At 58.7% G+C, this 57671-nt stretch carries 47 protein-coding genes (2 of these 47 cut by a window edge); 22 read left to right on the plus strand and 25 right to left on the minus strand.

All coding sequences use genetic code 11. From position 1 onward, the window contains the following. The 3 genes from V3388_RS08215 to V3388_RS08225 form a co-directional block, all read left to right on the plus strand. Positions 1–427 carry the 3' portion of a hypothetical protein gene (locus V3388_RS08215; RefSeq protein WP_336367040.1) on the plus strand. 176 nt of this gene lie to the left of the window's left edge, so only the last 427 of its 603 coding nucleotides appear in the window; the start codon falls outside the window, past its left edge; its stop codon occupies positions 425–427. 383 nt (positions 428–810) lie between these two features. Continuing rightward, complete coding sequence (locus tag V3388_RS08220) at positions 811–1902, plus strand: OmpA family protein (RefSeq protein WP_336367041.1); 1092 nt, start codon at positions 811–813, stop codon at positions 1900–1902. 14 nt (positions 1903–1916) lie between these two features. Next, positions 1917–4133, plus strand: coding sequence for an Ig-like domain-containing protein (locus V3388_RS08225; protein WP_336367042.1), 2217 nt, complete (start codon positions 1917–1919; stop codon positions 4131–4133). A gap of 66 nt (positions 4134–4199) precedes the next feature. Here the strand turns inward: V3388_RS08225 and V3388_RS08230 are convergent, their stop codons facing one another. From V3388_RS08230 to cysQ, 3 genes are all read right to left on the minus strand, one after another. Then, positions 4200–6119: a GGDEF domain-containing protein gene (locus tag V3388_RS08230; protein WP_336367043.1), complete on the minus strand. Its 1920-nt coding sequence runs from the start codon at positions 6117–6119 to the stop codon at positions 4200–4202. Between the two features lie 42 nt (positions 6120–6161). Next, positions 6162–6728 carry a hypothetical protein gene (locus V3388_RS08235; RefSeq protein ID WP_336367044.1) on the minus strand — a complete coding sequence of 189 codons (567 nt, stop codon included), beginning with the start codon at positions 6726–6728 and terminating at the stop codon, positions 6162–6164. Between the two features lie 190 nt (positions 6729–6918). Beyond that, positions 6919–7677, minus strand: coding sequence for a 3'(2'),5'-bisphosphate nucleotidase CysQ (cysQ, locus tag V3388_RS08240; protein WP_336367045.1), 759 nt, complete (start codon positions 7675–7677; stop codon positions 6919–6921). 204 nt (positions 7678–7881) lie between these two features. On the opposite strand from cysQ, the gene V3388_RS08245 reads away from it, so the two are divergent. Both V3388_RS08245 and V3388_RS08250 read left to right on the plus strand, forming a co-directional pair. Beyond that, the gene (locus V3388_RS08245) at positions 7882–8331 is read left to right on the plus strand and encodes a pilin (protein ID WP_336367046.1); all 450 of its coding nucleotides are present in this window, start codon (positions 7882–7884) and stop codon (positions 8329–8331) included. Between the two features lie 95 nt (positions 8332–8426). Then, entirely contained in the window at positions 8427–9806 is a 1380-nt protein-coding gene (locus V3388_RS08250; RefSeq protein ID WP_336367047.1) for an MBL fold metallo-hydrolase, read from the plus strand. A gap of 65 nt (positions 9807–9871) precedes the next feature. Here the strand turns inward: V3388_RS08250 and V3388_RS08255 are convergent, their stop codons facing one another. Next, positions 9872–10135 carry a hypothetical protein gene (locus tag V3388_RS08255; RefSeq protein WP_336367048.1) on the minus strand — a complete coding sequence of 88 codons (264 nt, stop codon included), beginning with the start codon at positions 10133–10135 and terminating at the stop codon, positions 9872–9874. A 238-nt stretch (positions 10136–10373) separates the two neighbouring features. On the opposite strand from V3388_RS08255, the gene V3388_RS08260 reads away from it, so the two are divergent. Further along, on the plus strand, positions 10374–11279 hold the full coding sequence (locus V3388_RS08260) for a DUF4123 domain-containing protein (RefSeq protein ID WP_336367049.1): 906 nt from the start codon (positions 10374–10376) through the stop codon (positions 11277–11279). Further along, entirely contained in the window at positions 11257–13569 is a 2313-nt protein-coding gene (locus V3388_RS08265; RefSeq protein WP_336367050.1) for a hypothetical protein, read from the plus strand. The genes V3388_RS08260 and V3388_RS08265 overlap by 23 nt, the downstream gene beginning before the upstream one ends. Here the strand turns inward: V3388_RS08265 and V3388_RS08270 are convergent. The 4 genes from V3388_RS08270 to V3388_RS08285 form a co-directional block, all read right to left on the minus strand. Then, on the minus strand, positions 13566–14489 hold the full coding sequence (locus tag V3388_RS08270; RefSeq protein ID WP_336367051.1) for a formylglycine-generating enzyme family protein: 924 nt from the start codon (positions 14487–14489) through the stop codon (positions 13566–13568). The genes V3388_RS08265 and V3388_RS08270 overlap by 4 nt on opposite strands. Before the next feature lie 844 nt (positions 14490–15333). Next, a complete protein-coding gene (locus V3388_RS08275) occupies positions 15334–16254 on the minus strand; it encodes a formylglycine-generating enzyme family protein (RefSeq protein ID WP_336367052.1) in 921 nt (306 codons plus the stop codon). A 442-nt stretch (positions 16255–16696) separates the two neighbouring features. Next, entirely contained in the window at positions 16697–17620 is a 924-nt protein-coding gene (locus V3388_RS08280; protein ID WP_336367053.1) for a formylglycine-generating enzyme family protein, read from the minus strand. Positions 17621–17800: 180 nt separating this feature from the next. Continuing rightward, positions 17801–18724 (minus strand): formylglycine-generating enzyme family protein, encoded by a 924-nt coding sequence (locus tag V3388_RS08285; protein WP_336367054.1) that lies wholly within the window; start codon positions 18722–18724, stop codon positions 17801–17803. A gap of 413 nt (positions 18725–19137) precedes the next feature. Between V3388_RS08285 and V3388_RS08290 the strand changes: the two genes are divergently transcribed. Beyond that, complete coding sequence (locus V3388_RS08290; RefSeq protein ID WP_336367055.1) at positions 19138–19998, plus strand: choice-of-anchor L domain-containing protein; 861 nt, start codon at positions 19138–19140, stop codon at positions 19996–19998. 184 nt (positions 19999–20182) lie between these two features. Continuing rightward, positions 20183–21562, plus strand: coding sequence for an ATP-dependent RNA helicase DbpA (gene dbpA / locus V3388_RS08295; RefSeq protein ID WP_336367056.1), 1380 nt, complete (start codon positions 20183–20185; stop codon positions 21560–21562). Between the two features lie 27 nt (positions 21563–21589). Here the strand turns inward: dbpA and V3388_RS08300 are convergent, their stop codons facing one another. From V3388_RS08300 to V3388_RS08335, 9 genes are all read right to left on the minus strand, one after another. Then, the gene (locus V3388_RS08300; protein ID WP_336367057.1) at positions 21590–22891 is read right to left on the minus strand and encodes a flippase; all 1302 of its coding nucleotides are present in this window, start codon (positions 22889–22891) and stop codon (positions 21590–21592) included. Positions 22892–22934: 43 nt separating this feature from the next. Beyond that, complete coding sequence (locus V3388_RS08305; protein ID WP_336367058.1) at positions 22935–23597, minus strand: sulfotransferase family 2 domain-containing protein; 663 nt, start codon at positions 23595–23597, stop codon at positions 22935–22937. Positions 23598–23624: 27 nt separating this feature from the next. Then, complete coding sequence (locus V3388_RS08310) at positions 23625–25016, minus strand: undecaprenyl-phosphate glucose phosphotransferase (RefSeq protein WP_336367059.1); 1392 nt, start codon at positions 25014–25016, stop codon at positions 23625–23627. After that, entirely contained in the window at positions 25003–25701 is a 699-nt protein-coding gene (locus V3388_RS16395; protein ID WP_442915621.1) for an HAD family hydrolase, read from the minus strand. The genes V3388_RS08310 and V3388_RS16395 overlap by 14 nt, the downstream gene beginning before the upstream one ends. Beyond that, on the minus strand, positions 25694–25924 hold the full coding sequence (locus tag V3388_RS08315; protein WP_336367060.1) for a phosphoribosyltransferase family protein: 231 nt from the start codon (positions 25922–25924) through the stop codon (positions 25694–25696). Before V3388_RS08315 ends, V3388_RS16395 begins: the two co-directional genes overlap by 8 nt. A 370-nt stretch (positions 25925–26294) precedes the next feature. Next, positions 26295–27092 carry a glycosyltransferase family 2 protein gene (locus V3388_RS08320; protein WP_336367061.1) on the minus strand — a complete coding sequence of 266 codons (798 nt, stop codon included), beginning with the start codon at positions 27090–27092 and terminating at the stop codon, positions 26295–26297. Next, a complete protein-coding gene (locus V3388_RS08325) occupies positions 27085–27906 on the minus strand; it encodes a sulfotransferase domain-containing protein (protein WP_336367062.1) in 822 nt (273 codons plus the stop codon). Before V3388_RS08325 ends, V3388_RS08320 begins: the two co-directional genes overlap by 8 nt. Before the next feature lie 7 nt (positions 27907–27913). After that, positions 27914–29710: a Wzy polymerase domain-containing protein gene (locus V3388_RS08330; protein WP_336367063.1), complete on the minus strand. Its 1797-nt coding sequence runs from the start codon at positions 29708–29710 to the stop codon at positions 27914–27916. Positions 29711–29785: 75 nt separating this feature from the next. Then, positions 29786–30229, minus strand: a complete 444-nt coding sequence (locus V3388_RS08335; protein WP_336367064.1) for a pilin — start codon at positions 30227–30229, stop codon at positions 29786–29788. Positions 30230–30684: 455 nt separating this feature from the next. Here V3388_RS08335 and pilB point away from each other — a divergent pair, with 455 nt between their 5' ends. The 12 genes from pilB (at position 30685) to V3388_RS08395 (ending at position 44807) form a co-directional block, all read left to right on the plus strand. Further along, complete coding sequence (gene pilB, locus V3388_RS08340; protein ID WP_336367065.1) at positions 30685–32400, plus strand: type IV-A pilus assembly ATPase PilB; 1716 nt, start codon at positions 30685–30687, stop codon at positions 32398–32400. A 2-nt stretch (positions 32401–32402) separates the two neighbouring features. Continuing rightward, complete coding sequence (locus tag V3388_RS08345) at positions 32403–33623, plus strand: type II secretion system F family protein (RefSeq protein ID WP_336367066.1); 1221 nt, start codon at positions 32403–32405, stop codon at positions 33621–33623. Positions 33624–33727: 104 nt separating this feature from the next. Then, a complete protein-coding gene (locus tag V3388_RS08350; RefSeq protein ID WP_336367067.1) occupies positions 33728–34603 on the plus strand; it encodes a prepilin peptidase in 876 nt (291 codons plus the stop codon). Positions 34604–34698: 95 nt separating this feature from the next. Next, positions 34699–35307: a dephospho-CoA kinase gene (gene coaE / locus V3388_RS08355; RefSeq protein WP_336367068.1), complete on the plus strand. Its 609-nt coding sequence runs from the start codon at positions 34699–34701 to the stop codon at positions 35305–35307. 109 nt (positions 35308–35416) lie between these two features. Next, a complete protein-coding gene (locus V3388_RS08360) occupies positions 35417–36451 on the plus strand; it encodes a hypothetical protein (RefSeq protein WP_336367069.1) in 1035 nt (344 codons plus the stop codon). A 46-nt stretch (positions 36452–36497) separates the two neighbouring features. Beyond that, complete coding sequence (tsaA, locus tag V3388_RS08365; RefSeq protein WP_336367070.1) at positions 36498–37274, plus strand: tRNA (N6-threonylcarbamoyladenosine(37)-N6)-methyltransferase TrmO; 777 nt, start codon at positions 36498–36500, stop codon at positions 37272–37274. A 21-nt stretch (positions 37275–37295) separates the two neighbouring features. Next, positions 37296–39650 (plus strand): response regulator, encoded by a 2355-nt coding sequence (locus V3388_RS08370; RefSeq protein ID WP_336367071.1) that lies wholly within the window; start codon positions 37296–37298, stop codon positions 39648–39650. A 57-nt stretch (positions 39651–39707) separates the two neighbouring features. Next, the gene (yacG, locus tag V3388_RS08375) at positions 39708–39905 is read left to right on the plus strand and encodes a DNA gyrase inhibitor YacG (RefSeq protein ID WP_336367072.1); all 198 of its coding nucleotides are present in this window, start codon (positions 39708–39710) and stop codon (positions 39903–39905) included. Beyond that, positions 39902–40465, plus strand: a complete 564-nt coding sequence (locus tag V3388_RS08380; protein WP_336367073.1) for a YfaZ family outer membrane protein — start codon at positions 39902–39904, stop codon at positions 40463–40465. Before yacG ends, V3388_RS08380 begins: the two co-directional genes overlap by 4 nt. 167 nt (positions 40466–40632) lie before the next feature. After that, entirely contained in the window at positions 40633–42789 is a 2157-nt protein-coding gene (locus V3388_RS08385) for a hypothetical protein (protein ID WP_336367074.1), read from the plus strand. A 114-nt stretch (positions 42790–42903) separates the two neighbouring features. Next, a complete protein-coding gene (locus V3388_RS08390) occupies positions 42904–43836 on the plus strand; it encodes a glucosaminidase domain-containing protein (protein WP_336367075.1) in 933 nt (310 codons plus the stop codon). A gap of 77 nt (positions 43837–43913) precedes the next feature. Beyond that, complete coding sequence (locus V3388_RS08395; protein WP_336367076.1) at positions 43914–44807, plus strand: acyltransferase; 894 nt, start codon at positions 43914–43916, stop codon at positions 44805–44807. A 60-nt stretch (positions 44808–44867) separates the two neighbouring features. Here V3388_RS08395 and V3388_RS08400 read toward each other — a convergent pair whose 3' ends face one another. The 5 genes from V3388_RS08400 to zapE form a co-directional block, all read right to left on the minus strand. After that, a complete protein-coding gene (locus V3388_RS08400) occupies positions 44868–47561 on the minus strand; it encodes a LuxR C-terminal-related transcriptional regulator (protein ID WP_336367077.1) in 2694 nt (897 codons plus the stop codon). 158 nt (positions 47562–47719) lie between these two features. Continuing rightward, positions 47720–49081 (minus strand): DUF1329 domain-containing protein, encoded by a 1362-nt coding sequence (locus tag V3388_RS08405; protein ID WP_336367078.1) that lies wholly within the window; start codon positions 49079–49081, stop codon positions 47720–47722. A 33-nt stretch (positions 49082–49114) separates the two neighbouring features. Beyond that, the gene (locus V3388_RS08410; protein ID WP_336367079.1) at positions 49115–50947 is read right to left on the minus strand and encodes a DUF1302 domain-containing protein; all 1833 of its coding nucleotides are present in this window, start codon (positions 50945–50947) and stop codon (positions 49115–49117) included. 197 nt (positions 50948–51144) lie between these two features. Beyond that, positions 51145–52329: a thiolase family protein gene (locus V3388_RS08415; RefSeq protein WP_336367080.1), complete on the minus strand. Its 1185-nt coding sequence runs from the start codon at positions 52327–52329 to the stop codon at positions 51145–51147. Between the two features lie 69 nt (positions 52330–52398). After that, on the minus strand, positions 52399–53529 hold the full coding sequence (gene zapE, locus V3388_RS08420) for a cell division protein ZapE (protein WP_336367081.1): 1131 nt from the start codon (positions 53527–53529) through the stop codon (positions 52399–52401). Between the two features lie 196 nt (positions 53530–53725). Between zapE and V3388_RS08425 the strand changes: the two genes are divergently transcribed. Further along, positions 53726–54175, plus strand: a complete 450-nt coding sequence (locus tag V3388_RS08425) for a YhcB family protein (protein WP_336367082.1) — start codon at positions 53726–53728, stop codon at positions 54173–54175. A 1-nt stretch (position 54176) separates the two neighbouring features. Here V3388_RS08425 and V3388_RS08430 read toward each other — a convergent pair whose 3' ends face one another. From V3388_RS08430 to V3388_RS08440, 3 genes are all read right to left on the minus strand, one after another. Further along, complete coding sequence (locus tag V3388_RS08430; protein WP_336367083.1) at positions 54177–55262, minus strand: fatty acid desaturase family protein; 1086 nt, start codon at positions 55260–55262, stop codon at positions 54177–54179. A gap of 150 nt (positions 55263–55412) precedes the next feature. Beyond that, a complete protein-coding gene (locus V3388_RS08435; protein WP_336367084.1) occupies positions 55413–56003 on the minus strand; it encodes a DUF4123 domain-containing protein in 591 nt (196 codons plus the stop codon). Beyond that, positions 56000–57671, minus strand: partial view of a type VI secretion system Vgr family protein gene (locus V3388_RS08440; protein WP_336367085.1) — the 3' portion only. Its footprint extends 458 nt past the window's final position; only the last 1672 of its 2130 coding nucleotides appear in the window; its start codon lies off the right edge, out of view; it ends in the stop codon at positions 56000–56002. The genes V3388_RS08435 and V3388_RS08440 overlap by 4 nt, the downstream gene beginning before the upstream one ends.

The raw sequence follows: 57671 nt of genomic DNA on the forward strand, positions 1-57671 counted from the left end.
GGAGAGCGCGGCCTCTGGACGGGGCGTCTGCTTCGCCGACATCAAGGTGGACATCGACCACTGGGACAGCAACAAACAAAAGCTGGACACCTTTGACCATTGCCGGTTCCTGAACCTTCCCCTGCGCGCCAATCGGGATGTCCTCGACGACATCAACCACCACTGGAACCAGTGGCTGGACGCCGAGGGCGCGCCGAACGAAGACTTCCCCCGTAAACCCTCCGAGCGCATGGACCTGCTGGACCGGCTGATGGCCTTGCCGCCTTATCGGGAACTCAACGCCGTGGCCTACGACGTTGCCACCCGCTTCGGCATTGCCAAGTTTGTCACCGTGTTCCGGTTTGAGGCCATCCTCCAGGACCAGATCAGCGTGATTCCGCCCCAGACCCAGCTGGTAATCCCGCCGCCAGGGCACGGGGTCAACTGAGGTTTACCGGAGCAAGGGGTCAGATGAGTTTCATCTGACCCCGATCCAGACTCCAAGCCCGTCAGACCTGGGGTCAGATGAGTTTCATCTGACCCCGGATCCAAACTCCAAGCCCCTCAGACCTGGGGTCAGATGAGTTTCATCTGACCCCGAATCCAAACTCCAAGCCCCTCAGTCCTGGGGTCAGATGAACCTCATCTGACCCCGACCTAGACCCCTGTCCCCTGCCCTGGGGTCAGATGAAGCTCATCTGACCCCGCCCCAACCACTCGTTTGTAGCGTGTCCAGACAACAAATGTAAAAGTTTGTAAACACACTTTTGTTTATCGCATAATACAATCTATGCTAATCGAAGGAATCAGCCAACAAGGAGCTTGACCGTTATGCGTAAACACCAACTGGCCATCGTCTGCGCCGCCGTTCTTATGCCTGCCGCGGCGTTCGCGGCGGAAAACTTTCCGCTTAGCTACACCAGCGTCGGTCTGGAAGGTAGCTACGTAGACTCCGGTAACTCCAAGGACAAATCCGTGGTCCGGGACAATCTGGACAACTACCCCGAGGGTGGCCTGAACGTCACCCATCAGTTCAACCCCAATTTCAGCGTGCTCGGGCAGATCAGCTACGCGCAGCCGGAAACCCGCAACACCAACCTGGATACCAGCCTGCTGCGTTACTCCCTGGGCGGCCGGGTGCACCCAACCAAGTTCCGGGTTCTGGACTGGCGCCCTTTTGGTGGGCTCGGCTACAGCTACACAGACATCAATGTCGATAACGGCCCCAGCAAAACCGAGGACGCCATCTATCTGGAAGGCGGCTTCCAGCGGATGCTGGCGCCGAGATTGCTGGCGGAGGCCGGCGTTCGCGCCCGCACCGAGCTGGAGGACGGCTACGTGGACGCCCAGCCGTTCATTGGCCTGCAGTACGTGTTCGGCCGGACCTACCCGGCCGCGCCTCAACCGGTCCGTATGGCACCGGAGCCGATGAAAGTGCAAGCACCGCCCCCCAAAGACACCGACGGTGACGGCGTGATTGACGCCATGGACAAGTGCCCGGGCACGCCACAGGGCGCCCTGGTGGATTCCGACGGCTGCCCGAAGAAGCTGACCCGGGAAATTCGCCAGACCCTGTACGTGGAATTCGAGCTGGACCGCACCGAAGTGCGTGATCAGTTCATTCCGGAGATTGGCGAACTGGCCAAGGTGCTCAAGCAGTACCCGGATTCCACCATCCTGCTGGAAGGCCACACCGACAGCACCGGCGCCTCCAGCTACAACCAGCGGTTGTCCAAGTCCCGCGCGGACGCGGTCATGAAGGTGCTGATCAACGAATTCAGCATTGATCGCAACCGCATCACCACCACCGGCATGGGCGAATCCCAACCCATCGCCAGCAACAGCACGGCGGAAGGCCGCGCCCAGAACCGTCGGGTCGAGGCGATCGTCTCCGGCGAATACTCCGAAATCCTGAAGAAATAGCAGAGGAAGCTACCATGACGACGTTGAATCATTACTTGATCGCACTGGGTGTTGTCTCGGCCGTGGCACTGTCTGGCTGTGGCGGAGGCGGTGGTCCCGGCGACCCGCGGCTGGATATTCCGAGTTCTGGCGGCGGCGGTGCCGTGCAGGGCGACCAGCAGGAATTTTGTCAGACTGACGCGTTTCAGTTTGCGGTCACCGAGTTCGTGCCCAAGGACGGCGCCAGCAACGTGGCTGTAAATAGCAGCGTACGGATTACGTTCAATAACGACGTGGACGCCAGCAGCGTTGGCAACAACGTGCGGCTGCTGATCAACGGTGCCAACGAGATTGCACTGGAAAGCGGAAGCCCGAGCGTGGTGGGCAAATCCATTGTGCTGAACCCGATGGGGGATCTGAACGCCAACGCCAACTACACGATTCAGGCGCTTTCCGGCCTGAGGGCGAAGTGCTCCGGCTCCACGGCGAAGACCCTGGGCTCGACCCAATCAGCCTCGTTCACCACCGGTGACGCCCGTGACACCACCGGCCCGGAAGTAACGGCCGCCAGCCCGCAGAATGGCGAAACCCTGGCCGCCACAGATAGCAACATTCTGGTGGAGTTCAATGAGGCCATTGATCCGGGCTCGGTAACCGCGTCCAACTTTGTGGTCACCGAACTGGACATCAACGGTAACCCGGTGGGCACGGTCTCCGGCGCCATCAATCCGGTGGGTAACTCCATCGAATTTGATCCGAGCGCCAACCTGAATGGCCAGACCTACTACACCGTGACCGTCGGCACCACCGTAACCGATCTTGCGGGCAATCCGTTGGAGCCGAGTGAATACACGTTCACGTTCCGGACCGGCGGCCTGGTACTGGCGCTGAACGATGGCGTTGTCAGCCAGATTCCCGCCCTGGGCGACGGGCTCAATACCGTGGGCGGCACCTTGCTGGAACCCCTCGGATTCGGCGACAGCAGCGACGGCCTGAGCTCACTGGATAATGCGCTTCTGCTTCAAGTGCCGCTGACCGACGCCGTGGCGTCTGCCGCACCCAGCGCGTCCAGCTTCGGGGGTTTCAACACCACCACCGTGAATGGCACGACGTTCCCGGAGTTCAACTCAGCCGCCGTGGCTGTGTGTGATCCGGCCAGCGTGACCGACTTCGCCCCGGGCGTGGACTGCACCCTGGCGCTCGATCTTGGCCTGGATCGCAGCCAGCTTGAAGGCCTTGCGGACGCGTTCACCGGTGGTGATATCACCCAGGTTCCGGCGCTGCTGCAGACCCTGACGACCGCGATTGCCAACCAGGACCCGTCCTCCCTGCCCCCGGAACTGTCCAGCCTGCTGGACTTCAATAACGGCTTTGACGTGAACCTGCGCCTTGTGGACGACAACGGCCTGCCGGTTCCCGATCCGGTCAAGAGTGGCCTGACCACCGTTCTGGATGCGCTGGCGCAGATCCCCATGCTGGGCACCCTGTTCAGCCAGAATGACGCCCAGTCCCTGGTGGATGTGGGCCTGCTCGACGGCGAGCTGCTGAAAGTGGATCTCGGTGCCTTTGCCTCAGTCGGCGTGCTCTCCGGAACCCAGACTCTGGTCGGTGAAGACGGTGTTCTGAATCTGGGCGGCATGCTGTTCGACACGCTGGCCGACATGATTCCCTTCGACCCGAGCAGTGCCTCACCGGACGATTTGCCGCTGATTGGCGATCTGCTGACCCTGCTGGACATGAGCAACCTGCCGGACAGCGGCGCGGGCCTCTCCGACGCCTTCAACCAGGCGCTGGCGCAGTTCTTCTCCCTGGGGGATGGTTTCGGCGGATTTGACCCGGCCACCTTGCCGGTGCTGGGCGATGTGATTGCCATGCTCGACCCAAGCCAGCTCACCAGCGGTGATCTGCCGGTGATTGGCCAGGTTCTGGAAGAGGTGACCTCGCGGCTGGATCCGTCGCAGCTCAGTGGTCAGGACGTGCCGCTGATCGGTGACGTGCTGGCCGCCCTGAACCCGGACAACCTGAACGACGCCAACATTCCGGTGATCGGCGATCTGGTGGATCAACTGATGGCGGCGGCAAACGGCGCCTCCTCCGGCGACGTGCCCCTGGTCAGCGATCTGCAGGCACTGATTGACGGCGCCGCCAGCGGTGACAACCCGCTGAACGGCCTGCTGGACCCAACCCAGCTCCAGGACGTACCGCTGCTGGGTGATCTGTTTGCCGGACTGGGCGGCCTGCTCGGCGGCTGACTCCACCAGGAAGGCATTGGCCCCGGCTTCGGCCGGGGCTTTTTTATGGGCTCACCTTCAATGACTTTAACCGGCCCGACGCACCTGATTCCGCCCGCCGCTCTTGGCCCCGTACAGCGCTTCATCGGCACGCTTGACCAGGGTCTCGGTGGTGTCGTTTTCGCGAAATCCGGCAATACCCACACTCACGGTAACCGGCACCGGAAGCCCATACTGCCCTTCTTCCACCGCTCGGCGCACGTTCTCGGCCACCTTCTCAGCGTTATCCGCCGGCGTTTCGGTCAGGATGACCAGGAACTCTTCACCGCCCCAGCGGCCGAACACATCCACGTTCCGAAGAGCACGGGTGACACGCCGGGCAATTTCTTTCAGCACCCGGTCACCCGCGTCGTGGCCATGGGTATCGTTGATGGATTTAAAATGGTCGATGTCAAACATCACCACGGACAAGGCATTGCGATATCGGCGGGAGCGATCAATCTCCGATTGCAGGACCTGCTCTGTGTGTCCCCGGTTGCAGAGGCCGGTAAGCAGGTCCACATTGGCCCGCCGCTCCAGCTCGGCGAGCAACCCCGTTCGATCAATATGGCTGGTGTAGAGCGGCGCCACCAGGGACAGCAATTGGCCCTGGGCGTCGGACACCTCCGGGGAGTTGCCGAACAACAGGGCCCCGTCAAAGCGGCTGCCACTGAACAGCGGGAAAATCACCAGGCTGGCGGTGGTCTCATCCAGTGACAATCCCAGCGCGCGCACCAGATGCCGGCCGGCGGCATCGTCCAATGATGGCAGTGCAATCAATCTGGGCAAGCCACCGACCCCTTCGATCATATCGAGGTGATCGCGGCTGTCGATGAACGGCAGCAACTGCGCCTTCAGCCACGGGAGATCGTGGTCAAGGGGCACGGCAGCCGTGAACAGGGACCCAAGGCGCACCAACGGCCCGTCAGAAGACTGAAAAACCAGCCCGACGGCGCCGACGGACAGCGCGTCGCTGCCTTGCAAGACACCAAGGCTTTCCACCAGCGCCTCCTGCTCGGCACCGGCGGAAGAGGAAATCAGAAGCTCGCTGATCCGGGAGACCAGGCGGTCGGTGCGAGACCGGTGCACGACGACTTCCATGGCCCTGTGCCGCTCAAGCAGCACCGATGCCACGAACAGAAAGTTGGCCACCCGATCGGCGGCGGGCACCAGGCCGTCACCCTCTTTCGGTAGCACCCAGTCAAACGTTCCGAGCACCTCACCGCTGCTCGCACGGATCGGGTAGGACTGCCACTCGGCCACCTCCGCCGGCAGCACAAACAGGCTCTCGGCCGAGGTGCTGGCACCGGCCCGGCTCGCCCGGATGTCCTGGGCAAGGAGCGCGGCATTGGCGCTCGGGATTTGCCCGAACACCAGCGCCGCGTTATCCAACAGCCGCTGCACCCCTCGAACCATGCCCGTTTGCCAGAGCAGTCGGAGATGACGGGTCTGCTCGTCCAGCAGGGTGACGGCGAACCCGGCCTCGCTAATCGCCTCGCCAGCCACCAGCAAAGCGGCGGCCTTCTCCAGACCTTTGACAACGTTGGGTTCGTTCAGGACAGAGCGAACGACCTTGTGTTCCCGGTCGTTCCTGCGACGATTCGGCTCGCCACTGTCGTCGGTCGACTGGGGAAATATCAAATCAAACTCCCCGGCGGCAACGACGATGTCCCATCGACTCCGCTCAGGCGTTCGCTCCGGGTCGGGTGTCGCCTGGGACGCGCGGATGACTACACCGCTGGTGCGGTCCAGCAAATAGGCAGGCTGGGGGAGGTCACGAACCAGGTCCATCAGGGTGTTGCGGCTCTGGTTCAGGCGTTCGGTCAGCCGGCGATTCTTCTCCGCCAGCTCGGCGGCGGTGGCTTTCATGCGGCGGGCCTCGGCCCGGGCTTTGACGGCGATGACGGTGGCGGCCAAACCCAGTGCCAACACCGCCAGGAGGGCAATCCAGAACAGTCCGTTGATCATGAATCCTCGCGTTACTGCGGCCTTACGACCATCCCTCGGGCCTCAGACGGGCCGTGACATCTGATATTCGATTTGACGGTCGAGCGCCTTCTCAACCCGGGCTTCAATGGCCCGGAGCAGATCTACCGCGTTTCTCTCAACCGCGACCCTGGCCAACACGGCCATCGTGGACGCGTTGTCCGGCTGGGACAGAGACCGAGGGAGCGGCGGAAGATCCGACTGAGAGGACGACACACCTTTCAGGTAATCAATGAATTCAAGTACGGCGCGATAATCAAATCCGATGAGCGCGTCGTCTTCCTGAAGCGCACACAGGTAACGGATGACGCGTTCCTGGCGTCCGTAGGCGGCCCAGGACACCGCGTGTCGATTGTTCAGCAGGGACTGACGCAGGGCTGAGAAGGCGGGGGGCAAGCCGCGTATGAAAAGCTCAATGCGGTCCAGGTCGCCGGCGTAACAGGCCTGACGAAACGCTTTTTCAACGTTGAACGTGAACCGCTCGTTCAGGGAAGCGTCCACTGGCGGCACCAGATGGCTGAGCCGCTCGCGAAGCTCGTCGATGGGGCACTGGGACAATTCCGTGTCGGATGGCAAGGGCAACGCTGCCATAACTGCTTCCTTAAAACCGCAATGGAGGACCACCGACAACACCGAACGCGGCCGGTCTAGGTGGGGACGCTACGTTGATTTTGAGACTAGCGTAATTCGATAAAACCGTCGACTGTCTTGCCGAGCCGTCGCGGACGGCGCGCGGAACGGGAGTTCTGGGGTCAGATGAGCTTCATCTGACCCCTTCCCTTCACCCACCAGCCGCCACAAAGAACGGATTCAATACATCCTCTTTTCCATAACGCAGTGGCTCACCCTCCAGCGTGCGGATGCTTCCCCCCGCCGCCAGCAGCACGGCATGCGCCGCGCCGGTATCCCACTCCGACGTTGGCCCCAGGCGCGGGTAGATATCCGCCCTGCCCTCGGCGATGCGGCAAAACTTCAAGGAGCTGCCAGCCTGCACCAGCTCGTGTTCGCCCAGTTGCTCGATGAAGGCTCGGGTATCGCTGTTCAGGTGGTTCTTACTCGCCACGACCCGCTGGACATGGCCCGGCGTTGCCACTTGGATGGCGTGGCTGACGCCGTTTCTTTCCCGTTTGTGGGCGCCTTCGCCACGCGCGCCCCAAAACGCTTCTCCCAGCGCTGGCGCGGTGACCACGCCCAGCACCGGTTCACCGTGTTCGATCAGGGCGATATTGACGGTGAACTCGCCGGTACGCTGGGTAAAATCCCGGGTGCCGTCAATCGGGTCGATCAACCAGAATCTCGCCCACTGCTGCCGTTCACTCCATGGCATTTGTGCGCCTTCCTCGGAGAGAACCGGAATATCCGGGGTTAATGCGGCCAGGCCGCTGACGATAATCTTGTGGCTGGCGATGTCGGCGGCGGTGATGGGCGACTTATCGTCTTTGAAATCCACCGCGAAGTCCGTCTGGTAGATGGCGAGCACGGCGTCGCTCGCGCTTTCGGCGATGGCGAGGACTTTCGGGAGAAGATCAGCGTAGGTCATGGCAGGCCTTGTGGGTTTCTGTGAGTCCGGTGTCGCTGAGACTAGCGAATTCCGTCAGGCCCAACAACAGGACAAACCTGGCCTCAGGTTTGCTTTCAGAAAATCATCGGTCAGCCGCCGGCACTCGTAAAACCAGGCCTGCGGAACAAAACACGCTCAACCCCGTCACTATCGTCAAACATTTTCGCCCAGAGCAGGAGCACCATGATTCACAGGACTCGCGGTTTCACCCTTATCGAACTCATGATTGCGGTGGCGATCATCGGCGTCCTGGCCGCCATGTCGATCCCATTGTTCCAGGGGAATGTCATGAAATCCCAGGTCAGCCGGGCGGTGGGCGAGTTGGGGCATTACAAGACACCGTTTGAGACGGCGTTGTCGTCGTCCACGACCGCCATCACCAACGAACAGCTCGGGTATACGCCGTCCGATTTGACCACCGGTAACGCGTCTACGCCCATCGCCACGGTGAACCCTGACGGATCCGGTCACCTTCAGGTGACGCTGGGGGGCAAAGCCCATCCGAACGTGGCAGGTGCCGTCGTTCGTTTGGAACGAAGCGCCATGGGCGGCTGGAACTGTGTGATAGATCCCTCCGGCGCCGGCAGCTGGAAGCCGGACTACCGGCCTTCGGGTTGCAGTATCGCGCCCTGAACCGCCCACGAGGCCGTTGGGCAATCGTGGTTTGGCCGACAAATCCGGAAACCTGAGTTAAGCTCAAAGCATCCATCGCGATACAGGGATGCACGATGAAACTGCGATTTCTTGGTGGCGCCGGCACGGTGACCGGCTCACGGTATCTGCTCTCGGACGAACACCATCGCCTGCTGATCGACTGCGGCCTCTACCAGGGCGTGAAAACGCTGCGTCGTCGAAACTGGGCGCCGTTTCCAGTTGCGCCGGATACCGTTAATGCGGTGGTACTTACCCACGCCCACATCGATCACTCCGGCTACCTGCCTGCGCTGGTGAAGCAAGGGTTTCGGGGCAAGGTATTCTGCACCCGGGCCACCCACGAACTCTGCGATGTGCTGCTGCCGGACGCGGGCTTCCTGCAGGAAGAAGACGCCCGCTACGCCCACCACAAGAAGTTTTCCCGCCACGCCAATCCGGAACCCCTGTTCACGGAGAAGGATGCCCGGGCCGCCTTGCGTCATTTTGAGTCCCTGCACTACCACGAGCCGTTTGAGCCGGTGCCCGGCTTTGAGGTGACGTTTACGCCCGCGGGGCACATCCTCGGATCCTCCTGCGTGCACGTGCACCACAAGGCGTCGGGCCGGACGGTGGTGTTCAGCGGCGACGTCGGCCGGCAACAGGACCTGATCATGCGGCCGCCGGAGCCGATCCGACACGCGGATGTGCTGGTGTGCGAATCCACCTATGGCGACCGCACCCACGGGGAACTGGACCCGGAACAGGTGCTGGCGGATATCATCACCCGAACCGCCGGCCGCGGCGGCATCGTGTTGATGCCGGCGTTTGCGGTCGGCCGGGCCCAGATGCTGCTGTATGTGGTTCACAAACTGATGGGCGCAGGCCGGATTCCGAAACTGCCCGTGTACCTGAACAGCCCGATGGCCATCAAGGCGACGGAAATTTTCTGCCGCCACCACAAGGAGCACAAGCTCAGCCAGGCCCAGTGCGAGCTGATTGACGAACACACCGAATTCGTCCGCACCGTGGAAGCGTCCATGAAGCTGGACGCCGCCCGCTACCCTTGCATCATCGTGTCCGCCAGCGGCATGGCTTCGGGCGGGCGGGTGCTGCATCACCTCAAAACGCTACTGCCCAACCCTCGCAACAGCGTGGTGTTTGCGGGCTTCCAGGCGCCGGGCACTCGGGGCGATGCGCTGGTTCACGGTGCGGAGTCGGTAAAGATTCACGGCGAGTACTGGCCGGCCAAAGCGGAAATCCACAATCTCGATTCGCTGTCCGCGCACGGGGATTACCAGGAGTTGCTGACCTGGCTTGACCAGGGGGTGGCCGCCGACGGTAGCGGCCTGTCACCGCGGAAGGTGTTCGTCACTCACGGCGAACCGGTGGCGAGCGATACCATGCGCAAACGGCTCCGCGAACGCTTCGGGTGGGATGCCGAGGTGCCAGAGCTGTTCTCAGAGGTGGAGGTGTAACGCCGCCAGGCCAAGGGCGCGTTGCCGTTCTCGATGCCGGGCAACGCGCGATTACAGGGGCCTTCTCAGATCAGCGTGTCGGCTTCAATTCCCCAGTAGGCCGGCGTTACCCGTGGATCCAATACGCCGGGATCACTTTCAGTCGCATTGGCTCGTTGCGGGGCTGCCTGAGGCGTACAGGGTTGCATCGGAACGGACTGTTCCGGCGCATGAATCGGCTGTCCCTGTACCGCTTCCCCAATGTACTGCTGCGCGGAGACCTTGGCCGCGTGCCCGAGTAGTGTCAGGAGCACCAGCGTGGCGCCCACAATGCCTGTTGACCGTGTCATAGCAGTGCCTCCAAATGGCTGCCGTCCAACCTTAGACACGGCCACCGGGCTTTGGTTACGTCCCCCTGAAAATTTTTATGCGCGGGGCGATGACCTGCCGGCAGACCGGGCTTAAGCCCATGTAAGACATAGCCCCCAGCATTCGTCAGCCATAGCCTATAGCCAGGCCCTTGATCATTGGGTACTGTCTCAACCCACCGTTTCACCGAACGACCAAACCATCTCCGGATTGACGCGCATGGATGCCGCCGAACTGATCGAGACCCTGGAGAGGGTCACGCCTGTCACACCCGCCTGTGGACCAGCCTCCCACGCGCTGGTGGATTTCGCCGCCGACGACTCACTGCTGGCACTTCTTTACAACGCCGCCGTAAGCGAGCCCGTACCGTGGCGCAGCCTCTTTGAAGACACGCCCTGGTGGCCGCACTGGCGGGCCGGGCCCGCACTGGTCGACCTGCGGCAGGCGCCCGCGTTTCAGCAAGCGCTGGCCCGTCGAATGGTCGAGGTACCGGGGGGCATACTGTTGGACACATCCTGGACGACGGGTGGTTTACACCGCCACCTGAGCCGATGGCTTCACCAGGGGCTGACCGGAGGCGAGACCTTGCTGCGCATCCAGGACCCGCGCAAATTCGGGCCTCTGTTATGCGCCATGCCCCCCTCGCAACGACAGGCGCTTCTGCTCTGTGCCAGTGCCTGGTCCTGGCACGATGGTCATCGTTGGCGTCTTGCCAGGCCGTTCCCGGCGACAGGGCCTGCCGCCGGCCAACCTCAAACACCCTTGCCCGCGCCGCCCACCGCCGAGGCACCGGCGCTGCCCCCGGACACGCTGGCTGACGTTCCTGCTTTCTGGCTGGCGAGCGAAGCCCAAGGATACGCTACCCACTACGCCGATGTGGTGCCAGACGACGACCATCCCGCACGCTGGGTACTGGAGCGCCTGCTCGAGGCCGACCGGCACGGCGTTCATGCGAGCCAACATCTGGAACGCTGGCTACGGCTTGCCCTTCGACATGGCGCCAGCTTTTTCCGCCAGCCACCGTTTAACGCCCTACTGGACAACCCGCAGGTGATCCTCGACCAACGCCTGCGTGCCATGGAAGACATCCTTGAGATGCCCGATGACCAACGCCACCCTGCCTGAACCGAAAGCCACCGAGCGGCGTGCATCGTCCCGCTGCGAATCCCCAGCGTGCCAGGGGACCGTCGCGGAGATCATCCACGTCACTGGGGCGGGGGATGACGAATGGTGCCTGGCACTGCCCGACAGCGCCGCAGAGGAGCTGTACCGGGAAATCACCGACATGGACAACCTGATGGCCGAGTTCCGCGAGGCCCAGAGCAGCCAAGCCACAGAGACCGACGATGAGCCCAGCCCCAAGCGTAAATGGATGATCAAAGCCACCGAGATGGGCGTGCTGGCGCCGGAAGCGGATGCGCCGGACACCGCCGCTTCCGAACCGCCAAAAGCGTCTCTGATCCAGTCGCAGATTGCGGCGCTGGATGAGCAGATCCGCTGGTACGACGATTACGACCCCTCGAAAATTCTGGCGGCAGTGAGCGACGACGCCCAACTGCGGGAGGACATCCTCACGGCCGCCAAAGCCAAGCGGCTGGCAACCCTCCGGGCCCGGCGCCAGGCGCTCCAGGCGAAACTGCGCGAAGGCAGCGCTCAGGACGGAGTGAAAGGTTCCGGCATTAAACCCTCTGATTTCTCATCCCGCAGCAGCCGGCGGGAGGCCGGCGTTGTCGAAATCATGGTGTTCAGCCGCCCCGGCCGGTGGTACTACATCCGCAAATCCACGTTTCAACGACTGAAAACCCACCACCGGGCGGTGCGCCCCATCCGCAAATCCCGCCGCATCGCCAGGGTACTGGAGAACCCCAAGTCCTCCCCGAAAGAACTGATGGGCAAAATCCGGGACGACCTGAAAGCAGACGCCGCCAAAAGCCCTGTCGGCAATATTGAAGTGGTGTTTGCAGAAGCCAAGGATTCCGGACACCTGTTGGGCGAAGAGCACTCCACGCTGACCTGGAATTCCAGCGACGGCGAAGCGCCCCCGGAAAACGGATTTCAAGTGAGTGCCGAAGCCCACCTGATGCGTTACGCCATGCAGGCCAGCGCCGGCGTGAACAGCTTCGATCTGAGCACCGGTGAGATCGATATCGGCGTAAAAGCCAGCGCCTCCATGGCGCTGCTGGAGGCGGAAGTGAAGCTGGCGGAAGTGTTTATTCCGGACCAGGCCGGCTGGGACTGCCGCTTCACCTTCCGCAACCGCAACGGCGAACTGACCGACCTACCCTTCGGCGCCTTCCGCCTGTCCGGCGATGTCACCCTCAACTGCTTCGCCGGCGGCCGCGCCAGTGGCGAGGCTAACGCCCGGCTGAACACCGGCGCCGCCACGTTCCTGCTCTCGGACAAACGCCGCGTACAGCCCGATCCCGGTGCCGGCCTCTCCGTCTCAGGCAACGCGTTCGCCGGTGCCGAAGCCGGCGGGGCCGTCAGCGGTAAGCTGTGTTGGGTTCACCCGGAGGAACAGTTTAAGACGAATGCGGACTGGCAGGAGCTGGTGTCGATTGAAGCGGGGGCGACGGTGGCTGCGGGGGTTGGGGCTGGGTTGGATTTTGAGCTTGGGGTAGAGGGTAACGACTTATTGATGAAGTGCAGTGGTCGCATTGTTTTTGGACCCGGAGCCAGCGGAAACTTTGGGACAAAAATCAATTTGGAAAGCGCCTGGACAATGTTCAAAGCGACGATGGAGACTCTTCGCTCAGTTGATTATGAATATCTGGAAAATATCAGCGACGAGCTTTTCTTAGCCTGGTCTCGCAACCTCTTTCTGGCCGTTATGGACGGATGCGAAGACATGGCTGCTTGGTATAATCAACCGTATTCATTGCTTAGGCGAATATGGCAAAATCGCGCAATACAAAAAAGTAACGCTGAGATACTCGCCAGAAAAATAAATAATCGAGACTTAGATTTTATTTTTAGAACAAAAAAGGAGAATATTTCGTTATATGAAATATCCCCTGAGACACTTGGAATGATGTGTCATACGTTGACGTTCACTTTTGTTGACTCCTGGGAGGAAGAACAAGAAACTGCGTTAAACTATCTAATAACGCACATAGGCACCTGGCGAAAATTTCATGAAGTCCTGCAACACATGACCGAGGATGGTAGCAAATGCAATCCGATACAATCCTTGGAGCGAATCTGCTCAATACTAGATGATGGTACTGACGAAACCGACAATCAACTCACCGAATTCAATAATTGGATCATGACAGAACTGGGAACTGATCCAAATGCACCGGTCCCCCAGACTGTTGCTTGGACACCGACCAAGGGCCGAAAGAATTGGACGCGAGCTCGAGAAAGACTAATGGCATATAAAAACAAATATCAAGATAACAGCATCATTGTCTAATAATTATATGCACACCGGAACCCAAACAAATCAGAATAATACTCGAGCGTCGCCTCGTGCCCACGGCGCATCGTTGTATTGAATTCAAAGTTATTAGCGTTAGTTCCGCCACGAGTGACGTGCTCGTCGCCCTCTTTTGGCCCACTAGGGTTTAGGACCGGGCTATTTTTGTAGTAATTAGGATCGTACACGTCATTAACCCATTCGGCAGCGTTGCCCATTAAATCATATATGCCTAGAGGGTTTGGCGGAAAATGTCCGACTTCTTGATTCCGATCTCCTTCCCCATCTTTACGATAATTTCGGCCCAAGTCTACCTCTCCGTTATCCGTAGGATACAGAATATTTTTCCCACGATTTCTAGCCGCAAATTCCCATTGCGCCTCGGTTGGTAGATCGATCTTTTTTCCTGATAGCTCGCCAATCCAGGTACAATATTCTTTAGGTTCCGACCAGTTTTTCGTCCAGGCAGGCTTGTCAGGTACAAACAAATATTGTCGACTCTCAATGTCTCGAATTTTATTACCGTACGGCACGCGTCCCTTTAACTCACGGAAAAGATCAAAATCCCGAATGATTGTCTCGTACTTAGATATACCATAGTCATCAAGCGTTACTTTGTGAGCATAATCGTTGTCTGAGTGAAAATCCGAATAACACATTTGCTCTGACCCTGGCTCACAAGGGATCTTGAACTCACCCATCATGAACGTACCGCCTTTAATGGAGACCATATTATCCAAGGCTCGCACGACCAGCTCTGTCACCGCTTGGGTTTTCTCAGTGGACAGCTCCGGATAGCGAACTTCAACGCGGGACTGAATATCGGCAATCTCGGCGTCGGACAGCGTCTTGCTGGTGATTGCGTGGCTCGTGCAGCCCGCCAGAAAAACGAGGGGCAGTAGCAGCGATTTATGCATTTGACGTCCTTATCTTGGCCACAACGGTCCTGTCGTGGATGGGGTTGCTACGACGCTGCCGGGGCGGAATGTCGTCCTCTTTTTCGAGCCGGCAACATTAAATCTGAGGCCTAGCTTATCAAAGAATTGAAGCAAATTGGTGCCAGTTTTAAGGGCACGGTCAATGAAAGTTGAAGCTTACGCCAACCGGGGGGGGCAGATGAAATTCATCTGACCCCTCACGACGCATTTCTGCACTCTGACGAACGGGGCGTCCAGCCCGACTCCGGCGGGTGCCTCTCCGTCCCCATCAATGCCTTCGGCGGGGCCGTCAACGGAAAACTGTGCTGGGTCCATCCCGACGAACAGCTCTAAACCAATGTGAATTGGTGGGAGCTGGTGTCGATTGAAGCGGGGGCTACCGTTGTGGCGGGCGGGGCCAGGTTGTATTTTGAGCTTAAATTCGATGGAAACGACATCATTATAGGCTTTAAAGGAACCATCGTTTTGGCTCACGGCGCAGGGGCAGCTTTGGCACTAAAATCGACCTGCAGAATTTGTGGAGCCTGTGCAAAACTGTAATAAGCGCACCACAATCGATTATCGCTATGTGACAAATATTGACTCGCAAATTTTCGCTGCTTGGACCAACTCGTTTCTGACCTGGAAGATCAGGTACCGCAACGTTTGGCTTGGATACCTCAGAGCAATAGCGAAGGTTGCAAAAGAATCAAGAAAAAACGCCTAGCTCGCCAGGCCCAAAGGATAATGCCCGCAGGATTTCCTGATAATTCATAGGAGTGCAACTTGGAACTCGCTTAATAAATTATTGGAACAAAAATAAAGCCTTGGAAGCAATCCACCATTACCACGTACTACAACGAAATCCATAGAACTTTGAATAAAAGCCAATGTCTTTATCATGATAACGATTCACGGTGGTATTCGTGTCAGGTGTTTCGATATTACTTCCACCACGAATTACATGACCTGCTCCTTCTTGCGGCCCCTTAGGCTCGTAACTAGGACTATCTCGATAATATGTTTCCGAGTACCAATCGTACACCCACTCCGTGGCATTTCCTGACAGGTCATAGATACCCAAGGGATTTGCCGGAAAGCGACCAACATCATTCATTTCTGATCTATCATCAGAACTCGTATAATTTCGCCCTAGCTCAATACGGCCGTTATCCGTTGCATAAAGAATATTCTTACCCCGATTACGTGCAGCAAACTCCCATTGCGCCTCCGTTGGGAGACTCACCTCACGTTGCGCCAACTGCCCAATCCATTGGCAGTATGCATTCGGCTCTTCCCAGTCTCGCGTCCACGCTGGCTTCTTAGGAGCGAAAAGATACTGTCGAGATTCCCTCTGACGCAGCTCGTTCTCATAAGGTTTTTTTCCCCGGAGTTGCCGAAACAAATCAAATTCCTTGATCGTCGTTTCGTACTTGGACAAAGCGTAGTCACCCAATGTCACCTTGTGCGCGTAATCGTTGTCCCGATAAAAATCCGAATAACACAACGACTCTGACCCCGGCTCACAAGGAATCTTGAACTCCCCCATCATGAACGTGCCACCTTTGATGGCAACCATGTTATCCAAGGCTCGCACGACCAGCTCTGTCACCGCTTGGGTTTTCTCAGTGGACAGCTCCGGATAGCGAGCTTCAACGCGGGATTGGATATCGGCAATCTCGGCCTCGGACAGCGTCTTGCTGGTGATTGGGTGGCTCGTACAGCCGGCCAGAAAAACGAGAGGGAGTAGCAGCGATTTATGCATTTGACGTCCTTTTCTTGGCCACAACGGTCCTGTCGTGGATGGGGATTGCTACGGCGATGCCGGGGCGGAATATCACCCTCTTTTTTGGGCCGGCAACATTAAATCTGAGGCCTAGCTTATCAAAGAATTGAAGCAAATTGGTGCCGGTTTGCTGCGCACTGCCAGTGGCAGATGACGTTTACGCTAACCGGGGCGGGCAAAAAAGGCGACCAGATTCAGTCTCTGGATCGGCTGACTGCATTTTTAGACGATGGAATATCGGAGGAAAATAATCAACTCACGCCGTTTCATAAATGGATCTTCGAGGAACTTGGTACAGACGCAAAAAATCAACGCCCAGCCGTCTGGCATGGGAGCGGTCCCCAGCGGGGAAGGACATTCCTCGCATAAAACGAACTCTCTTCGCTTATCAAGAAATGTACGGTGAAACAATAATGATCGCTTAATCATCTGATCCACATCGGAACCCATACATCTCTGAGTAGAACCCAATGTCATTCTTATGATTACGGATAACGGTCGTATTGTAAGCCGGATCGCCGACAAAGGACCCTCCTCGCAATACATGACTGCTTCCGGTATCTGGGCCAGCGGGGTTATTACTCGGACTGTTTGAGTAATAATTAGGCGCGTATCGGTCTTTTACCCATTCAGAGGTGTTTCCAGACAAGTCATAAAGACCAAGGGGATTCGGAGGATACTTACCCACTCTATGAGTTCCCGAAGATTCGCCTCTGGCCCGATAATTTCTGCCCAGTTCGATACTTCCATTATCCGTCGCATAACGAACATTTTTACCACGATTACGGGCAGCGAACTCCCACTGAGCTTCGGATGGCAAGCTAACAGGCCGGCCCGCTAATTCACCCATCCACAGACAATAGTCGTGAGGTTCCTCCCAGTTCCGCGTCCACGCAGGCTTGTCATCGTTAAATAAGGAGGCGCCATCCTCGCTTTCTCGGATTTCTTGCTCATACGGCGAGTTGCCTCGGAGTTCCCTGAAGAGGTCAAAGTCGGCAATGGTCGTTTCAAACTTTGATATCGCGTAGTCGTCAAGTGTCACCTGATGGACATAATCGTTATCCCGATTTACGTCCCAATGGCACAACTGCTCTGAACCCGGCTCACAAGGAATCTTGAACTCCCCCATCATGAACGTGCCACCTTTGATGGGAACCATGTTATCCAGGGCTCGCACGACCAATTCCGTCACGGCTCGGGCCTTCTCAGAGGACAGTTCCGGGTAGCGAGCTTCAACGCGGGATTGAATATCCGCAATCTCGGCGTCGGACAGCGTCTTGCTGGTGATTGCGTGGCTCGTGCAGCCAGCCAGAAAAACGAGAGGGAGTAGCAGCGATTTATGCATTTGACGTCCTTTTCTTGGCCACAACGGTCCTGTCGTGGATGTGGAGTTGCTGCCGAGATTGTGCGACGGGCGTCCTGATCGCTTGGCGTGGACGCGGTGACCAAAGGGCAAAGATCGCACGCGCATCCGGCAAGAACTTTTTGCTCACCAAGACAAAGACGAAGACTCAATACGAATCGCCTAATTATCCAGCCCGCATCGAAAACCATACATTTCAGAGTAGAAGCCGAGGTCCTCCTCATGTATGCGCAAGAGAGTGGTGTTGTAGCGAGGATCATCCGCAAAGGAGCCTCCTCGCAGTACATGGCTGTTCCCGGCCATCGGGCCCGCGGGGTTATTAAGCGGGCTGCTTGAGTAATAATCGGACGCGTACCAGTCTCTGACCCACTCCGACGTGTTTCCTGACATGTCGTACAATCCAAGCGGATTTGGGGGAAACTTACCCACTGGGTGGGTTCCCGAAAAGTCACCTCTGGCTCGATAATTTCTTCCCCGATCGATACTCCCATTATCCGTTGCGTAGAGAACATTCTTTCCCCGATTTCGGGCGGCGAACTCCCATTGTGCTTCAGAGGGCAAACTGACATCACGGTCCGCTAACTCGCCCACCCATAGACAGTAGGCTTGCGGCTCGTCCCAGTTCCGAGTCCACGCGGGCTTATCAGCGATAAATAAGGAGGCCCCACCTTCACTTTCACGGATTCCTTGCTCGTAAGGCTCGCTGCCTCTGAGTGCCCTAAAGAGATCAAAGTCGGCCATCGTCGTTTCAAACTTTGCAATCGCGTAGTCATCAAGCGTCACCGTGTGGGCATAATCGTTATCACGGTTAAAGTCTGAATAGCACAACTGCTCTGAACCCGGCTCACAGGGAATCTTGAACTCCCCCATCATAAACGTGCCGCCTTTGATGGGGACCATGTTATCCAGGGCCCTGACCACCAGCTCGGTGACCGCGCGAGTTTTCTCCGAGGACAGATCTGGATAGCGAGCTTCAACGCGGGATTGGATATCGGCAATCTCGGCGTCAGATAAGGTGCTGCTGGTAATCGCGTGGCTCGTGCAGCCAGCCAGAAAAATGAGAGGGAGTAAAAGCGATCTATGCATTTGACGTCCTTATCGTGGCCACAACGATCCTGTCGTGGATGCGGACTGCTGCCGCGCTTATCGGGTTGGCATTCCGCCCTGCGCTGCCCAGCCTGGGATTTCTGACCTGCGCCATATCCTATCAAAAAATTGGTGTGTTGACTTGGAATCAGATGAAACTCGTCTGACAGCTGCCCTGCCCCGGATTCTCAGGAGAATTTGGGGTCAGATGAGTTTCATCTGACCCCTTGCCGGTCAGTGATCGCATCACCTCGCACCCTAATAGACGTCCAAATTTTTTACACCTGGGATCACCACTCGAAAGATATCCACATGAAAGTAAAGCCTGTTTCAGTCATCAGCATGCATATTGCAGGACGAGAGAGCGCCTATCGCGCAGCACAGGACTTGCAACCAACTAAAGGGATCTGCTGATGCACTCCGTAAAACACGCTCTACTCACCGGTATTCTGCTCACCGCGGCCCAGTCCGCGTCCGCCCTCGTCATCGACTCATCCAGTACGGACGGATCGGTGCTGGCAGGCGCGATCCTTGGCTCTGGCGTTACGATTTCCAACGTCAGTTACACTGGCGGCTCCAATCAGGCTGGCCAGTTCTCTGACGGGCAAAGCGTGCTGGGCATTGATTCCGGCCTGATCATGAGCACTGGCAGCATCTTTGGTGCTCCGGGCCCGAACAGCACATCCAGCTACACCGGTAACATCGGGACCGGTGGCGGCTCAGGAGATAGCGATCTGAATGGCCTGATCTCACAGTCAACGGATGATGCGGCCGTACTGTCATTCGATTTTACATCCTCGACGGACAGCTTGTTTTTCAGCTATGTCTTTGCATCTGAGGAATACAACGAGTACGTCAACAGCAGCTATAACGACGTATTTGCCTTCTTCGTCGATGGCCAGAACATCGCTCTGGCCCCGGATGGCCAGGCGGTCAGCATCAACAACGTGAATTGCGGCAACCCATACAGTGGCGTCGGACCCAATTGCGACGCCTATAACAACAACGCCGACGGCTCCGCTACGTACAACATTCAGTACGATGGATTTACCGACAAGTTGATCGCGTCCATCACAGGCCTCTCTGCCGGCCTTCATAACATGAAGATTGCCCTCGCGGATGCTGGCGACAGCGCCCTCGATTCTGCCATCTTTATCGAAGGTGGAAGTTTCTCAAGTGAAGATCCTGTCAACGTTGACGGACCGGGCAGCCTCGGTTTGCTGGCCATTGGCCTGGCAGCCTTCGCCGCTCGTCGCCGCCGGGCGACTCAGTGAGATAACGTAATCGCAGGTCTGAAAATGGGGTCAGATGAACTTCATCTGACCCCTGACCCTCACTCCCACCTCATCAGGTCAGCGGTTGAACTTCACCTGACCCCTTGCCCCCGCCGTTAGGCAGTTTCAGGCATTTCCTTTATCCTGTGCGCACGTTTCCGCTCGATACATTGAGGACCGGCCCGTGAGCCAGATCGATTTTGCCAGCCTGCCCCTGCAGGAAGGCCTTCTGAACAACCTGACCAGCCTCGGCTACCACACCATGACGCCCATCCAGGCTCAAAGCCTGCCAGCCATTCTTGCGGGACAGGACGTGATTGGGCAGGGCAAAACCGGTTCTGGCAAAACCGCTGCGTTTGGGCTGGGTTTGCTCCACCGCCTGGACGTTGCTCAGTTCCGGGTACAGGCGCTGGTGCTCTGCCCCACCCGGGAACTGGCCGACCAGGTGGCCAAGGAGCTTCGGCGCCTGGCCCGGGGGATTCACAACATCAAGGTACTGACGCTGTGCGGTGGCATGCCGCTGGGGCCGCAAATTGGCTCATTGGAACATGGCGCGCACGTTATCGTGGGCACTCCCGGACGCATTGAAGAGCACCTGCAAAAGCAGACGCTGGATCTCGGCGCCGTTAACACCGTGGTGCTGGACGAGGCCGACCGCATGCTGGACATGGGCTTTCAGCCAGCCGTTGAGGCCATCGTAGGCCGCACGCCGAAGGATCGCCAGACGCTGCTGTTCAGCGCCACCTACCCGCCGCAGATTGCGAGCATCGCGTCCGCACTGCTCCGGAACCCGGTAAACGTGGAGGTGGCCCAAAGCCCCAGCAACCCTAACATCCGCCAACGGTTTTACCGCCTGGACAATGAGGACCGCGCAACCGCGGTGCGGCTGATCCTGATGGAGGTTCAACCGAAAAGCAGCGTGGTGTTCTGCACCACAAAACGTGATACGGATAGCCTTGCCAACGAGCTCCAGGCCCACGGGTTTGCCGCTGTTGCTCTCCACGGCGACCTGGATCAGCGGGACAGGGACCAGACCCTCGTGCGTTTCTCAAGCCGCAGCGCGTCTATCCTGGTGGCCACGGACGTCGCCGCCCGGGGTCTCGACATTGATAATCTGGACCTGGTGATCAATGTTCACCCGGCCCGGGACAGCGACGTGCATACTCACCGTATCGGCCGAACCGGCCGCGCCGGCAGCAAAGGCCTGGCTTGCACGCTCTTTACTGAAAAGGAAGCGTTCAAGATCGCCCGGTTGGAATCGTCATTGAACTTGGCCATCACACCCTCGGCCCTGCCGCCACTTAAGTTGCTAGAAAAAGTGCCATTTAAACCGGCAATGGCCACACTCCAAATTGATGGAGGTAAAAAGCAGAAGGTCCGCCCGGGGGATATTCTTGGTGCGCTAACCGGGGAAAATGGCATCACCGGGGATCAGGTGGGCAAAATTCAGATTTTTGAACATTATGCCTACGTCGCCGTTGATAGGGATGCGGCAAGGCAGGCATTGAAAAAATTAGGGGAAGGTAAGCTGAAGGGGCGGTCGTTTCGGGTTCGGCGAGTATAGCCATACCGGATTATCAACTCCGAAACGTCATTTTCCCGTTGACTGTGGCCAGATTGCTAGGGACACGAGACCCAACTTCTTGTAAACGAAAAATGCCATGACGACATTCCAGATAACCACGGAAATGGACGAGGCAACAGCCGCGCCTTCAATGCCGAATATTGGCACAAGCAACAGGTTCAGAGTCACATTCAATAGGGAAGAAAAAACCATCGAGAATGTGGAGATTCGTTCGTAGCCAGACATGTTCAGAATTATGCCAACCGAACCAAAAAAGGTATTTGCCAACTGCCCACACACGAGAATAGATAAAGCGACGGCACCCGACTCAAACCCTTTACCAAATAGAAGTTGAACAACTTCACTCCCGAAAAACAAGAACAGTATGGCGGGCGGGACGGCCAAACCAAACACCAACCTAGCCGACTTCCGAACAAGCCCTTGTAGCCCAGCCCAATCCTTTTTAGCGGCAAAGTACGCTATGCTCGGTTCTATTAGTTGGTTTAGTGCAAGCAGACCGAACGATACTAAAGCGTTAAGCTGCCATATGGCCCTATATACGCCAACCTCAGCACTTGGGACAAAAATCGTTAATGCAAAAACGTCAAAATTATTATTAGCAAACTGAAATAGGGCAAGCAGCATAAAAAAGCCACAGGACCGAAGTTTAATTGACGTATTTTTTAACCCAGAAAATGACTCTATTTTTAACCCGGACTTCCGCGCAATAAAAAAAGAATAGGTCAGCGCCAAGAAGGCTGAGACGCTAAAAACCTGCAATCCCATCAGCGGTGTGAGCTGAAAGTCCGTAGCAAATACAACGAACGAAATCAATATCAAAAATGATACCGGTCGAACAAAGTCATATGAAAACTGTGCTAGCAGCACTTTGTGCCGCCCTTTTATCATTGCCGCTAATAATTGAAGCAACCCAATAAGTGGGACAATCAGAAATCCACCTAGAATAACATCAGCCTGAATCGGGCATACATCAGAAAAACTGCAAGCCAACATTACTGAAAAATAAAGAAGCGTGGCGCACAAAACACTCAGAAACAGAGCGAGAGTCCAGATTGCTGACACTCGAACAGATAAGCCATGTCGATCTGGAGACGTTTCGCGAATAATTAAGGGCGGGAATCCCAGCTGCGCAAAAATCGCGAGGAAAGACAATGCCACTAATGAAAAAGAATAGACCCCGAAGTTGCTGGGCCCCAAAAAGCGGGCAAGCAGGACAGAAGCGAAAAACGTCGAAAGCACACTGACACTGCGAAAACCGAACCCAACTATAAACGCGGGTAGCTCGCCACTAAAAGGTTTTTTTCCCATTTACTGTTCGCTTGAGGCTTTAAACAACCTCACGGAGAGAGCGCTAGATCGCAGTAAATGTCTCATAACCGAAACTCTCGTAGTCTGACTGATAAATCGATTGCAACAATTGAACAGTTTCATGACATACCGCGGGTCCGGAATCCGACGTTCTGGACGCATTAAGATGCTCTACTTGGAGATCTAGCCGCCAGTCAGTTTGAAGCTCAGCGAGCAAGGCATCCAAGTGTTCAAGCTTACCTAGTTTGTCAACCAAGAGCTTGCCGGAAAAGTCGGTAACAAAGTGGGTTTGCGGCAGGAAGTGTATATAGCAATTCACTTTTCCTGGTTTGCTTAGCCAATCAAATACGAAAGCGTCGAAGCTAGGAAACCGATTAATGAATTTTGAAAATTCTGCGTCAGCCTTATACTTTGGCATTCCACCTTTCTTGAGGTAGTTATACGCTGAATAGGCCCTATCTAGCGGGTGCCTGACAATCGAAAATTTCTTCAAGCTACTGTACAATTCTTTATTTGCAGCCAGGTAGTCTACGGCTCGACGGTGGCCAATTTCACAGCCATAGAGGGCTTGGGAAACACTAACACCACCTGCTTTGGGGACATGAATAAACAGAACACCGGAATCCTCAACCTGCCGAGGAAAGCGCTTAAGCCCGCTTCGGAAATATAATCTTCTCAGGCTTTCGTTTATCCGCCAAGTCATCATAGCTTCATTACCACGCTCGCACACCGCTCATATCGAGTCACCCTTCGCGCCCCTATCAAAAAATGCCCCAAGAACGGTCATTACGATAATCTTTATATCAAACCATAAAGACCAGTTATCAATGTAATACAGATCGTGTTCAATTCGGTGAACAAGCGACGTATCACCACGCCATCCATTCACTTGCGCCCACCCAGTCAGTCCGGCTTTGACAATATGCTTCTGCATGTAACCAGGAATCTGTTCCTTGAATTGCTCAACGAAAACCGGGCGTTCGGGACGGGGCCCAACGATAGACATATCACCCATCAAAACATTAAATAACTGTGGCAACTCATCCAAACTCGTTTTTCGAATAAACCGTCCAAAACGAGTATCTACCTTCTTTTCGCTACGTCCCCACACCAGCTCTTGTTGATCTGCGGATTCTGGCATGGACCGGAATTTTATCATTCTGAAAACTTTACCGTTCCAGCCAATTCGCTCCTGAGTATAAAAAATCTTTCCCTTGGAAGTAAGAACAATTCCAGCGGCAACAATAGCGTATACAGGTGAACATATAATTATACCTATCAAAGATAGAAAAACGTCTTCTAACCTCTTTATGAAGGCCGAAAAGCCAACTATCGGTGAGCAGCTTAGATTTATAGCAGAAAAGCCTGCAATATCTACGACGCCGTGATTGAGTAGCTTAAAGCCAGTGAGGTCAGGTATATATCGAATGTCCCCAATAAAGTACCGAAGTCTGTTTATCAAGACAGTTGTCTCATTACCGCGTGCTATTGGGAGACAGATCCAAACTTCATCAGTCGTGACATTTAATAGACCATCGGTGCCAGTAAAGGCACTCAATATACGATCAAGCTGCTCACTTTGGTCCGAGCTGTGAACATGCTCGATTACGAATCCACTGAGAGGATCATTTAGGATTTTTTGCTGGATTTCAGCGCAAATGTCAGGAGAGCCGATAACGGTGACCGATCTCGCCCCCTTGCCTGAGCGTCGATGCTGATGGATTATCGGGCGTATCAGGAAGCGGAAAAATACAGACAGAAACAACGCGGACATGATCCAGGAAGCCACCCAGATCCTCGAAAAGTCGGACGACGTTTTAGTCAGAAACAAGATGGAGATAACAAAAATCGCTACGAGTGCGTAAGCGTTCAGTAGCCAACCAGCGAGAAGCCTGCCAGGACGCCGCTGAGTCTCAAACCTGAGTTCCAGCGTGGGGAACACCAAGATTGAGAAACAGATTGCCAGCGCGACCAAGAGTTGGTAACGCTGCGGAATGACAAGGTGACCAAACTTGATAAAAAACGCCGCCTCCGCAGCTAGGAGCAGCGAAAATAAATCGATGAGCTTGATCAAGATACGAGCCGGATTGTCTCTGTCCGGCGAGAGGACTTTACGAAAACCCATTACATTTTTTTGCCCGAGTGCGCGCTATGAAGAAAGGCAGTTTTGATGCTGAGAACTGCTTAATTGTGGAACGGCTTGGCTTTATTAAAAGAGTGTAACAGCAGGCCCGAGCCAGCGGAATATCGTCGGCATGGTCTGTGATCAGAACCCTTCGGGTCCCCGAGGGCAACTCGGACAGTATAGTCTCTGTAACAGCTCGTAATTTCTCGATCCCTAGCGTTTCCCTCAATACGCCATTCATACATTCAGAGGCTACACCTACGCTCAAGTTGAGTCTGTCGGAAAGTCGGTTTACATATACCGCTGGAGCTGCTGTGACGATCGTAACCCATGCACCCTGGGAAATTTGCTTCTGCAAAGCGACGCAGAGTTTACGGCGCCGACAGCACCACAGTAACTGTACAAAAAAGCGATGCATAATGTCTGGAATTTGATCAGCGAATGATGCGGCTTGGATCATCAACGCTGTTTTCATTTCTTTTCGATCGCACCTTCCAATCAGTCGGTTAAGCTGAGGATTCACCCAGCGCGCCCAGAACCGAGGATACATAAGTAGAACGACATTCCAGTAAGCAACCCATAATCGAAAGCTGTTCAAGATAAGCAAGGTGCCATCAAGATCAACCAGGACAAGTCGCGAGGACTGGCGGGCTTGGTTGGTTTCCATCACGCGCTGATTACGCATCGACTGACCATGGGAAACGGACGAGTTGCTCAGAATACAAATAATAGTCCGCAATTGACCGACTCGCCTTCATGGTCACCGTGATGACGGCTACTCTTATCTCGGCTGCTGCGTTAATTCGCTGAATACTCCGCTTCACGCTTAACACGGTGGTCCCGGTGTCTACAGCATCGTCCACGATCAGAATGCGGGTCGCCGAAGCAATGGCCTGGCGCAGTTGCATACTCGTTCCCAAGGCATAATTGACAGGACGATCGTCAACCGCCGACTGCCTGAGAAACATTCCATAGCGAACAGCTGACTCAATCCGGCGCAGGCCATCAGTGACTGATCTTGGTAGTAGCCGAATCAACGGTCTCAAGTAGCGCTTGAACGGCGTCGATGGCCGCCGACAGGTCATAGTGAAAGCGGGAACGGCCCCAGGGACAGGCATCGCATTCATCACGGAGACTCCACCATTGGCGATGCCAATGACTAAATCATAAGTAAGGCCTCTATTTGAGAGTTCCCAAAGCCTTTCACATTCCGAAGCGAACCGTCGTCGGTCAACCAAGTTAACAACTGACATATTAGGAACCTGCCCTACCCCGAACCTACCTATGAATAATGCACTGTTTGAGCACCGTAAGTGGCTTCCTCGGTATTAACAAAAGCGCGATTGCCTTCGTGAGACCAATTATCTGAACCGGCGTCCATCTAAAGTGCGCCCACAATAGCTTTACCTTGCTAAGATTCTGACGATACCGTTTTTTGGAAGACACACTGTCTGCTGAAACTTCATACTCCAATAGCACCTCGGGAAGGTTACAAAGCTTTCCAATTTTCGAGAGATTGATAAAGCAGGCCCAGTCCTCCAGGGCGGGATACTCTTCGGGATAACCCTGGACAGTCGTTAAAGCGGACACTCGAATCATCACCGACGGATGCACGAATGGGTTATATCGAAACAACGCATTTCGTATCTGCCCATCGTTACAAGGGTGGCGTAAAATAAAAAGCGTCTTACCCGATTCAGATACAAACTTGACCCAACTCCCAACGATTATATAATCCTCATTAGCGTCGAGAAAGCGTCTTTGAAGGCTGAGTCGGGCGCCTAGATTACGGTCACCGGCGTCCAGTCGAGCAATATAGCGATATCCATTTTGATCAGCGAACTGGACTCCCTTATTTAACGATACCGCAACACCCTCGTTTTTAACGTTTCGTAAAACCTTGATGCTGCGGCATTCGCTCTGGTACTCCCGCAGATCTTCATCGCTGATCTCGTTATCACTACCATCGTCAACCACGAGAATATCAGCGCAGTCATTGACGTCGATGCTCGCTATTGTTCGACTTAAACCAACGAAATTATTATAGCAAGGAATTACCACCAGAACGTCATTCATGCTTCCAGCCGTCATAATTTTTATTCTGAATTCGGGTCAAAATATCGATGTCGTCGTTAAAGTAATTGGCAAGGAAGTTACGGTCATCAGGGGAAAGGCAAAACTTACTCTCTGGCTTCCTGTAAAGGACAGCCTTAACGAACGGGTTCATCTTGATTAGACCCACCAAACGACCCAATCCGTGACGACGTGCAATAAGAGCCAGCTTTTTCACTGAGATGGAGAGCGCTGTTGATCGCGCTTCTAGCGCTGCATTTATTCTTTGGGAAGAGCGTTTGGAATGCACAGGATCGGCGTCAAAAAATCGATAAACAAGGCTTAAAAAAGCGCCACTGTCATGTTTCAATAAGTCGAACTCGAGAACAAGAACATTTTGCCGCTCAAAATACCGATAGACGCGCTGCAGGTTAGCACCGTTCAGACTTCCACTAATCAGTTCTGGATGCCTCTCTGCGGCTTCTCTCGCGTTCTGATAAAAGCGACCATTTCTTCGCAGAAATCGGATACCTGACTCGGTCCGCTCAAACGGGTCCCTGAGACAAATAATTATTTTTGCTTCAGGGTTGTATTTACATATTCTCTCGAGCGCATCGTCACTCAGAATATAATCGTGACTGAACTCACCTGATATTTGACCTGACTTCGGGGCGTCAAATTGACGGTGATACCAATTAAAGCCTTTATCGTAAAGTTGATCAAAAAAGTATATATCTTTCCCAGGCGGAACATTGAATTTGGGATGCTCGGATAATACCTGATACAGCCAGGTTGAAGCAGTCTTGGATGGGCCAATAAAGAAAAAGTCTACTTTCATTTACGATTCACGAGTTTCCGGGCACGTTTTCAGCCTCGATGTCGGCATTTACATGCATTTTCCCATAAATTCTTTCGATACACTCTTCCACCCCAGAAACGTCGACCTGCCGGTACTGATGAATCAATGGAAGGTCGGCTTTAAGCTTCACATAAACTGATGGAAAGATTCGGATTGCTTTGGTCGCAACTTTACAGGCCTTTTCAGACTCCCCCTTCAGAACCAAAAGCTCGATTTTTCTCGCCTGGACCAGGTTATGCGGACGCCAATGGCTCATTTTATCAACCCGTTCCAAATCCCTATCATAGGCACCCTCATCCGGTAAGATGCGCTGATAGATGAGAAGCTCAGCGTAAGGTCCGAGGAGGGAGTCACTCTGCCACGCTCGAACATCTCTTATTGTTTCAGCATCCCAAACGTCCTTGCCTCCAGCGTGTATCAACGCCCAGTACCCATTAATAAGGTTGTACCCAAGCCCGAACATAACCACTAGTGTCGCTACGGAAGTCGACACACTGATGGACCGGCTTGTCAGGTTGAATTTCAGCCCGGGGAGGACCAGGGAAACAACGCCGAGAAACACGACCAAATACTGAAGATACCATAGCGGGTATTCGACGTTGCTGTATACGAAGATCACGCCGAGCAACGACGCCTTCCAGAACCACTCTGCAGTTTTTGGCGATTTCAACACAAAATACGTTGTAAAAATGATGGCGGCAGCCAGAACCAGCAAACCGAGAAGCCCTTCCTCGGCAAAAACCATGGTGAAAATGTTGTGGCTGTGGGTTGGCAGCATTCCGGGATGCCTGCCATCCGTTATTAGGTCGTCCCACTGATAGCTGTAGGAAGAGTAATTGTCGGGGCCTACACCAAAAATGGCATGATCACCGATACCAGCGGCGATTTTCTTCGCCTCGGCCAAGCGAATTCCCAAATCTGAGAAATCTCTGGTCGATGCGGCTTGGTCGACACCCGGACGAGCCAGCTCAGTCGGGCCAGCGTATCTCATAGCGCTATCGATTGCGCCAATTGATCCAAAGGCTAAAACGACCGATGCAGTGATCGTTAAGCCCAACACTTTAAATTTACGGGCTACTGATTCGTCGCCACGTGAATTGGACCAGCTCATTGCAAGCGTTATAAGAACAACCGCAATGTAAAGGATCACGGACCGGGTATCGGTGAGTATTTCTGTTACGGCGGCAAAGTAGAGCAGCACTCCGGTAAAAAAGGTCCCCACTAACCCACGTATGTTCAGGTAGATTACGGAGATAGCGCCGATCATGACAGCGCTTGCCGTGAGGTTGTACTGATTGATCAGACCAGGAAGGCGGCTGCTTCCCGCTTCATCAATACCATATACTCTGAGCATCCCGTAGAACTTCGCGACACCCAGCAGCGCTTGCAAAACCAATAAAATAGCGAAAATCGCCGCCAGTGCAGTGACGAGTTTCTGTTCTGAAAAGAGCGTGCTCAGCCGCGAAAACCAGACGATCGAGGCGAGACCCACGAACCAGTAAATCAGAACCCACAATCCGGAGGCTCTCAGGCTGTACTCGTTAACGGTAAACGAGATGGTAAGAACAACGCCCCACACCAGCCAAAGGACCGCAGCTGATGACACCATACGCCTCTTTGGCATGAAGGCCCAACTAACCACCGCTCCAAGAACCGCTGCATATCCTGCGATGAACTCTTCGGCAAACGAACCAATCGGGATGTAGTGAAACGGCACGCTGAAAGCAACAAGAACCAGGGTAGCGATCAAGAATAGGTGCAGGGTGGGCTCGAAGTGCCTCATGAGGGATCCATTCAAGCTGGGTTAAAAAAAAAGGGCGTCTTGCGACGCCCCTTCCAAGCACAGACGCTTGACCGATTATTTACAACCAGTCGGAACGTAGTCCTGCTTCCAGGAGCCCGCGCCGCCAGCGCTGACCGTGCAGGTCCACACGCCGCTAGCCGTACGGGTCAGGGTCACGGTGGCGCCCTTGATAGCCGTAGATGCATCGGTACCCAGTTTTGCACTGATCGTGCCTGAACCATTGGTGAAGCTTACCGTGGGCACAGCAGACATCAGGTTGGAGCTGGTGAAGCCCAGCTGGGACGCCGCACTCGGATCGGTTCCGCGCATGAGTTGCTCTTCGGTCGCAGTCTTCAGGTTTGAAACCTCACCGACTACCCGGGTGACCTGAGTCCGAGCAATGTAATCCTGATACTGAGGAATAGCGATAGCCGCCAGAATACCAATGATCGCCACAACGATCATCAGTTCGATCAGCGTAAAACCCTTCTGGGCATGGTTGATCTGGATATTTTTCATTATCGACCTCATTTGTCGTTGATCTACTCATGATGGCCCGGTGCCGAGGGGTTCGGTCCCGCGACCGGCGATGAGCCTGCGTGTAGTAAAGCATCGTTTGTGCCAATTGCAAGATAATGTCAAAACGCCCCGGGATTTCAGGCACCTGCCACTGAACGTGACGGGGGTCACAGTGGGCATGAGCACGCCTTTGTCGCCGCGATGCGTCAATCGGTGACGAAATTGGTCACCGTTATTTTTGGGGCATGTTTTGTTTGTGGGCAGGTTTTGGGGTGATCTGAAGCTCGGTGCAGGGCAAGGGGTCAGATGAAGGTTTTCATCTGACCCCGGGCTTGGACCAAGGCTTCCGACCCACCTCGAGGCTTTGGCTTTCCAAAGCGGCCCGGGCCATCTAAACTCAGCGGTACGGACCGAGATCGGTTTCAACCACTTACACCACCTTTTTGATTTCTTTTATGGCGACCAATAAAACCAATGTGACGCTGACCGGGCTGGCCCGTCGTTTTGTGGAGGACGGGATCCTGGATGAGGACGTGGCCCGCGATGCGTTCCTGCAGGCGTCCCAAAACCGCATTCCGCTGATCACCTACCTCACCCAGAACAACCTGGCTAATAGCAGTAAACTGGCGTTTTCCGCGGCCATGGAGTTTGGCATGTCGGTGCTGGACCTGGAGGCGTTTCTGCCGGAGATGCTGCCTGAGAAGGTGGTCGACGAGAAATTGGTCCGCAAACACAACGCGTTGCCGCTGTACAAACGGGGAAACCGCCTCTTCATTGCGGTGTCGGACCCCACCAATATCCAGGCCCTGGACGAAATCAAGTTCAATACCGGCCTGAGCACTGATGCGGTGCTGGTGGACGACGCCCGCCTTCGGGCCGCCATCGACAAGTATCTGGAATCCCAGGATACGTCCATGGGCGATCTGGACGATGCCGACCTGGAAGGCGTGGAGACCGAGGGTGGCGAGCAGGACGACGAGGGCGCGGTGTCCGCCACCGACGTGGACGACGCGCCGATCGTCAAGTACGTGAACAAAATGTTGCTGGACGCGATTCGCGGCGGCGCATCGGACGTTCACTTCGAGCCCTATGAAAAGGTCTATCGTGTTCGGTACCGGACTGACGGTATTCTGAAAGAAATCTCCCGCCCGTCGATCAAACTCGCGCCGAAGATTTCCGCGCGGGTCAAAATCATGGCTCAGCTCGACATCTCCGAGCGCCGGGTGCCCCAGGACGGCCGGATCAAGATGAAACTGTCCAAAACCAAGGCCATCGATTTCCGGGTGAACACCCTGCCTACCCTGTGGGGTGAGAAGATCGTTCTGCGGATTCTGGACCCGAGCCAGGCCAAGCTCGGCATTGACGTGCTGGGCTACGAGGAAGATCAGAAGCAGCTCTACCTGGAAGCGCTAGAGCAGCCCCAGGGCATGATTCTGGTGACCGGCCCGACCGGTTCCGGTAAAACGGTCTCGCTTTACACCGGCCTGAACATCCTGAACACCACTGAGCGCAATATTTCAACGGCGGAAGACCCCGCCGAGATCAATCTGGAAGGCATCAACCAGGTCAACGTGAACCCCCGGGTAGGCCTGGGCTTTGCCGAGGCGCTGCGGGCTTTCCTGCGGCAGGATCCGGACGTAATCATGGTGGGCGAGATCCGCGACCTGGAAACCGCCAACATCGCGATCAAGGCGGCGCAGACGGGCCACCTGGTGCTCTCTACCCTCCACACCAACTCGGCCGCCGAGACCCTCACGCGGATGATGAACATGGGGGTGCCCGCCTTCAACATCGCAACCTCTGTCAGCCTGATCATTGCCCAGCGCCTGGCGCGGCGGCTATGTAATAGCTGCCGGGATGCCGCCGATGTGCCCCACGATGTGCTTTTGAAGGAAGGGTTCACACAAGAACAAATTGATACAGGCTTCACGTTGTACCGCCCCAAGGGCTGTGATAAATGCAATGGGGGTTACAAGGGCCGCGTGGGCATCTACGAAGTGGTCCGTATCACAGACGAGCTGGCCAACATGATTATGGAAGAAGCCAGTTCCATCAAGATTGCAAAGCAGGCTCAGGCGGAAGGCTTCCGCACCCTGCGCCAGTCCGCCCTGATGAAAGTGATGCAGGGCGTGACCAGCCTTGAGGAAGCCAACCGCGTGACGAAGGATTAAGCATGGCAGAAAAAGCGCAGAAGCTGGAATCGTACATCTGGGAAGGCAAGGACCGGAAAGGCAACAAGACCAAAGGTGAGCTGTCCGGCTCCAACCTGGCCCTGGTGAAAGCCCAACTGCGCAAGCAGGGCATCGTTCCGGACAAGGTCAAGAAGAAGCCGAAGCCCCTGTTTGGCGGCAAGAGGAAAATCACGCCCTTCGACATTGCCATGCTGACCCGTCAGTTGGCTACCATGATGAAGGCCGGTGTACCACTGGTTCAGAGTTTTGACATTGTGGCGGACGGTCTTGAGAACAAAGGCCTGCAGGAACTGGTTATGGCGATTCGCAATGATATCGCCTCCGGCACCAGCTTCGCCGGCGCGCTGCGCAAACATCCCCGGCATTTCGACGATCTGTACTGCAACCTGGTAGATTCCGGTGAAAAGGCCGGTGCGCTGGAGCAGATGCTGGATCGCATCGCGACGTATCTTGAGAAGACCGAGCTGCTGAAAAAGAAAGTCAAGAAAGCGATGACCTACCCCGCTGCGGTTGTGGTGGTCGCCATCATCGTAACCGCCATCCTGCTGGTGAAGGTGGTGCCGCAGTTCCAGAGCCTTTTCCAGGGCTTTGGTGCAGACCTGCCGGTGTTCACCCAGATGGTGGTGCACCTGTCCGAGTGGCTTCAGAAGTGGTGGTTTGTGGTGTTACTGGGGATTGTCGGCGCCCTGTTCCTGTTCAAGGAATCCCGGCAACGGTCCCAGAAATTCTCTGACTGGTGCGACAAGTACGTTCTGAAGCTGCCGGTGGTCGGTGAGATTCTCGACAAGTCGGCAGTGGCCAAGTTCGGGCGAGTCCTCTCCACCACCTTTGCCGCTGGCGTGCCCCTGGTGGATGCGCTCGAGTCAGTGTCCGGAGCCACCGGTAACGCGGTCTACCGGGATGCCATCGCCCGCATCAAAGCGGACGTGTCAAGCGGTACGCAATTACAGGCGTCCATGCGTCAGCAGGACATTTTCCCGGTCATGGCGGTTCAGCTAACGGCCATCGGCGAGGAATCCGGTAATCTGGATGAGATGTTGGAAAAGGTCGCCGACCACTACGAAGGCGTGGTCGATGACATGGTCGACAACCTGACCGCCTTGATGGAACCAATGATCATGGCGGTGCTCGGGGTGCTTGTGGGCGGCCTGATCATTGCCATGTACCTGCCGATCTTCAAGATGGGTCAGGTGGTTGGCTAAGGCTGGCCGAAGAAGGGGTCAGATGAGGTTCTCATCTGACCCCCCGTTTTAAATAAGGGGTCAGATGAAACTCATCTGACCCCAGATTCACTCTAGGGACATGAATGCTCACTCTGGACCTCTTCCTCAATACCCCCTGGTTTCTCTACCCCACCGTCGCAATCGTTTCCCTCTGCATCGGCAGTTTTCTGAACGTCGTGATTCTTCGCCTCCCGAAGATGATGCACCAGGACTGGCGATGCCAGTGCGAGGCGTTTCTGGACGTTCCGGAAGCCGAGCGGCGCAAGGAAGAGACGATCACTCTGTCGCGGCCGGCCTCGACCTGCCCATCTTGCGGCCATCGGATTCGGGCCTGGGAGAATATCCCCGTCCTGAGCTATCTGTGCCTGCGGGGTAAATGCGCCGGCTGCGGCACCCGAATATCTCTGCGGTACCCGGTGATTGAGGCGTTTACCGCCCTGGCTTCATTATTGACGGTTTACCTGCTCGGCCCCGGACTGCCCGCACTCTGGGCGCTGGCGCTGGTCTGGTCGCTGATTGCGCTGACGGTGATCGATTTTGATACCCAATTGCTGCCGGATAACATCACCCTCCCGCTGCTCTGGCTGGGATTGATCCTCAATTTTTCCGGCACGCTGACGGACTTTTCCAGCGCGTTCTGGGGCGCTGTCGCCGGTTACCTGTCGTTGTGGTCTGTGTACTGGCTGTTCAAGCTGGTGACGGGCAAGGAAGGCATGGGCCACGGGGATTTCAAGTTGTTGGCGGCGCTGGGGGCCTGGCTTGGTTGGCAGGTGTTGCCCATCGTGATTCTGCTCTCCTCCGCCGTGGGCGCGGTGGTGGGCATCGCGCTGATGGTATTCCGCAAGCATGGGCGGGAGGTGCCCATCCCGTTCGGGCCGTATCTGGCGGCGGCCGGGCTCCTGTGCCTGTGGTTTGGGCAGGAAATTCTGGCGTTCTGGTATGGGTTTCTTGGGGTTTGAGGATGGGTGACGGCAAGGACGGGGGCCGTGAAAGAGGGGTCAGAGCAAAAGCGCGGGGCGCTTTTGGTCTGACCCCAGGGAAATCGCCGCTTGCCGTGGTGGGGCTGACCGGCGGCATTGGCTCTGGCAAGTCCACCGTGGCGCGTATGTTTGCGGATCTTGGTGTGCACTGGGTGGACGCGGATGACGTTGCCCGGGAGGTGGTGGAGCCCGGAACGCCCGCGCTGGCGGCCATTGCCGAGCATTTTGGGGCCGCGATTCTCCAGGCAGACGGTGCGCTGGATCGGGCCGCGCTGCGGCGTATTGTGTTTGATGCGCCGGACGAGCGGGCGTGGCTGGAGTCGCTTCTGCACCCGGTGATTCGGGATGAGCTGGTGCGACAGCTGCGTCACCCCGAAGAGCGCATTCCGGGCTACGCGCTACCCTATGTCATGCTCGTTTCCCCACTGTTGCTGGAAACCGATCAGCACCGGCTGGTGAGCGAGGTTCTGGTGGTGGATGTGCCGGAGGCGGTTCAGGTGGAGCGCACCATGGCACGGGACCAGAACGACCGCGCCCAGGTGGAACGTATCATGGCCGCCCAGATGCCCCGGCAAACGCGCCGGGAACGTGCGACCACCATTATCGACAACAACCGGCCAGCGGCACAGGTCGCGCAGCAGGTCCGGACGCTGCATGAGGCACTGGTTAACCACTATGCCTGACGTGTTTGGTTGGTGGTCGGGCTTATGGCCCGACGGAGTCCTTCCTGTCTCTTGCGGCCACCAGATGCGGCCCAAGACCCATTTGACTGTCGTTCTGACTGCCATTGTGATGAGCCTGCCTGGCCGGGCAAACGCCGCGGATCCAACAACCCGTTTCGAGCCGCCGCCGCTGTCCGAGTTGCTCTCCCCCCTGGATCTGCCGGACGAAGAATACCGGTTCGAGCCCGACGAGCGCTGGGCCGAGCCCAGGGACCCGTTCTGGGGCTCGTTTGCCGATTGGGTCATCCGCCAGCAGCGTCTGCAGAGCCCCAAAATTGAGCGGCTTGGCGAGTGGGCTGACCGCACGCTCTCAGGCTCTGACCAGTCCCTGCCGAACAACGAGAGCTACCTGAGGCTCGGGTTTGCTTCCGAGTCTGATTACACCAATCCCGCGCAGTTTGAACCCGAAGCCCGGTTTCGACTGGACATACCCACGACTCGTCGCAAGCTGCGGCTGGTCATTGAGAGCGAGAGCGAAGAGCAGGTGCCCCTGGCCGAACGCCAGCGGGACCGCTTGCTGACCCAGAACGATCGTACCAGCACCGAGCCTACCGGCGCCCTGCGCTATCTGACGCAGCTGGGCGATGCCATCAATTTTTCCGCCGACGTGGGCGGCCGCCTGCGGTTCCCGCCGGACGCCTTCTGGCGCGTCACGGCGGGTAAATCCTGGCTTCCCGGCAACGACTGGTCCCTGGCCGTTCAGCAGCGGGTGTATTACTACCACCAGGGAGGCTGGGGTGCTCGCAGCTGGTTTGGCGCCAGCCGGCCTCTGGGTGATGGCTGGCGCTTCGGTGCGTCCTCGGAGCTTGAATGGGTGCACGAAGACCGCAAGTTCGAAGCAGCACAGATTTTTTCCCTGGAGAAGGTGCTCAATACACGATCTCGTGTTATTCCCCGCCTCGGTATTCTGGGGGAGAGCCAGCCAACCTGGCAGACTACCGCCTATTTTGCGGACCTGACCTGGCGCTATCGGGTGTACAGCGACTGGCTCTATGCCGAGGTGATCCCCGCCCTGCAGTTCCCGCGGGATGAGGGCTTCTCGGACCAAGCCTCACTGCTGTTTCGGGTTGAAATGTATTTTGCCGGCACCATTGAAGCCCGGTAATCATCACCCGATCACCGACACCCAATAACCCCGCCAAGGCCCGCTCATGCCCAAGCCGCCCCCACGCGTTGCCCCGCCGCCAGCCGAAGAGGCTCTGACGCTGACACCCGTGGCCATCACCCGCTCGTGCTTTCAGGATAAATTCGGCGTACCCCGCCAACCTGGGCTGACCCGGTACGCCCACGGGGAACTGGTCATACAGCCGCCGTTCGACCGGGAAGACGCCTTCCGGGGCCTGGATACCGCCAGCCACCTGTGGCTGATTTTCCAGTTTCACGAAGCGGTCCGGGCGGAGTGGCGCCCGGTGGTTCGTCCACCGCGGCTTGGCGGCAACCGGAAAATGGGGGTGTTCGCCAGCCGCTCCCCGTTCCGGCCCAACAGCCTAGGGCTCTCAGTGGTTCGAAACGAGGGGCTTCGCCGGCGGGACGGACAGCTGGTGCTGGCCATCCGGGACCACGATCTGATCGACGGCACCCCCATACTGGACATTAAACCCTACCTGCCCTTTGCCGACGCGCTGCCTGACGCCTCCCTGGGCTGGGCGGACGCCCCGCCGGCCACCGCGCTGCCGGTGCAGTTTTCCGACACCGCCGAGGAGCACCTTACCCGGTATTCCCAGGCCAATTATCCGGACCTGCGGGCCTTGATTGTGGATGTACTGTCCTACGATCCTCGCCCCTCCTTTCGCCGTGGGCGGGATGAGACGCGGATTTACGGGGTCCACCTGTACGATCTCAACGTCCGTTTCCGCTTCGTCACCGACCACCATGGCATGAGTGTCGAAGTGCTGACGGTCTGTTACACTGATTTGGCCAACAATTAGTCGATACAGGGACGTTGCGTCTTGCCATCCAACCGCCTGCTCAAACGCTGGGGTATTCGGCCACTGGCCACCCGCCTGCTCGTCTATGTGCTGCTGTTCAGCCTCGTGCTGTCCCTGGCGGGCACCGGTGTGCAGATGATCGGTGAGTTTGAGCGTCGCAAGGCGGATCTGATCGACACCCAGGTCAAAGCGGCGGAGCTGGTCTCCGGGCGATTGGCCAGCGATCTGTGGCTCATGAACTACAGCGAAGTCGCCAACAGCCTCGATGACATGAAGGCGGTTCCCGCCATCGAATATGCCCGCATCACCACCCCGAACGGAGAGGCTTTTACCACCGGCGACTACCCGGAAGGCCGGGTCATTTCCCAAAGTTTTCCGCTGGCCTTTGATCGCGCCAATCTGAGCACGCCGCAGGACGTTGGCACCCTCACGCTCGTGTCGTCCGTCGAGCGCATCCATGACGATCTCAGAGGCACCGGCCTGATGACGCTGCTGTTCGTGTCGCTGGTGGTCATGCTGGGCACGCTCGGCCTGTTGCTGATTGTCCGGTTCACCCTGTCCCGGCACCTGGAGACCATGGCGGACTACGCGGCTCGCCTGAGCCTGGATGCCCTGGTCGAGCCCCTGCGGCTCAAGCGTAAGACCCCCCGGCATCCGGACGAACTCTCGGAGCTGGAGCAGGCACTGAACACCATGCGCCTGCAGATTCTGGAAGATACCCGCTCGCTCCGTCAGACCACCCTGGAGTCCCAGGGCGAGCGGGATGAAGCGGTCCGCGCCAATCACGCCAAGAACCGCTTCCTGGCAAACGTCAGCCACGAGCTGCGGATTCCCCTGCAGTCCGTTCTGGGCTACGCCAACCTATTGTCCGATACGCCGCTGGACCAGGAGCAGCAGGAATACGTCAACACCCTGCTGAATGCCTCTGAAAGCCTTTCCGCCATCATCAACGACCTGCTCGACATCTCTGCCATGGAAGCCGGCAAACTGATGCTGGAGAACGTGCCGTTCGACCTGCGGGAAACCCTGAACGACCTGGTCCACATGCTCGGTGGCCGGGCCCGGGAGCGCGGGCTCGCCCTGGAGCTGCGCATTGACGAAAACCTGCCCTGGGCCCTGGAGGGTGACCCGGTCCGGATTCGCCAGATCCTCCTGAACCTGGTCTCGAACGCCATCAAGTTTACCGATTCCGGCCATGTGCTGGTCAGCGTGGAGTTGCTGGGGCGAAAGGAAAACCAGGCCCGGCTGCGGCTGTCGGTGGAGGACACCGGCGTCGGCATCAGCGCCGAGGACATCCCGCTGGTGTACGAGCCCTACGTGCAGCTCGGCCAGCAATTCCAACGGCAGATGCCCGGCGCCGGCCTGGGCCTGACCATCTGCCGGCAACTGGTGCACCTGATGGGGGGTGTACTGGAGGTGGAAAGCCGCCCGGGCGAAGGCTCCACCTTCTGGGCTGAACTGGCACTGCCGGTGCCGCCGGAAACCTCGCCCCGGGTGCGACCCGACACCCGCATGGTGCGCAACCGCAGGATTCTGGTGGTGGATTCCTACGAGCTGTCCCGGAAAATCACCCTGGAAATGCTGTCCCGGTACGACGTACACATCGAAGCTGTGCGTTCCGCCGGCGAGGCCCTCACGTCCCTGCGGCTGGCCTTCGATAGCCAGCAGCCGTTCGACTGCCTGATTCTGGATGGCTTCGTGCCCGATATGGACAGCGACCTGCTGTGCCGACAGATCCGCGGCAACCCGGAATGGACTTCTGTACGCCTGCTGATCCTCTCCTCGAATCCCCAGAGGGGCGATGCCGAGCATTTCCGGCAGGCCGGTGCCGATGCCTTCCTCAGCAAATCGCTGCGGGAATCCTGCCTGATGCCGATCCTGAACCAGCTGTTCGCGGACGCGGTCACCGGTGACCGCCGGTTCCTGACCCGATTCTCCCTGCAGGCGGCACCGGAAGCATCGGCACCGCGGCTTGAACTGCCCTGCGGCCGCATGCGGGTTCTGCTGGTGGAAGACAACCCGGTGAACCGCACCCTCACCCGACGGCTTCTGGAAAAGCTCGGCTGCGACGTGATGACCGCCAACGACGGCGAGGCGGCCGCCAGCCTCTGGCAGTGGCACAGTTTCGACGTGGTGTTCATGGACTGCGTCATGCCGAAAGTGGACGGATTCGAGGCGACCCGCCGGCTCCGGGACTGGGAGCGCGCCAACGAGCGGCGACGGGTGCCCGTGGTGGCGCTGACCGCCAGTGCCATGGAAGAAGACGAGGAGCGATGCCGCCAGGCCGGCATGGATGCCTTCGTTGCCAAGCCTGTCAATATTGAAATGCTGAGGGCAGTACTGGAACAATACTGCACGGCGTCGGCCACCTCCTGATTGCGACCGCGATCAAAGGCCCGGCCGACTTCCACTCAGCAACCTGAACAAATCGCCATGATTGTGCAATGCCCCACCTGCAAACAATCCGTAGAATGGGACGACGCTAACCGGTACCGGCCTTTCTGCTCAGAGCGCTGCCAGCTGATCGATCTGGGCGCCTGGGCCAACGAGGAATACCGGGTTCCGGCCGAAGAGGAAGACGCGCTCTCCGACGCCTATTCATCCATTGACAGCCAAAAGGTAGAAGAATGAAAGTCACCCGTGTTTCCGTGATGTTGCTCTCACTGGCCTCAGCTCCCCTCGCCTACGCCGGCGATGTCGATCTGAGCCTGACCAACGATTCCGCCAAAGGGCAGGTCAATTTCTTCAACACCAACAACGATACCCAGGTGGGCGCCGGCTACACCTACCACGAAGGCAGCCGCCACATCTTCAACGTGGACGCCCACGCTCAGGGCCGCACTGCCATCGGTAACCTGCCCACCACCGCCGGCCTGGGCGTCAAAGGCATTTTCTGGGACGACGACAGCCTGGACGGCGGCGCCCTCGGCATCGGCGGCTACGCCACCGTAAACATTCCCCGGGTTCCCGGCCTGTCCTTCACCGGTGGCCTGCACTATGCGCCGAGCATCCTGTCGTTCGGTGACTCCGACGACATGACCAGCCTGGAGCTGCGGGGCAGCTATCGGATTATCCGCAACGCCGAGGTATTTGCGGGCTACCGTTATCTGAATACCGAGCTGGACAGCCCCTACCGTGGCGACGTCAATCTGGACGAAGGCGTCCTCGCCGGCATCAAGGTGTTCTTCTAAGCAATTATCGCCCTCACAAACCGGAGGCGCTTCGGCCCTCCGGTTTCGTGCCTTCCCTCACGAATTCTCCCGCAGTGCCCTGATAGACTGGCGTCTCCATTGATGACGGGGATAGGCGCCGGATGCGCTCAACACTGCGATTGGTAACACTGGGTTTGACCGTTTGCGTGTCGACCCTCCTGATAACCGCGTGCGGTGGCGGCAGCAGCGCCATCGACGGCGCCAGGAATGACCCGAACGATTTCTCCGGCGGCGCCAGCCGGGACGACAGTTTCAGTGAAAGCAGCACGGGCGATTCCACCAACACCAGCGGCCTCGCAAACAATGAAGTTCGGGTAACCCTGGAGGTTCCCGGCAGCTATGCGCCGGATGAGCCCGCCATTCGCCGCAACCTTCGCGTCGTGCCCGCCGACCGTATCACCGTGTACACCAGCAACACCGCACTCCAGCAGGTAGCGTCGGTGGACGTCAGCCAGCGAACCGACAGCGACGGCAGCGTGATTCTGGCGTTTCCGGGTGGGCTGCCCCTCGGGCCAGACGTCCTGATCGAAGCGCGCTACGGCAACGCCGTCCTGCGGGCCATGGCCTCGGACGCCGACCGCGACATCAAGGTGAACCCGTTTTCCGAATACCTGGTGCGCTACGGGCTTGCGAGCTACACAGCGGGAGAGCTGGATCAGCTCCAGGCCTGTATCGACGCCACTTTCTGCCTGAACAAATATGTCTGGTCCACCCTGGCGGACCAGGTCCAGGACTTCGAAATCGAGCTGCCGTCCAACGCCACGGTCGACACCGCCATCGACGTACTCCATAACAGGGGCGATTTTGCCAGCTACGTCAGCCACATGGCCGACTACGCCCTGCTCGACGACAGCTCCTCGGGCAAAATCAGCGTCAGTTCCGCGGACTACAACTCGGTCTTCCTGAGCCTTGGACTTGGCCAGTCCTTCGCGGAATCCAGTATCAGCGGCGCTGGCGCCTGGTCGACTCAAACCGCACAGGAGGAGAAGCAGACCAACAACGCCGGTACCGGCTATGTCTATCCGGCGCTCACCCTGGCCAGCTTTGATGCGTTCAACATCAAGGTGACCTCCCTGGCCACGGACATTCCCTACGACCGCGACGTGCTGCTGCACGCGGACGGCAACAATTTTTATCGCCGGGGGCCGGAGGTGTGGGACCGAAACACCCATTCCTCCTCACCCGGCGCCGCCACGCTGCAGGACGGCGTCCGGCTGCTGGCAGGCCGGTCTCTCTACCAGAGCATTACCGGGCGAGGCAGCTCCCGCGTGATCGGCTGGACCCGTAACCCCTACTATCTGGACGCCTACGTCAGCGCGCCTGCCAGAAATACCGTCGGCCCTGACCGGGTGCTGGCCAGCTATTTCGACGCGGGCAAAGCCATTGAGCTGGATGACAGCGGCGGTCAGCTCACTCGCGGCGCCACCCTGGAAAATACGTTTTCATCGGTGTTCGAGCTGCACCTTCTACGGCCTGCCAGTGGGACATCGTTCGATCCCACCGTGATCTACGGCGGCCAGTACAACGTGGTCTATCTGGCCAGCCGATACGATAACGACGCCCTGCCACTGGCCCTCGAGGCCGGGCTTGGCACCTGGTCCGTCGGCAACGATGGAACGATAAACCAGGGCCTCGCGCGCTCCATTGTGCGGCAGGGCTCCAGCGGTGCCGTCATCCGGGACGAGTCCGGAACCATCACCACCAGCTGGCTCATCAGTAATCGACTGTCCCGGCTCAGCAACGGTGATCGTTACATTGGCCGGCTGAACCTGGATATTGGCACCCCCACCGCCAACTTTGCCACGCCGGACATCGGTATGGGCGCCAGCACGCCCGACGGCTCCCTGCTGGCGTTCAACCTGGACCGGAGTGTACTCGGCAATGGCCTGCTGATTGCCGCCGAGCGCCCGGGCACAACACCGGCACCACCGGCGTCCGGCCGCTACCGTATTCAGGGCGTTATCGCCGGCGTCTCCGGCACTGATGACCGGCTTCGACAACTGAACGATGCGGTTCTGACGCTAACGTCTTCCACCAGCGCGCAGATCACCGGAGAGTCCATTTCCATCGTTCACGACGTTGCGGCGGATACAGTGACGCCGCCGGCAGCGACCACCGAAAATCACACCCTGGCTTACAGCAGCAATGTTCCCGCCGCCGGCCAGGTGCAGTTTACCGACGGCACCCTGACGCTCGACGGCTTTTTCTCGGCCGACCAGTCACAGCTGTTTCTGAGAGCCCGAGAGACCGACACCGACGGGCGGGAGTCCGTTGGCCTGGTGCTGGCCACCCGCCTTCCCTGAGGGCGGCCTGGGGTTTTCGCCGCCAAGCGCCCTAGGCACGGTCGGGATCCATTGGCGGATGGTGTCGTATAACCTGTTATAATCGTTGCCATGTCCGCAATGACGAGAGGTTGTATGTCTTCAGGTAAACGGGCGTTTTTGCTGTCTTTGCCGCTGGTGGCGTTTGCCATTGGTGGCGGATTTTACGTGCCACCGGCACAGATGGTTCCGGAACTGGTGGATAACGGCGCCGAAGTATCGCTCCGGGAAATGCCGGCGTTGCCCACATGGGCCAGTGAGCCACTGCCGGATTTCAGTGAGTACCGGGATACCACCGAGCGCAAAGCCGCCTTCTTTGCCTTCCTCTACCCTAGGGTCGTTCTGGCCAATTCCCGGGTTCTGCTGGAGCGGGATTACCTGTTGCGGCTGAAAGCCAAGGATCACCTGGGCCCCCGCGAGAAGCGCTGGCTCCAGGCGCAAGCCGATCGGCTGCGTGTGGATGGTGACACCGGCAGCGACGCGCAGTTTGCGCTGCTGGAAAAACGCCTGGACGTGGTTCCGCCCTCGCTCGTGCTGGCCCAGGCCGCCAACGAATCGGCCTGGGGAACGTCGCGTTTTGCCCGAAAGGGCAACAATCTGTTTGGACAGTGGTGCTTCTCGCAGGGCTGCGGCCTGGTTCCTCGTAGCCGTGTCCAGGGGGCGACCCATGAGGTAGCCACCTTCCAATCTCCCTACCGGTCTATCCGGTCCTACATCCAGAACATCAATCGCCATGCCACCTATCAGGGGCTGAGAGAGCGCCGTATTGCCGACCGCCAGGCCGGGCAGCCGCTGTCCGGCCTGGAGCTGGCGCAGGGGCTCGATGGCTACTCCGAGCGCGGCCAGGAATATGTGGAAGACATCCGGGGAATGATTCACTATAACAACCTCGAATTTTATGACGACGATTTCCGGAAAGTCCTGAAAGATCGCAGCCCATCGACCCTGCAGCAGTTGGCTTCTCGCCGGTCTGATCAGGATCTGCTACCCGGGCGTGACCCGATCCGTGACAACGCCAGCGAGGGCTAAGCCCTGCTGGCGGCTGGCACGATGGCGTTAGCCTGGCGCCCCTGGACCTTCCGCCTTTTGCCCTGGAAACGATCCCCATGCTTGACCGATTGCCCGCGCCGCTGAAAGGAACCCTGGCGGCCCTGTTGATCCTGCTCGATACTGTCATTCTGTTCCCTGTCCTGATGCTGTTCGCGATCCTCAAACTGCTGATTCCGGTGACACCGGTACGCAAAGCCTGCACGGTGGTTCTCAACCGCATCGCCTGGCTATGGATAGGGTTCAATAACCTGTTGATGGACGTGCTTCACCGGGTGGAGTGGGACGTGAGAGGTGCAGAAGACCTGAGCCGGGCGCACTGGTATTTCGTCACCTGCAATCATCAGAGCTGGGCGGATATCCCGGCCATCCAGTACGTGCTGAACCGGCGCATTCCCCTGCTCAAGTTTTTTCTGAAAAAAGAACTGATCTGGGTGCCGTTCCTGGGCGTTGCCTGGTGGGCCCTGGACTTTCCGTTCATGCACCGGCACACCAAAGAGGAGATTGCCCGCCGGCCGGAACTCAAAGGTAAAGACACCGAGGCAACCCGGGCCGCCTGTGAGAAATTCCGCTACACCCCGGTGACCATCTTCAACTTCATGGAAGGTACCCGGTTTACCGCCGCCAAACACGATCGCCAGCGTTCACCCTACCGAAACCTGCTGAAACCCCGTGCCGGAGGCACCGCGTTCGTGCTCGGCGCCATGGGTGACATGCTGCACACCATGCTGGATGTCACCATCGTCTACCCGGACGGCAAGCAGGGATTCTGGGACTACCTGTGTGGGCGCATTCGCCGGATCATTATTGATATCCGGGTGCGGGAAATCCCGTCGGAGTTCCTGGGCATGGACTATGAAAACAACCGTGAGATGAGGGTGGCGTTCCAGCGATGGGTTAGCGACGTGTGGGCCGAGAAAGACGTCCGCATTGACGAACTCAGGGCTTCCTGACTGGGCACGGGTTGCGCGACGCACCCCCGAGCCGATGATTAGCCGGCGGGCCTGCCCGGCTTAGAGCAGGCCCAGCTCTCTCGCCCGGACAATAGCCTGGGTGCGGGAGCGCACCTCCAGCTTGGCGTTAATCCGGCGGGCATGGGTTTTCACGGTGTGTAGCGAGATGTGCAGCTTATCGGCAATTTCCTGGTTTGACAGGCCCTGGGCGATCAGCTCAAGCACACCCTGCTCCCGGTCGCTGATGGGCTCCGGCAGCGCGCCCGAGACAGTCGCCGGCTCCCTGCGAAGCCCAAACAGCTTCGTCAGTGCATTCTTGAACGGAGAATCCGCCAACTGGCCCAGAGCCTTTTCCATCCAGGGCTGGAGTTCGTCCCGCAGCTCCATGAACGGGCTCACGAACTGCTCGCTGGCGGCTAGGTCCAGGGTCTGTTGCAACGCCCGGCGTGCCACCGATGGGCCTTTTTCCTCCGCCAGCAACAGGACATCCAGCAGGCGGGTGTAGAGCATCACACCGCGGGGCATGGCTTCGCCATGTCTTCCAGCGGCGGCGCTCAGGACCTTGCGGGCCTGCACACCGTCGCCGCGGGCCAGATGCACCCGCACCTCCAGGCAGTCAATCAACCCGGGCATCATCGGGAAAAGCTCAGGGACGCAGCCGCTGTCCCGGTACGGGCGCAGGCGTTCCAGGGCGTGGGCTGCGCTGTCCGACTGCCGCTGGGCAAGCCAGCAGGTGGCTTTCAGCGCTTCCAGCACCGGTACGAACATGGCCTCATCCACCTGCCAGGCGTGCATGGTTCGCTCGGCCCGGCCAATCCAGACAAACGCGTCGTCCAGCTGGCCCTGGGTTCGACAAATCAGTACCCGAAGGGCCATGGCCAATAGCAGGCCAACGTCGCGAGACTGTTCGGCATGCCGTCCGCCGTGAATCAGCAGGCGGTCCGCCTCATCCAGACGGCCCTGATGCCAGAGCACCAGAGCGAGGTTCAGGATCAGCCGGGTCTCGCCGATGCGAGCGGGGCGGGACAATTCCTGCATCGCGGTATCCAGCGCCGTTCTCAGCAACTGCTCCGCGTGACGGAGGGCACCCTTGCCCAGTTCAATTCGGGCATGGGTATACACCGCCAGCGCCTCGGACCCCGCATCACCGGCTTCTCGGGCCAGCCGTGCCGCGGCCCGGTTGGCCTCCCGCGCTTCCCCATACTGTCCTGCCGCGCAAAGCGCGCTGGCGCGAACCATCTGCGCCACCAGTTGGCCCTGGAGGGAAAGCCCGCCACCGGAGAGCGCTTCGTCGGCGTCCGCCAGCGCAGGCCACACCTGCCCCTCGCCCCGCCGGATAAACGCAGAAAGGGCCGCGAGCCGAGTTCGGTTTTCCGCGCACTCGGTGTCCGACAAATCCCCAATCAGCGAACGGGCCTCCCGGAACTGCCCGCCAATGGCGTGCACCCAGCCGTACACAATGCGCAGGCGAACGCTGCGGTCCAGCAACGTAACCGGCAGGCTTCTTCGAAGACTCAGCAGCGACGCGGTGTCCTGACCGAGCAGCAACGCCTCGGAACTGTCAGAGGCAATGCGTATCACCTCATCGCCATCACCGGCGAGCAGCGCATAGCGTAACGCCTCGGGAAACTGGTTACGGCGGGCAAACCAGCGACAGGCCGCAACCATACGCTGTTCAAAGCCGGCCTGGCGCTGCCCTCGCAAGACCTCCTGCAGCAGCGGATTCATGCGGAACCAGCGCCCACGTCCGGGCACCGGCAACACCGGCAGGCCCCGTTCACAGGCGTCGGAGGGAATCAAAGCGCCATCTTCGTCGTCCGGCTGGACCGCCAGGAACAGTTCGTCGGAAGCCACCTCCAGCTCGGCCATGCGCCGCAGCGCCCGGAGCTGGGGGTGCGTCAGCGGCGCCAGCAGGGTTTCCTTCAAAAACCGCTCGACCGCCGGGCAGTCCTGAATCGGCCGGCGCTCCTGGTGGTGTTGGAGCTCCCGTCGATACAGCGCCAGGGGCGTTGGCCACCCCTCGGTCAGGTCGTACAGGCGATCAATCGCGACACTCGTCAGGGAATCGGACACCGACGACTGACGGAAAAAGGCAAAGGTTTCCGGGCGGCTGAACGCCAGCGCCTCTGGCCCGATCCGCACAAACCGGTTATCCAGCTCGAGGTGATGTCCCTGAAAGGGCAAACCATGCCGTGAAACCAGGGCCAGCGCCATGGATGCCGGCATATCGTTGGCCAGTTGCTGAACAAGGGAAACAACCGCTGGATTCGTGAGTGACTGCAGGTTGTCCAGCACCAGCACCTGCTGCTCATCGCCATGAGCGCGATTCCAGGCCATCAATAACACCCCAAGGGCATCAGCAAAGCTGGCACCACTCTGCAGCGCGCTTTCCAGGGCGTCGGGGAGGTCCATGGCCATCGCGAGGAGCGTTAACAGCCGCACGGGCGTGTTGTCTTGCCCTGTCAACGACACCCAGCGGGGCGCCGGCGAACCTTCCGGGCGGGCCGCCAACGCGGCGTTTAATGCGTGGGACTTGCCGAACCCCGCCGGTGCTTCCAGAAACAGGATACCGGCATGGCCGAGGGCTTGGCCAAGGCGGGTATTGAAATCGGGACGTGTGAGGGAATCCGGCGGAAGGTCCGGGCACCGTATCCGTTGCCGGAGAAGATCCCTGACCAGCTCTCCTCGCTGTAATCCCTGATTGGCGGACTGAAATTCGTCGTTCGCGGCCTGACCGTCGCTAAATGGCTTCACACCCTGCCCCGTTTTACTATTACAGGGGAAGGTTAAACCAATTCACGCGCAGGCTGCAAAGGTTTGGCCGGAAACGGCGGATACCGGGCAGGCCCCGGTCACGTTGGCAGAGACCGATCAGGCGGGCAGAGCGCGCCCACCTGATCGGGTATTCACTGTTACCGGGTACCCGCGCGCCGCAGGGCGGCCGGGGTGTAATCGCGGGACTGACGCTCAATCCCGAAGGTGTACGGGTTTTCTTCTTCGTTGGTCAGGCCCAGGGCCAGGTAGCGCCCGGAAAGCAGATCGTAGAGCACTTCAATGGCGTACCAGGGCACGGTTTGATCGTAGAACTGGACTTCGTGCGCTTCCGCCACCCGCCACAGCTCGCCGCGACCGTCGTAGTGATCAATCACCGCAGCCTGCCAGGAGTCTTCATCAATGTAGAAGTCCCGCTGGGCGTACACATGGCGCTCGCCCTTCTTCAGCGTCGCGCGAATGTGCCAGACCCGGTGCAGTTCGTAACGGGTGTACTCCTGATTGATGTGGCCTGCTTTGATGATCTGATCATACTTCAGGCTGGGGTCCATCAGCTTGTAATCGTTGTACGGAATGTACATTTCCTGCTTGCCGATCAACTCCCAGTTGTACTTGTCCGGCGCGCCGTTGTACATGTCGAAGTTATCAGACGTACGCATGCCATCAGCGGCGGTACCCGGGCCATCATAGGCGACCTGGGGCGCACGGCGCACACGGCGCTGGCCGGCGTTGTAAATCCACGCCCGGCGCGGCTCGGCCACCTGGTCGATGGTCTCGTGCACCAGCAGAACGTTACCCGCCAGACGCGCAGGGCCCGTGATCGCCTGTTTGAAGTAGAACAGCACGTTCGGGTCCATATCCGGCTTGTAGTCGGTCAGGTAGGTCCGCCAGGTCAGTTCGTCCTGGAAACGCACGACGGAGTAATCGCCGCCCACGGTGGGTGTGACCTGCCCAACGTTCCGCTGAACGGAACCACCGCGGTAGCGGGTGATGTGGTTCCAGATCACTTCCAGGCCGTTCTTGGGAATCGGGAACGGGGTGGCGCTGACGTAGTTGCCCAGGCCGTTACCGTCTTTAATCAGCTCGACCTTGGTGGCGTTCGCCATGGTCTGCTTCTGGACGTCGTCCGGATAGACGGCGGTACGGTGGGTCTCGTACACCGGCATTACGTAGTCGCTATACTTCTTGATCATCGCCACCTGGCCCGGCGACAGCTTGTCAGCGTACTGGTCCACGTTGCTCTGGTTGATCGTGAACTTGGGCTTTTCATCCGGGAACGGGTTCACATACACGCCGTCGCCCTTGTAGCCCGCCGGCGCCTTCGTCAGGCCGCCAGTCCACGCCGGAATGTCGCCACCGTTGCCGGCTTTTTCGGCACCCATCGGCGTGAGCGTGTCACCCAGTTTTGCGGCTTCCTGGGCGGAGACTGCCCCCCAGGCCTGGCCAGCCATGAGACTGGCAGCCAGGACGCCGGTGGTCAGTAGTTTTCGGTTCAATTTCATGGACGTTACCTCAATGAACGAATGCGTACCGGCTTAGAAGGAGTAAGACACGCTCGCGGTGATGAAATCGCGGTCGGTCAGCTCGTTGTAGGGCTTGCCACCAAAGAAATTAGTGTAGCCGATGTTCCCGGTAATAGAGTTCTGGTAGACCGCCTGCAGGGACAGGCCAATGGCCTTGCTGCCTTCGTTGAAGGCGCCACCCGGCTGCGGGCTGTACCCTTGCACGTCCTGGCTCCAGGCGATCTGCGGGGACAGGTTCACGCCGGCCAGGGCGTTCGGGTAGTCCCACACAAACCGGGCACGATAGCCCCAGGAGAATGCGGTGGTGTAGCCGTCCGTGGTGCAGTAGCTGTCGTTGATGTTGAGCTCGGCGCAACCACCGCCCTGGCGGGTACCCACACCGAAATTACCGGACCGGCCGTAAAGGGCCTCATCGGTATCCGGGAGATCGTGCACGTAGGTGGCGCCGAATTCCGTGATCACAGACAGGCGGCTGGCGCCCATCACCTGATCAAAGAACTTGATGAGCGTGAACTGGGCTTGGGAGACATCGAACCGGTCATACCCCTTGACGCGCTGGCCGCTCAGGTTAGCTCCGCCGGCTTCCGCTTCACGCTGGTCCTGCAACAGGCTAGCGTTTTCTCCGGTCACCGGATTCTTCAGCTGAAGACCACCGTAGATCAGCTCGAACGCGTTCCACTGGATCGGCAGGTTGGGCCGGAAGCTGTACTCCGCGCCCAGTGACCAGCCGCCCGGCGTGGTGGTGTTGATGCTGATGCCGTACAGGTCGATGTTCTCCGGATATTCGATGTAGTAGGACGGGAACTGGACGCCGTTCGCCGGGTCGTTGACGCGACCGCTGACATACGGCAGGCGGCTGTTGTACTTGATGTAGTAGAAGCCCAGTTCCGAGTCGTTCAACTCCGGAACGTACCAGCGAACCGCGGCGCCGAACTGGTCACGCTCATCCGCATCAATGTCGGCTTCGCGGGGGGCGATAAAGCCCTGCGCGTAGGCCTGGGAGTCGCTCAACTGACCGGCCAGCAGAACCGGGCCGCAGCCATCCGCAGCGAAGTCGTTGGTGGAGAAGAAGGTTCCGCAGTCGTCCGGGCGCACCGGCTCCCAGTCGGTCTGGACGAAGGTCTCAAGCGTCACGTTCTGGGTGATACCAGCGGAGGCATAGAACATTTCGACGGGCAGCAGGGCGTCCTTGAGCTGCGAGCCCGGAGCGCGAAACGCCGGCACGTCGATCGGGTTGATGGTGTTGATGCCGCCCTGGATAAAGGTACTCTCGCCCCAGCTCAGGACCTGCTTGCCGTAGCGCAGGCTGACCGGCACGCTGCCGAAATACCAGTCGGAGAACACGTACGCATCCAGAAACTCGCCACCGGATGCATTGGCCACGGCCTCGTCGTTCAGTTCACGACGCTGGCCCACGGGGTCCACCGCACGCTTCTCGTCTTTCAGTTCAAAATCGTACCAGTAGCGGCCGCGAACCAGCGCGCCCACCCGGGTCAGCGTGTCGCTGTCCACCGAGTAGTCGAGGAACAGCTCGCTGTTGCCCTTGACGATCTTGGAGTAAGTGTCCCATTTCTCAAAGTTCAGGTTGCCATCGTCGAAGTTGTTGCTCGACGCACCCACGGTGGTATTGGCGTACTCCGGCCCCAGGTTGCCCTGGGCAATCAGGCGCTTGTCCGGATTCTCGGTCCGCCAGCCCACACCGGCCGTCAGCGTGGTGTTGAACTGGGTCTCCACGTCTCCCAGGTAGAAAGAAACGGCCGAGGCAGGACCGGAAACCACCGCGGCAATCGCTGCTGCCAGCGGTGCCTTGGCCCAACGCTGCCATGGATGAGTTTTTCTTGTCATTGGAAGGCTACTCCGTTGTTGTTCTGAGCCGCTGCTCTGATTATGAGTCTTCAGGGACGAAGGAAAGCGCATAGCACAGTGCCCTTGATAGCTGCACTATAACCAAGGGCACCAGAGGCTTGATCAGTCAAAAGTATGATTTTGGTATTCATCCCCGGAGGGCCCGGGGATGGCGGGATGAGAGGAAGGCCGGCGGGTCAGAGCATTTCGATCGCCATGGCGGTGGCCTCACCACCACCGATGCACAGAGCGGCCACGCCACGGGTCTTGCCGTAGTGACGCAGTGCGTGCATCAGGGTGACCAGAAGGCGGGAGCCGGTGGAGCCGACCGGATGGCCCTGGGCGCAGGCGCCGCCATGCACGTTGACCCTGGCCGGATCCAGGCCCAGCTCCCGGATGGGCATCATGGCGACCATGGCGAAGGCTTCGTTGATCTCGAACAGGTCCACGTCCTCCTTGCGCCACCCGGTGCGGGCAAACAGGGTTTCAATGGCGCCCACCGGCGCACAGGTAAACTCCGAGGGGTGCTGGGACTGGGTGCTGTGCCCCACGATCCGGGCCATCGGTTTGAGGCCACGCTTCACCGCCTCCGATTCCCGCATCAGCACCAGCGCCGACGCGCCATCAGAGATGGACGACGCGTTCGCCGCGGTTACGGTGCCGTCTTTCTTGAAGGCCGGGCGCAGTGTGGGGATTTTCTCCAGATTCGCGGTCAGCGGTTGCTCGTCGTCCTCAACCACCACATCCCCTTTGCGGGTGCGCACCGTGACCGGCAGGATCTCATCCTTCAGCAACCCGTCCTTGATGGCACGCTGGGCGCGCTTCAGGGATTCAATGGCGTAGGCGTCCATGTCTTCCCGCGTGTAGCCCTTTTTGTCCGCCATGTCCTGGGCAAAGGCGCCCATCAGCCGGCCGGTTTCGGCATCCTCGAGGCCGTCGAGGAACATGTGATCCTGGGGTGCGGGGCCGGGGCCCATACGGTAGCCTTTGCGTGCGCCCAGAAGCACGTAGGGGGCGTTGGACATGCTTTCCATGCCTCCCGCCACCATCACGTCGTTACTGCCCGCTTTGATCAGATCGTGGGCCAGCATCGCCGCCTTCATGCCGGAGCCACACAGCTTGTTGATGGTGGTGGCGCCGGTGTGGTCGGGCAGGCCCGCCTGGCGCATAGCCTGGCGAGCAGGGCCTTGCTTGAGGCCCGCGGGCAACACGTTGCCCATAATGACTTCCTGCACGTCCGCCGGCGCAATACCCGCCCGCTTGACCGCCTCGGCAATCACCAAGGCGCCCAGTTCGGTGGCGGACACATCCGCCAGGCTGCCCTGGAAGCCGCCCATAGGGGTGCGTACACCGCTCACGATAACAATGTTGTCGGTGGTCATGATGAATCTCTCTCTTTCAGGTTTTGCTCTTGATGGCGTTTTTTTCTGGTGGGCTGACCCGAGATGGCATCAGGCGCGGTGCGCCGACTCCAGGTATTCCCGGGACTGCATTTCCAACAGGCGCGATTCGGTACGTTCAAACTCGAACGACAGCCGCCCGCCCGCGTAGAGTTCGGTAATGGGCGCCGCCGCCGACATGATGACTTTCACATTGCGATCATAGAACTCGTCGATCATGTTGATGAACCGGCGCGCCTGATCATCGTTTTCTTTACCAAGCACCGGTACACCGCTCACGATGATGGCACTGAACTGGCGGGCGATCTCGATGTAGTCGTTCTGGCTGCGAGGGCCATCGCACAGGGCTTTGAAATCAAACCAGACCACATCCGTGGAATGCCCGAGTGCCGGGATCTTGCGCCCGTTGATTTCCATGGTTTTGCTGTGTTTGCCCGCGTCCGCCGCGAGTCGCTCAAAACTGGCCCGCAATTGCTGGTCCGCCTCGTCGTTCAGCGGAGTATGGTAGAGCTTTGCCTGTTCCAGCGTGCGCAGACGGTGGTCGATCCCACCGTCCACGTTCACCACGTCGGTGTGCTTCTTGACCAGAGCGATTGCCGGCAGGAAGCGCTGACGCTGAAGCCCGTCCTTGTAGAGCCCATCCGGCTGGATGTTTGACGTACACACCAGAGTGACGCCCCGACTGAACAGACCGCCCATCAGCGTGGCGAGGATCATCGCGTCGCCAATGTCGGAGACGAAAAACTCGTCAAAACAGATAACGCGCGCCTCCCGCGCAAATGTCTCGGACACTTTTTCCAGCGGATTCTTCTCGCCTTTCAGAGCCTTAAGCTCACGGTGGACCCGCTGCATGAACCGGTGAAAATGCACCCGCATCTTTCGATCAAACGGCAGCGACTCATAGAAGGTATCCATCAGGTACGTCTTGCCACGGCCCACGCCGCCCCAGAAATACAACCCCTTGACCGGCTCTTCCCGGCCTTTGCGCAGCTTCCGGCGCAGCTTGGCCAGGCCCTTATTGCGCTCGCTTTCCGCCTCCACCAGTTTGTCGTACAGTGCCTGTAGGCGGCGGACGGCGTCTTCCTGGGCCGGATCTTTCTGAAAATCCGGACGCTGCAGATCGTGTTGGTAGCGCTCCCAGGGTGTGGGGTTCGAACGGTTGGACGGGTTAACTGCGGTCATCAGGGTGTCTTTCCGGTGGTTGATCCTGAAATTCGGCGCGGTATTGTCGCGCATTTCGCCATGTTTGGCCATGCGAGGCGCCCCGGAGAGCAATACGACGATTGTTGCAAGACCGGACCATGGGACCGACTGGCACGGCGCGCTATACTCACCGAGGGCGCAATGCGCAAAGACAGCGAGAAGGACGACACAGCTTATGATGAACCTGATTCTGGCAGCGGTGGTTGCGCTGGTGGTCGGCGTGGTAATTGGTGTACTGGTAGGCCGATCCGGCCAGGGCCAGACGCTGCGCCAGCGCCGTGCAGAACAGCAGATCGAAGAGCTCAGAAGCGAATTCACCCGGTACCAGGCCCAGGTGAATGAACATTTCATGGAATCCGCCCACCTGCTTCGCCGGTTCAATGACGCCTACCGTGACGTCAACCAGCACATGGCGCGGGGCGCCAACCGCCTGTGTAACGATGAGGACTGGCTCGAAGAGCTCGAGCAGGACAGCGCGCGCAAACGCCTGGAAGACGTGCGGGATGACGTGCCCGCCGAGCCCCCCAGGGACTACGCACCCAAGACCGATCCGGAAGACAAAGGCACGCTTGCCGAGGACTTCGGGCTCACCAAAAAGCAGAAGGCCTCGTCCGAGACCTCCTGAGTCAGCGATTCGCCGCGGAGTACTGCTGCTGCAATGGCAGCAGGTCCACCACCCGGCGCTCGTCGTTCGGATCCACCAGCTCGGTCGGCGTGCGATAGACCCTCGGCGTTCGGTACAGCAGCTTTAGTGCCGTGCCGTGGGGCATGGCCACGTAGCGCTCCGGCTCATGGGCCTCCAGCCACGCGCGCACCCTCGGCGCCATATTGTGAGACATCTTCGGAAAGAAATGGTGCTCCACGTGATGGCTGAACCGAAAATGCAGCCGATCCAGCAGAGGGTGGCTGCGCAGGCTCATGGAGTTGTCCAGCGGGTTATTCGTAGCCGTCTGAGGACGCAGGAAGTGGTTGGTCAGAATGTATCCCTGCCCCAACGCGTTCGCGACCATGAACGGCATCAGCACCGTGAAGACCGCGAGCGGGCCGGAAATCACCCCCAACACCACCCACACACCCACGCAAACCATGACCTGAGCAATGGCCTGGCGACGGTTGAAGCCGCGAAACGGCTTGCGACGCTTGGCTTGCAGCCACAGCACCAGCTGCGCGTGGAAAGTAAACGAATACGCCAGGAACAGATAGCTGTACCAGGTGCCGGACCCGGGCGCGAGTTTGGTAAATCGCTTCTGCCGGGGGTCTGCCTTGTACCGCCGCAGGGTGCCAAAGCTGTCCGGGTCCGCGTCACCGGCGTTGGTGTTGCCGTGGTGCACCACGTTGTGCCACCTACGCCAGAATTCCGGCGGCACCAGTAGCGGACCAAAGCCCAGCCAGCCAAACACATTCTGCCAGCGCCGGCTCATGCCCAGCGCACCGTGCAGCACTTCGTGAGCCAGCAGTGCCTGGCACCCGAGGGTATGCCCCACCAGTAGCGACAGCCCCAGATTGGCGTACCAGGGCAGCCCGCCCAGCACGATGGCCGCAAGACCACCCCAGATCACCAGCTGCAACGGCAAAAACCAGATCACCCGCCAGGTCTGGGGCTGAAACGTATCGGCGGGCAGATCTTTTTTCATACGATCCCGGAGCAATCGCTCGTCGGGTTTCCCAAACACCGCAGTGGCCTGCGGCTCCGGTTTGACGGCTGCGTTCATTCATCACCTTCTGTTGTGCCGCGGCGGGCACGGGCCGCCGCTCATAGCTTCAGAAACGCCCACCCATTTGGGCGTACACTTGTGAGCTGAATTTACACAACAGAACCAAGTCTTTCAATGGCCTTACCGATAAAACGGAACTGGAGAATACTAATCAGGTACGCTCGTACTGTTTTCAGGCCAGGATTCCGTAGCCACGTAAAGCGCCCGATGCTGTTCTTCGGACAACACCGGCTCCGGCAGCAGCGGGATCGGCTCCGGGCGAACCGACCTCTGCCAGCGGAAACCCGCCGGGCCGTCACACCAGTACCAGGCCTGCTCAATGATGGCCGGCCGCCGCTGAACCGCGGGCGCCAAACGATGCCAGACAAGGGGATCGTAGTAACGCAACAGGCCCTTGCGCTGGCCACCGAGGCGAACCATCAGCCGCCGGCGCAACCACTGACAGACGGTCTGAAGGTCCTCCACTGACTGTAACACCAGGCCAAGACATTGCCCCTGCTCCATGGCCCGCCAGGCCCGGCTAAACCAGGGGCAGCCCAGCCGCGTGCGCACCACCAGCGGGCCCTGCTGCTGGCATGCCTGCCACAGGGTATCAGCAAACAGATAGGCCCATTCGGGGTCGCCTGACCATTGATAAAGCTCAGCGCGAAGATCCACCTCTGCTGCCGGTTCGATCACCACATACACAGCACTCTCAGAGCCCGCACGCTCCGGTCCTGCGGGCGCTGCCGGGCTCATACCCGCGCCTCCCGCTCACAGGGGCAATCCGCCAGTGGGCACTGGCCGTCCGCCTGGCGCTGGCAGGTCTCGACCATGGCTGCGCGCGCCCGCCGAGCTTGCTGAAGGCGGTGCACCACCAGCGGATCCGCTGGCGCGATGGCGCGTCCGGGCGCCCCGGCCAACGCCGGCGACTCCGCGCTTGCGCCGCTGGCCGAGACCGACACGGGGCGCAGGGGTGCAACCAGATCAACACCCTGCCCCTGGCCCGGTGCGCCACCGGCGTTCAACCGGATGCTGGCGCCACCCATCGACACGCCACTGGCATCAATGGCAAGAAAACTGCCGCCGGCGCGAAGCCGCAGGTCGCTGCCTGCCTCCAGCACCACTTTTTGTCCGGCCCGAATGTGCAGCTCGGTTCCGGCGGTATTGAGCCAGGCGCTGCCCGCGCGAAGGTGAAGGGCGCCGTCAATTGCCAGACCATAATCACCACCTGCCGATGCCCGGCGCTCGCCACCAACGGTGGCGTGCTGCCCGCCGCCAACCTCCGATTTCCGGTTGCCACCCACCGTCTCCTGATGGTCCTGGCCAACCACGTCCTTTCGATCGATGCGAACGAGCAGGTTCAGGTCACGCTGGGCGTGCAGGTACACCTGTTCCTGACCCGCCTCATCCTCAAAACGCAGCTCGTTGAAGCCTTCGCCGTCACCGCCGTGAGTGCGGGTTTTCAGTACCGTCCGGGTCTTCTGACGAGGCAGATCGAGGGGTGGCATGTGAGCGGCATGATAGGTTCGGCCGGTGATGATCGGCTGATCCGGATCGCCATCGAGAAAACTGACGATGACCTCATGGCCCACCCTGGGCAACATCATGGCGCCATACTGACCGCCTGCCCAGGCCTGGCTGACACGCAGCCAGGCACTGCTGCGTTCGTCAGGGGTGCCGGCCCGACACCAGGGAAAGCGGACCCGTACCCGACCGAAACGGTCACAGTGGATGTCCTCGCCCTCCGGGCCGGTAACCCGCGCAATTTCCGGGCCCGGAGTCACCCGGACGGCGGGCCTGGCCGGCCGCCAGGTGCGCTCACCGGGCAAGGCGCAGAAGCAATTGTGGTAGCGGGTCGAGCCCTGCCCCGCTTCGGCCTGCAGGGCCTGGGGTTGCTCGCCGCGGTGGATGACCGACGTCAGCAGCCAGAGCCGGTTGAGGGCCTCACCTGGATGGTCCGTCAGCCGGACCCGGGCGCCGGGCACAAAGTCCGGCCGGGTGCTTTCACCGGTTGCCACCGCCGTGTCGTTTCGAACGGCATCGAGCCGTGCCCGGGTATAGGTGCGGCCGCTGTCGTCCGCCTTGAACCGGCCCGGGTAATCGAAGTGCTGATAGTCCGCCCGGTGGGAAACCGGCGCCTGGTGTTCCTGCGTGAGACCGTAGGCCGGATTGCGAAAGGTGTAGTCCTTCAGGGTGACGGCTGCGGGGCCGATGCGTTCCCGGAACGAGAACCCGGTTACCCCTTGCCAGCCTCGGGCAGGTGTGGTGCCGGCTAGGAAGGCGGATGGGGCCAGGCCGGGCGCATCCCCGTGGTGATCTGCAAACACCAGCGTTGCCTCATGATCCCCAGCCTCCGGGCCCGGCGGCTGATACCGGTAATGCCAGCCTTCCTCCGCCGCAAGCCGGGCGAGGAACGCCAGATCC

This window comes from Marinobacter sp. C2H3 (assembly GCF_037080155.1).
Lineage (GTDB): Bacteria > Pseudomonadota > Gammaproteobacteria > Pseudomonadales > Oleiphilaceae > Marinobacter.

Excerpts from the sequence above, each read along its gene's own strand:
- V3388_RS08220 (WP_336367041.1), top strand. The coding sequence starts at position 811 with ATGCGTAAACACCAACTGGCCATCGTCTGCGCCGCCGTTCTTATGCCT.
- V3388_RS08225 (WP_336367042.1), top strand. The coding sequence starts at position 1,917 with ATGACGACGTTGAATCATTACTTGATCGCACTGGGTGTTGTCTCGGCC.
- V3388_RS08230 (WP_336367043.1), bottom strand. The coding sequence starts at position 6,119 with ATGATCAACGGACTGTTCTGGATTGCCCTCCTGGCGGTGTTGGCACTG.
- V3388_RS08235 (WP_336367044.1), bottom strand. The coding sequence starts at position 6,728 with ATGGCAGCGTTGCCCTTGCCATCCGACACGGAATTGTCCCAGTGCCCC.
- cysQ (WP_336367045.1), bottom strand. The coding sequence starts at position 7,677 with ATGACCTACGCTGATCTTCTCCCGAAAGTCCTCGCCATCGCCGAAAGC.
- V3388_RS08245 (WP_336367046.1), top strand. The coding sequence starts at position 7,882 with ATGATTCACAGGACTCGCGGTTTCACCCTTATCGAACTCATGATTGCG.
- V3388_RS08250 (WP_336367047.1), top strand. The coding sequence starts at position 8,427 with ATGAAACTGCGATTTCTTGGTGGCGCCGGCACGGTGACCGGCTCACGG.
- V3388_RS08255 (WP_336367048.1), bottom strand. The coding sequence starts at position 10,135 with ATGACACGGTCAACAGGCATTGTGGGCGCCACGCTGGTGCTCCTGACA.
- V3388_RS08260 (WP_336367049.1), top strand. The coding sequence starts at position 10,374 with ATGGATGCCGCCGAACTGATCGAGACCCTGGAGAGGGTCACGCCTGTC.
- V3388_RS08265 (WP_336367050.1), top strand. The coding sequence starts at position 11,257 with ATGACCAACGCCACCCTGCCTGAACCGAAAGCCACCGAGCGGCGTGCA.
- V3388_RS08270 (WP_336367051.1), bottom strand. The coding sequence starts at position 14,489 with ATGCATAAATCGCTGCTACTGCCCCTCGTTTTTCTGGCGGGCTGCACG.
- V3388_RS08275 (WP_336367052.1), bottom strand. The coding sequence starts at position 16,254 with ATGCATAAATCGCTGCTACTCCCTCTCGTTTTTCTGGCCGGCTGTACG.
- V3388_RS08280 (WP_336367053.1), bottom strand. The coding sequence starts at position 17,620 with ATGCATAAATCGCTGCTACTCCCTCTCGTTTTTCTGGCTGGCTGCACG.
- V3388_RS08285 (WP_336367054.1), bottom strand. The coding sequence starts at position 18,724 with ATGCATAGATCGCTTTTACTCCCTCTCATTTTTCTGGCTGGCTGCACG.
- V3388_RS08290 (WP_336367055.1), top strand. The coding sequence starts at position 19,138 with ATGCACTCCGTAAAACACGCTCTACTCACCGGTATTCTGCTCACCGCG.
- V3388_RS08300 (WP_336367057.1), bottom strand. The coding sequence starts at position 22,891 with ATGGGAAAAAAACCTTTTAGTGGCGAGCTACCCGCGTTTATAGTTGGG.
- V3388_RS08305 (WP_336367058.1), bottom strand. The coding sequence starts at position 23,597 with ATGATGACTTGGCGGATAAACGAAAGCCTGAGAAGATTATATTTCCGA.
- V3388_RS08310 (WP_336367059.1), bottom strand. The coding sequence starts at position 25,016 with ATGGGTTTTCGTAAAGTCCTCTCGCCGGACAGAGACAATCCGGCTCGT.
- V3388_RS16395 (WP_442915621.1), bottom strand. The coding sequence starts at position 25,701 with ATGCGTAATCAGCGCGTGATGGAAACCAACCAAGCCCGCCAGTCCTCG.
- V3388_RS08315 (WP_336367060.1), bottom strand. The coding sequence starts at position 25,924 with ATGCAACTGCGCCAGGCCATTGCTTCGGCGACCCGCATTCTGATCGTG.
- V3388_RS08320 (WP_336367061.1), bottom strand. The coding sequence starts at position 27,092 with ATGAATGACGTTCTGGTGGTAATTCCTTGCTATAATAATTTCGTTGGT.
- V3388_RS08325 (WP_336367062.1), bottom strand. The coding sequence starts at position 27,906 with ATGAAAGTAGACTTTTTCTTTATTGGCCCATCCAAGACTGCTTCAACC.
- V3388_RS08330 (WP_336367063.1), bottom strand. The coding sequence starts at position 29,710 with ATGAGGCACTTCGAGCCCACCCTGCACCTATTCTTGATCGCTACCCTG.
- V3388_RS08335 (WP_336367064.1), bottom strand. The coding sequence starts at position 30,229 with ATGAAAAATATCCAGATCAACCATGCCCAGAAGGGTTTTACGCTGATC.
- pilB (WP_336367065.1), top strand. The coding sequence starts at position 30,685 with ATGGCGACCAATAAAACCAATGTGACGCTGACCGGGCTGGCCCGTCGT.
- V3388_RS08345 (WP_336367066.1), top strand. The coding sequence starts at position 32,403 with ATGGCAGAAAAAGCGCAGAAGCTGGAATCGTACATCTGGGAAGGCAAG.
- V3388_RS08350 (WP_336367067.1), top strand. The coding sequence starts at position 33,728 with ATGCTCACTCTGGACCTCTTCCTCAATACCCCCTGGTTTCTCTACCCC.
- V3388_RS08360 (WP_336367069.1), top strand. The coding sequence starts at position 35,417 with ATGAGCCTGCCTGGCCGGGCAAACGCCGCGGATCCAACAACCCGTTTC.
- tsaA (WP_336367070.1), top strand. The coding sequence starts at position 36,498 with ATGCCCAAGCCGCCCCCACGCGTTGCCCCGCCGCCAGCCGAAGAGGCT.
- yacG (WP_336367072.1), top strand. The coding sequence starts at position 39,708 with ATGATTGTGCAATGCCCCACCTGCAAACAATCCGTAGAATGGGACGAC.
- V3388_RS08380 (WP_336367073.1), top strand. The coding sequence starts at position 39,902 with ATGAAAGTCACCCGTGTTTCCGTGATGTTGCTCTCACTGGCCTCAGCT.
- V3388_RS08390 (WP_336367075.1), top strand. The coding sequence starts at position 42,904 with ATGTCTTCAGGTAAACGGGCGTTTTTGCTGTCTTTGCCGCTGGTGGCG.
- V3388_RS08395 (WP_336367076.1), top strand. The coding sequence starts at position 43,914 with ATGCTTGACCGATTGCCCGCGCCGCTGAAAGGAACCCTGGCGGCCCTG.
- V3388_RS08405 (WP_336367078.1), bottom strand. The coding sequence starts at position 49,081 with ATGAAATTGAACCGAAAACTACTGACCACCGGCGTCCTGGCTGCCAGT.
- V3388_RS08410 (WP_336367079.1), bottom strand. The coding sequence starts at position 50,947 with ATGACAAGAAAAACTCATCCATGGCAGCGTTGGGCCAAGGCACCGCTG.
- V3388_RS08415 (WP_336367080.1), bottom strand. The coding sequence starts at position 52,329 with ATGACCACCGACAACATTGTTATCGTGAGCGGTGTACGCACCCCTATG.
- zapE (WP_336367081.1), bottom strand. The coding sequence starts at position 53,529 with ATGACCGCAGTTAACCCGTCCAACCGTTCGAACCCCACACCCTGGGAG.
- V3388_RS08425 (WP_336367082.1), top strand. The coding sequence starts at position 53,726 with ATGATGAACCTGATTCTGGCAGCGGTGGTTGCGCTGGTGGTCGGCGTG.
- V3388_RS08430 (WP_336367083.1), bottom strand. The coding sequence starts at position 55,262 with ATGAACGCAGCCGTCAAACCGGAGCCGCAGGCCACTGCGGTGTTTGGG.
- V3388_RS08435 (WP_336367084.1), bottom strand. The coding sequence starts at position 56,003 with ATGAGCCCGGCAGCGCCCGCAGGACCGGAGCGTGCGGGCTCTGAGAGT.